At 51.3% G+C, this 57,671-nt stretch carries 53 protein-coding genes; 38 read left to right on the top strand and 15 right to left on the bottom strand.

Annotated elements, in window-relative coordinates; all coding sequences use genetic code 11:
* The first annotated feature begins 499 nt into the window (after positions 1-499).
* From BN1247_RS00730 to BN1247_RS00740, 3 genes are all read left to right on the top strand, one after another.
* Entirely contained in the window at positions 500-934 is a 435-nt protein-coding gene (locus BN1247_RS00730; protein ID WP_054948661.1) for a hypothetical protein, read from the top strand.
* 425 nt (positions 935-1,359) lie between these two features.
* Positions 1,360-1,566, top strand: coding sequence for a DUF4279 domain-containing protein (locus BN1247_RS00735; RefSeq protein WP_054948662.1), 207 nt, complete (start codon positions 1,360-1,362; stop codon positions 1,564-1,566).
* 492 nt (positions 1,567-2,058) lie between these two features.
* Positions 2,059-2,247 (top strand): YhzD family protein, encoded by a 189-nt coding sequence (locus tag BN1247_RS00740; RefSeq protein WP_231633361.1) that lies wholly within the window; start codon positions 2,059-2,061, stop codon positions 2,245-2,247.
* 630 nt (positions 2,248-2,877) lie between these two features.
* Here the strand turns inward: BN1247_RS00740 and BN1247_RS00745 are convergent.
* Positions 2,878-3,315: a DUF2935 domain-containing protein gene (locus tag BN1247_RS00745; RefSeq protein WP_054948664.1), complete on the bottom strand. Its 438-nt coding sequence runs from the start codon at positions 3,313-3,315 to the stop codon at positions 2,878-2,880.
* 405 nt (positions 3,316-3,720) lie between these two features.
* Between BN1247_RS00745 and BN1247_RS00750 the strand changes: the two genes are divergently transcribed.
* The gene (locus tag BN1247_RS00750) at positions 3,721-5,403 is read left to right on the top strand and encodes an MATE family efflux transporter (RefSeq protein WP_231633062.1); all 1,683 of its coding nucleotides are present in this window, start codon (positions 3,721-3,723) and stop codon (positions 5,401-5,403) included.
* Between the two features lie 230 nt (positions 5,404-5,633).
* Here the strand turns inward: BN1247_RS00750 and pckA are convergent, their stop codons facing one another.
* On the bottom strand, positions 5,634-7,232 hold the full coding sequence (pckA, locus tag BN1247_RS00755; protein ID WP_054948665.1) for a phosphoenolpyruvate carboxykinase (ATP): 1,599 nt from the start codon (positions 7,230-7,232) through the stop codon (positions 5,634-5,636).
* A 173-nt stretch (positions 7,233-7,405) separates the two neighbouring features.
* On the opposite strand from pckA, the gene BN1247_RS00760 reads away from it, so the two are divergent.
* From BN1247_RS00760 to BN1247_RS00810, 12 genes are all read left to right on the top strand, one after another.
* Complete coding sequence (locus tag BN1247_RS00760) at positions 7,406-8,188, top strand: ABC transporter ATP-binding protein (RefSeq protein WP_197278543.1); 783 nt, start codon at positions 7,406-7,408, stop codon at positions 8,186-8,188.
* A complete protein-coding gene (locus BN1247_RS00765) occupies positions 8,185-9,411 on the top strand; it encodes an ABC transporter permease (RefSeq protein ID WP_054948666.1) in 1,227 nt (408 codons plus the stop codon). The genes BN1247_RS00760 and BN1247_RS00765 overlap by 4 nt, the downstream gene beginning before the upstream one ends.
* Before the next feature lie 219 nt (positions 9,412-9,630).
* Positions 9,631-10,617: a lipoate--protein ligase gene (locus BN1247_RS00770; protein ID WP_054948667.1), complete on the top strand. Its 987-nt coding sequence runs from the start codon at positions 9,631-9,633 to the stop codon at positions 10,615-10,617.
* Between the two features lie 717 nt (positions 10,618-11,334).
* Positions 11,335-12,516, top strand: a complete 1,182-nt coding sequence (pgsB, locus tag BN1247_RS00775; RefSeq protein ID WP_054948668.1) for a poly-gamma-glutamate synthase PgsB — start codon at positions 11,335-11,337, stop codon at positions 12,514-12,516.
* Positions 12,517-12,548: 32 nt separating this feature from the next.
* The gene (pgsC, locus tag BN1247_RS00780; protein ID WP_054948669.1) at positions 12,549-13,001 is read left to right on the top strand and encodes a poly-gamma-glutamate biosynthesis protein PgsC; all 453 of its coding nucleotides are present in this window, start codon (positions 12,549-12,551) and stop codon (positions 12,999-13,001) included.
* 10 nt (positions 13,002-13,011) lie between these two features.
* Entirely contained in the window at positions 13,012-14,187 is a 1,176-nt protein-coding gene (locus tag BN1247_RS00785) for a CapA family protein (RefSeq protein WP_054948670.1), read from the top strand.
* Positions 14,177-15,823, top strand: a complete 1,647-nt coding sequence (gene ggt / locus BN1247_RS00790) for a gamma-glutamyltransferase (RefSeq protein ID WP_054948671.1) — start codon at positions 14,177-14,179, stop codon at positions 15,821-15,823. Before BN1247_RS00785 ends, ggt begins: the two co-directional genes overlap by 11 nt.
* Before the next feature lie 35 nt (positions 15,824-15,858).
* Positions 15,859-16,014, top strand: a complete 156-nt coding sequence (locus tag BN1247_RS17530; RefSeq protein WP_157360840.1) for a hypothetical protein — start codon at positions 15,859-15,861, stop codon at positions 16,012-16,014.
* 112 nt (positions 16,015-16,126) lie between these two features.
* Positions 16,127-17,845 carry a CocE/NonD family hydrolase gene (locus BN1247_RS00795; RefSeq protein ID WP_054948672.1) on the top strand — a complete coding sequence of 573 codons (1,719 nt, stop codon included), beginning with the start codon at positions 16,127-16,129 and terminating at the stop codon, positions 17,843-17,845.
* A gap of 53 nt (positions 17,846-17,898) precedes the next feature.
* The gene (rnz, locus tag BN1247_RS00800; RefSeq protein WP_054948673.1) at positions 17,899-18,816 is read left to right on the top strand and encodes a ribonuclease Z; all 918 of its coding nucleotides are present in this window, start codon (positions 17,899-17,901) and stop codon (positions 18,814-18,816) included.
* Between the two features lie 19 nt (positions 18,817-18,835).
* Positions 18,836-19,240, top strand: coding sequence for an acyl-CoA thioesterase (locus tag BN1247_RS00805; protein WP_054948674.1), 405 nt, complete (start codon positions 18,836-18,838; stop codon positions 19,238-19,240).
* A 122-nt stretch (positions 19,241-19,362) separates the two neighbouring features.
* Positions 19,363-20,508 (top strand): transglutaminase domain-containing protein, encoded by a 1,146-nt coding sequence (locus BN1247_RS00810; RefSeq protein WP_054948675.1) that lies wholly within the window; start codon positions 19,363-19,365, stop codon positions 20,506-20,508.
* A 28-nt stretch (positions 20,509-20,536) separates the two neighbouring features.
* Here BN1247_RS00810 and thpR read toward each other — a convergent pair whose 3' ends face one another.
* Positions 20,537-21,214: an RNA 2',3'-cyclic phosphodiesterase gene (gene thpR / locus BN1247_RS00815; protein ID WP_054948676.1), complete on the bottom strand. Its 678-nt coding sequence runs from the start codon at positions 21,212-21,214 to the stop codon at positions 20,537-20,539.
* Between the two features lie 148 nt (positions 21,215-21,362).
* Between thpR and BN1247_RS00820 the strand changes: the two genes are divergently transcribed.
* The 6 genes from BN1247_RS00820 to BN1247_RS00845 all read left to right on the top strand — a co-directional run bounded on the left by BN1247_RS00820 (position 21,363) and on the right by BN1247_RS00845 (position 24,841).
* On the top strand, positions 21,363-21,914 hold the full coding sequence (locus BN1247_RS00820) for a MauE/DoxX family redox-associated membrane protein (RefSeq protein WP_054948677.1): 552 nt from the start codon (positions 21,363-21,365) through the stop codon (positions 21,912-21,914).
* On the top strand, positions 21,848-22,468 hold the full coding sequence (locus BN1247_RS00825) for a TlpA family protein disulfide reductase (RefSeq protein WP_187119682.1): 621 nt from the start codon (positions 21,848-21,850) through the stop codon (positions 22,466-22,468). The genes BN1247_RS00820 and BN1247_RS00825 overlap by 67 nt, the downstream gene beginning before the upstream one ends.
* Before the next feature lie 4 nt (positions 22,469-22,472).
* Positions 22,473-22,877 (top strand): hypothetical protein, encoded by a 405-nt coding sequence (locus BN1247_RS17535; RefSeq protein WP_147675148.1) that lies wholly within the window; start codon positions 22,473-22,475, stop codon positions 22,875-22,877.
* A gap of 120 nt (positions 22,878-22,997) precedes the next feature.
* Positions 22,998-23,606 carry a hypothetical protein gene (locus BN1247_RS00835; protein ID WP_187119683.1) on the top strand — a complete coding sequence of 203 codons (609 nt, stop codon included), beginning with the start codon at positions 22,998-23,000 and terminating at the stop codon, positions 23,604-23,606.
* A 123-nt stretch (positions 23,607-23,729) separates the two neighbouring features.
* Positions 23,730-24,563 carry a TVP38/TMEM64 family protein gene (locus BN1247_RS00840; RefSeq protein WP_054948681.1) on the top strand — a complete coding sequence of 278 codons (834 nt, stop codon included), beginning with the start codon at positions 23,730-23,732 and terminating at the stop codon, positions 24,561-24,563.
* A 77-nt stretch (positions 24,564-24,640) separates the two neighbouring features.
* Positions 24,641-24,841, top strand: a complete 201-nt coding sequence (locus tag BN1247_RS00845; RefSeq protein ID WP_054948682.1) for a CDGSH iron-sulfur domain-containing protein — start codon at positions 24,641-24,643, stop codon at positions 24,839-24,841.
* Positions 24,842-24,914: 73 nt separating this feature from the next.
* Here the strand turns inward: BN1247_RS00845 and BN1247_RS00850 are convergent, their stop codons facing one another.
* Positions 24,915-25,553 (bottom strand): Hsp20/alpha crystallin family protein, encoded by a 639-nt coding sequence (locus BN1247_RS00850; RefSeq protein WP_054948683.1) that lies wholly within the window; start codon positions 25,551-25,553, stop codon positions 24,915-24,917.
* Between the two features lie 307 nt (positions 25,554-25,860).
* Between BN1247_RS00850 and trxA the strand changes: the two genes are divergently transcribed.
* The gene (gene trxA, locus BN1247_RS00855) at positions 25,861-26,178 is read left to right on the top strand and encodes a thioredoxin (RefSeq protein ID WP_054948684.1); all 318 of its coding nucleotides are present in this window, start codon (positions 25,861-25,863) and stop codon (positions 26,176-26,178) included.
* Positions 26,179-26,291: 113 nt separating this feature from the next.
* On the opposite strand, the gene BN1247_RS00860 is transcribed toward trxA, so the two are convergent.
* Positions 26,292-27,512 (bottom strand): hypothetical protein, encoded by a 1,221-nt coding sequence (locus tag BN1247_RS00860; protein WP_054948685.1) that lies wholly within the window; start codon positions 27,510-27,512, stop codon positions 26,292-26,294.
* A gap of 306 nt (positions 27,513-27,818) precedes the next feature.
* Here BN1247_RS00860 and uvrC point away from each other — a divergent pair, with 306 nt between their 5' ends.
* The 5 genes from uvrC to sdhB all read left to right on the top strand — a co-directional run bounded on the left by uvrC (position 27,819) and on the right by sdhB (position 34,499).
* Positions 27,819-29,597, top strand: coding sequence for an excinuclease ABC subunit UvrC (gene uvrC / locus BN1247_RS00865; protein WP_054948686.1), 1,779 nt, complete (start codon positions 27,819-27,821; stop codon positions 29,595-29,597).
* Positions 29,598-29,769: 172 nt separating this feature from the next.
* Positions 29,770-31,008, top strand: a complete 1,239-nt coding sequence (locus tag BN1247_RS00870; RefSeq protein ID WP_054948687.1) for an aspartate kinase — start codon at positions 29,770-29,772, stop codon at positions 31,006-31,008.
* Positions 31,009-31,330: 322 nt separating this feature from the next.
* Complete coding sequence (locus tag BN1247_RS00875; protein ID WP_054951429.1) at positions 31,331-31,981, top strand: succinate dehydrogenase cytochrome b558 subunit; 651 nt, start codon at positions 31,331-31,333, stop codon at positions 31,979-31,981.
* Positions 31,982-32,050: 69 nt separating this feature from the next.
* Positions 32,051-33,760 carry a succinate dehydrogenase flavoprotein subunit gene (gene sdhA / locus BN1247_RS00880; RefSeq protein WP_390622056.1) on the top strand — a complete coding sequence of 570 codons (1,710 nt, stop codon included), beginning with the start codon at positions 32,051-32,053 and terminating at the stop codon, positions 33,758-33,760.
* The gene (gene sdhB, locus BN1247_RS00885) at positions 33,753-34,499 is read left to right on the top strand and encodes a succinate dehydrogenase iron-sulfur subunit (RefSeq protein ID WP_054948689.1); all 747 of its coding nucleotides are present in this window, start codon (positions 33,753-33,755) and stop codon (positions 34,497-34,499) included. Before sdhA ends, sdhB begins: the two co-directional genes overlap by 8 nt.
* A 98-nt stretch (positions 34,500-34,597) precedes the next feature.
* Here sdhB and BN1247_RS00890 read toward each other — a convergent pair whose 3' ends face one another.
* The gene (locus tag BN1247_RS00890; protein WP_054948690.1) at positions 34,598-35,650 is read right to left on the bottom strand and encodes an inorganic phosphate transporter; all 1,053 of its coding nucleotides are present in this window, start codon (positions 35,648-35,650) and stop codon (positions 34,598-34,600) included.
* Between the two features lie 290 nt (positions 35,651-35,940).
* Between BN1247_RS00890 and BN1247_RS00895 the strand changes: the two genes are divergently transcribed.
* From BN1247_RS00895 to BN1247_RS00910, 4 genes are all read left to right on the top strand, one after another.
* A complete protein-coding gene (locus tag BN1247_RS00895; RefSeq protein WP_054948691.1) occupies positions 35,941-36,360 on the top strand; it encodes an RrF2 family transcriptional regulator in 420 nt (139 codons plus the stop codon).
* Between the two features lie 206 nt (positions 36,361-36,566).
* Positions 36,567-38,111 (top strand): golvesin C-terminal-like domain-containing protein, encoded by a 1,545-nt coding sequence (locus BN1247_RS00900; RefSeq protein WP_054948692.1) that lies wholly within the window; start codon positions 36,567-36,569, stop codon positions 38,109-38,111.
* Positions 38,112-38,565: 454 nt separating this feature from the next.
* A complete protein-coding gene (locus BN1247_RS00905) occupies positions 38,566-39,915 on the top strand; it encodes an ISLre2 family transposase (protein ID WP_187119684.1) in 1,350 nt (449 codons plus the stop codon).
* A gap of 305 nt (positions 39,916-40,220) precedes the next feature.
* On the top strand, positions 40,221-41,759 hold the full coding sequence (locus tag BN1247_RS00910) for a golvesin C-terminal-like domain-containing protein (RefSeq protein WP_054948694.1): 1,539 nt from the start codon (positions 40,221-40,223) through the stop codon (positions 41,757-41,759).
* 332 nt (positions 41,760-42,091) lie between these two features.
* On the opposite strand, the gene BN1247_RS00915 is transcribed toward BN1247_RS00910, so the two are convergent.
* Complete coding sequence (locus BN1247_RS00915) at positions 42,092-43,168, bottom strand: MBL fold metallo-hydrolase (RefSeq protein WP_054948695.1); 1,077 nt, start codon at positions 43,166-43,168, stop codon at positions 42,092-42,094.
* Between the two features lie 373 nt (positions 43,169-43,541).
* On the opposite strand from BN1247_RS00915, the gene BN1247_RS00920 reads away from it, so the two are divergent.
* Positions 43,542-44,243, top strand: a complete 702-nt coding sequence (locus BN1247_RS00920; protein WP_054948696.1) for a hypothetical protein — start codon at positions 43,542-43,544, stop codon at positions 44,241-44,243.
* A gap of 132 nt (positions 44,244-44,375) precedes the next feature.
* Here BN1247_RS00920 and BN1247_RS00925 read toward each other — a convergent pair whose 3' ends face one another.
* Both BN1247_RS00925 and BN1247_RS00930 read right to left on the bottom strand, forming a co-directional pair.
* Positions 44,376-45,308: a DMT family transporter gene (locus BN1247_RS00925; RefSeq protein ID WP_231633064.1), complete on the bottom strand. Its 933-nt coding sequence runs from the start codon at positions 45,306-45,308 to the stop codon at positions 44,376-44,378.
* 199 nt (positions 45,309-45,507) lie between these two features.
* A complete protein-coding gene (locus BN1247_RS00930) occupies positions 45,508-47,625 on the bottom strand; it encodes a M2 family metallopeptidase (protein WP_054948697.1) in 2,118 nt (705 codons plus the stop codon).
* 351 nt (positions 47,626-47,976) lie between these two features.
* On the opposite strand from BN1247_RS00930, the gene BN1247_RS00935 reads away from it, so the two are divergent.
* Positions 47,977-48,231: a hypothetical protein gene (locus BN1247_RS00935; RefSeq protein ID WP_054948698.1), complete on the top strand. Its 255-nt coding sequence runs from the start codon at positions 47,977-47,979 to the stop codon at positions 48,229-48,231.
* A 371-nt stretch (positions 48,232-48,602) separates the two neighbouring features.
* On the opposite strand, the gene BN1247_RS00940 is transcribed toward BN1247_RS00935, so the two are convergent.
* Positions 48,603-49,511: a diaminopimelate dehydrogenase gene (locus BN1247_RS00940; protein ID WP_054948699.1), complete on the bottom strand. Its 909-nt coding sequence runs from the start codon at positions 49,509-49,511 to the stop codon at positions 48,603-48,605.
* A gap of 184 nt (positions 49,512-49,695) precedes the next feature.
* Between BN1247_RS00940 and BN1247_RS00945 the strand changes: the two genes are divergently transcribed.
* The gene (locus BN1247_RS00945) at positions 49,696-50,037 is read left to right on the top strand and encodes an MBL fold metallo-hydrolase RNA specificity domain-containing protein (protein ID WP_231633071.1); all 342 of its coding nucleotides are present in this window, start codon (positions 49,696-49,698) and stop codon (positions 50,035-50,037) included.
* A gap of 137 nt (positions 50,038-50,174) precedes the next feature.
* Here the strand turns inward: BN1247_RS00945 and BN1247_RS00950 are convergent, their stop codons facing one another.
* Positions 50,175-50,897, bottom strand: a complete 723-nt coding sequence (locus BN1247_RS00950; RefSeq protein ID WP_054948701.1) for a S1C family serine protease — start codon at positions 50,895-50,897, stop codon at positions 50,175-50,177.
* A 151-nt stretch (positions 50,898-51,048) separates the two neighbouring features.
* On the opposite strand from BN1247_RS00950, the gene BN1247_RS00955 reads away from it, so the two are divergent.
* Positions 51,049-51,513: a hypothetical protein gene (locus BN1247_RS00955; protein ID WP_054948702.1), complete on the top strand. Its 465-nt coding sequence runs from the start codon at positions 51,049-51,051 to the stop codon at positions 51,511-51,513.
* On the opposite strand, the gene BN1247_RS00960 is transcribed toward BN1247_RS00955, so the two are convergent.
* The 3 genes from BN1247_RS00960 to BN1247_RS00975 all read right to left on the bottom strand — a co-directional run bounded on the left by BN1247_RS00960 (position 51,514) and on the right by BN1247_RS00975 (position 53,446).
* Positions 51,514-51,912, bottom strand: a complete 399-nt coding sequence (locus tag BN1247_RS00960) for a hypothetical protein (protein ID WP_054948703.1) — start codon at positions 51,910-51,912, stop codon at positions 51,514-51,516.
* Positions 51,905-52,171, bottom strand: coding sequence for a hypothetical protein (locus tag BN1247_RS00965; protein ID WP_054948704.1), 267 nt, complete (start codon positions 52,169-52,171; stop codon positions 51,905-51,907). The genes BN1247_RS00960 and BN1247_RS00965 overlap by 8 nt, the downstream gene beginning before the upstream one ends.
* Before the next feature lie 873 nt (positions 52,172-53,044).
* Positions 53,045-53,446, bottom strand: coding sequence for a hypothetical protein (locus tag BN1247_RS00975; protein WP_054948706.1), 402 nt, complete (start codon positions 53,444-53,446; stop codon positions 53,045-53,047).
* A 185-nt stretch (positions 53,447-53,631) separates the two neighbouring features.
* Between BN1247_RS00975 and BN1247_RS00980 the strand changes: the two genes are divergently transcribed.
* Positions 53,632-54,456: a M55 family metallopeptidase gene (locus BN1247_RS00980; RefSeq protein ID WP_054948707.1), complete on the top strand. Its 825-nt coding sequence runs from the start codon at positions 53,632-53,634 to the stop codon at positions 54,454-54,456.
* Positions 54,457-54,678: 222 nt separating this feature from the next.
* On the top strand, positions 54,679-55,911 hold the full coding sequence (locus BN1247_RS00985) for an aspartate kinase (RefSeq protein ID WP_054948708.1): 1,233 nt from the start codon (positions 54,679-54,681) through the stop codon (positions 55,909-55,911).
* Positions 55,912-55,983: 72 nt separating this feature from the next.
* On the opposite strand, the gene BN1247_RS00990 is transcribed toward BN1247_RS00985, so the two are convergent.
* Positions 55,984-57,558, bottom strand: a complete 1,575-nt coding sequence (locus BN1247_RS00990; protein WP_054948709.1) for a Na+/H+ antiporter NhaC family protein — start codon at positions 57,556-57,558, stop codon at positions 55,984-55,986.
* Positions 57,559-57,671 lie beyond the last annotated feature (113 nt).

The raw sequence follows: 57,671 nt of genomic DNA on the forward strand, positions 1-57,671 counted from the left end.
ACGCTCGGTACGAGGCAGATTGCGTATGATGCGAAGGATGTTCTGGGTCCAGTGCGCCAGCAACAGTTACAGATGGCTGCTTAAAACGAATTAGCCAATCGTCGTGTGACCTTAAGTTTTTCCGTAGGGAAGGCAAAGACAACTGAAGCACGGAGTAGCCGCAGTACAATTTCCATAAGGGCAACGACCCAGTAAGGGAGCAAGAAGCGGCCTCCACCCCTTGAGAGGTAGAACGAAGGAATGTAAGGGCAATAGACCCCGTGTGACATGGGAGGGTAAACCGCAAGGGTGAAAGTGGAGATCCAGGGTGCGATCATCGCATAATGACTGGGGGAATATGGAATTTAGTGTTATTTCTCTGTTCCCGCACCAAACCCCGATCCCATAAAAACACAGTTATGCACTTATTATCCATCACACTCAAATGTCAAGGGCTGAAATACGGTGAATGAGTGAGGAAACACGAGATAAAACTAATTTATAGTGGGAGGAAATAATAATGAAAGTCGACCTGAATGCCCCAATTGAACCCTGGAAAGGCTTGGGTGGGATTAGTCTTTACACCCATATTTCTGAGTTTTATGGACCGTTACAGGATTTTAATGTAGAAGCTGATATTGTGTGGAAATTCCTAATTTCTTATGAAGTTGATAATGAGGCTATAATTTGGTTCAATGTTATTAATGGAAAAATATATAAATTGACGGCATTAGAAAACTATAAGGGTTTATTATTCAATCAGATTCACGTTGGCATGCATATTGACGATGTATTAAAGATAGAACATTCCTTTGAATATGATGAATTCGAGGAAGTTTATGAAAGTCCGAAAGGGGTATACATCGAAACGGATCCTATAACCCATCGGGTCATATGCATCTCAGTTTTCGTGAAGGAAATAGATGACGAAGACTTTGAAGAAGGAAAGTGGTAAGCGCTAACCGCCGCTGCTGGATTAAGTCCTAATTTCTGTGTGAAATAGCCTTGACTAGAATGAGCATCGATCATGGCTTGACATGTAGCCTACGCGGGCATGATTTCTTGCACTTGAGCAATGTGGAATGACACATTGCATGGTGAATCACTCCATCATCCCCGTCCCCCATTTAAAGGCTGTGCCACGTGAATGACTTCGGGTGCGGATGTTATTTCTTTGTTGCTGATCAGAAGTACTTCAGTATGATCAAAATACCTTTTACACCCCTTCAAATGGATCTCATAGCTACATGCTCGCGTTTGATGAAATTCACGCGGCAGATCAGACGGCAGAAGTGGAAGGCATCGAGGGGATAAAATTATCCCGATACTGTAAAGAAGAAATCCAATTACTCACAAGGAATCAAAAAGGGAGGATTTATGGTGGAAAAAACTAATATTATGGCATACTTTTCAGTTTCAGGTGATAACTTTAACCCCAATGATATTACGAAAGAACTTAATTTACCACCGGATGAATACTGGATTAAAGGAGATTCGGTTAAAGGGAGACATCCTAATGTCAAACGAAGGCAGACGAATTGGAGTATATGTACCGAGTACGAAGAATCGTTGGATATAAACGAATAATTGTAAAAATTGATGAAAATATTGTGTGGTAGAAGAAATGTTTTGAAGGAAATAAGGGCTAAATATGGTCTATCCTATCGTTTTATCTTCGTAGTCCAAGTAGAAGATCATGAGACGCCAGCAATGTATTTTGAGCCTGAGTTCATTGAATTTGTAAATGATAAACGCAAAGATCGATATCGATTTATATACCTAACAGATAAGCGACTAAGGATATAGCGTATGAGCACCAAATAAATCAGCAAAGAACATTAAGACTTCATTTGTGGTCGTGTCTGTGCTATACTGTAAGTAAAAGTGAGAAGTGAGACCGATTGCTGAAATATCGATGAGGATCTATGCGATTACACAAGGAACGATCGTGGCCACGTCATCTGATGTAAGAAAAAGTTGACGAAGGTGGAGACATCCTGTTAATTCAACTATAACGTGTTAAAAAATGGTATAACTGGCGCAACTAGACGTGCGAAGGGAGGGTTAGCGGTGTATCATATGACAGTTTACGACCAAGATGGGACGACGTTGTACGACCAACCGATCGAAGCAAACAGCGACAAAGAGGCAAAGGAAAAAGGCATGGCTTGGTTGGCGGAAAGCGACCGCGAACAGTGCCCGTACCGCATTTTTCATACGACAGGCCGCCTCGTCGCCTTCCACAGTCACCAAGCGAAACGCGCGTGATTACGCGTAATTAAACGTAAGCACTTCCTTGTATTGTTGTATTGTTATGAGTATACTTCCACTGTAAATTAAAGGACAGCGATTTCGTAGTCATGAAGCATTAAACATTACGTGTATGTGTTGATCAATATGTGTTGATCAAGAGATAATTGCGATGTGATTGCACGGAGCGTGAGCCATAGTTGTGGATCCCCCCTGAATGAGCGTCCGGGGGGATTCTTTTGCTTCTTTTGATAAACACGTCCTTTTTTAGCATGACAACGGGAACGGTGCCAATAAATTGAATATAGGCGGGAAAAAAGGTTCTACCTTCGGTCATTTGCACCAAGGCGTGCAACGTATCTGCGTCACCGCCAGCAGCTCGTTCGCGGATCGGTTGCTTGTCCGGCCCGAGATACGGTAATGCTTGAAACCGTAAGTCATCTTCTGAAAGGTGTCGAATGTAACGAATAAATGAAGGCAGATTGGGAAAATATTGCTGATGTGTTATTTTAGATTCTAATATTATCGAATGTAGGAGTCATCATATTTCGAACGAACAAAAAAGACCAACCTAGGTTGCATGTGCAAAGCATCCGGAGTTGGTAAGAGATTGGCAGAATGAGGTTTCATGGGGCTTGCGTGCATGTGTTACGCTTCTTTCGTATGATGCTTATGCCGTTGCAGGCCTAAACCGGAAATAATGCCGAGGAAGTACTCGGTCTCATTTTTAATATGGTTGACCAATGTGCGCGCTGTCGCGCTTTTGGCTGCCTGGCTCTTCTTTAGAAAATACTCGAGGAACTTGATGAACTGCTGATTGACGCGATAAGCTTTTTGTACTAAGCGGACGGTGTGTGCCGAGAGGTGGTAACTTTTGTAGCCGTAGCGGGCGAGACCTTCCACATATTGAATGGCGCGCCCCTCTAACTTTCCGAACCGTTCTTCGAAACGACTTAAAGCGTGGCGAAACTCCTCCTCCACGTCGAGCAGTTCTTTTAACACGCCGGCGTGTTCCCGCCCTTGCACACTCCAAAACCACGTTTCTTCGAGTAAGCGCAGTTCCATTCGCTCACCGTAATGATACATCATGAACCTCCTTTGACCCATTTGACGTAAAGAACGAATAGGTAAAACGCCTATTCGTATTAGCGTATGCAGTGCACAAAACTATGTGACGGCGAACGATGGGCGTCTTGTTTGTCAATCCGTGACCATATCGAGTTGTCACGTAACCGGCAGTAGGTTCACTACTTGTTGGCTTGAAAAAAGTGTGTCTTGACATTTCTGCGCGAAAAGGAAAGAATAGTACAATCGGCATCTTTACTGTCGTGTGATCAGCTTCGTTAGCATATGGTCGATCTTTCGATCAAGTGGCGTTATACGAATGGTTCCGTATGGCGGATTTCCTCCATTTAACGACGAATAATATTTCGCTACTCGAAATTTACGTTTATAAAAATAAAAAGTTTCGTTAGAAAGGAGAGTGGCGATTTGTCCAATGACTACAAAGATTTGGCGAGCAACAACCCCGATACACGACCAGTTATTGGGATAAATGACCCGCCATTAGAGGAAGGGCAAACGATTCCTCAGGAAGACATGCAAACAATTTCCGTTGAAGGTGAGCAAACAGCTTCCGTCGAGGGAACGCATACCGTTCGAATGGAAGGTGAGCAAACTGCTCCTGTAGAAGGACAGCCTACAGTTCCTACAGAAGGTGAGCAAGCAGCTCCTGTAGCAGGGGAGGAACCGGCACCTGCCGTGCCCCTCGTACGTCCCCGTCCCCAGCAGCGAAAGAACATCGACTTATCGGGAAATATTACGAAACCGCTGCTGTTATTTCTGATTCCGTTAATGCTCAGTAATGCGCTGCAGTCGATTAGTGGGACTGTAACTTCAATTTATCTCGGGCGCGGCCTCGGGGAGAAAGCGCTGGCCGCGGTGAGCACGGTTTTTCCGATTACGTTCTTTTTAATATCGTTCATTATCGGGATCGGCGGAGCGAGTTCGGTCTTAATCGGGCAAGCTTACGGCAGCGGCAACGTGGAACGGATGAAGGCGACGGTCGGGACGTCACTCACGTTTTCTTTTTTGCTCGGACTGCTTTCGGCGGTCATCGGCAATGTGTTTGCGTACGATCTGTTTGCGCTCATTCGTACGCCGGAAGAGATTGTTGAGGAAGCGGTTCGCTTTGCGCGCATCATCTTTACATTTTTGCCGATTATGTTCGTCTATATTAGTTACACGACGTTTTTGCGCGGGACGGGTGACTCAAAGACGCCGTTTTATTTTTTGCTCATTAGTACCGTGTTAACGATCGGGTTAACGCCTATCTTTTTGTTCGGGTGGTTCGGGCTACCAGTGCTCGGCGTCGAGGGGGCAGCTGTCGCCAACGTGACAGCGACGATCGTGACGCTCATCGTGTTGTTCGTCTATTTAGCACGCAAGAAACACCCGCTGGCGCTCGATAAAGAGACGCTAAAAAAATTGCGGCTCGACCGTGAAATTGTGAAGTTAATGCTCAAAATCGGTATCCCGACGAGCGTGCAGATGATTTTCGTGTCGCTGTCCGAAGTGGCGGTGCTCGCCTTGATTAACGCCTATGGCGCGGAAGCGACAGCTGCGTACGGTGCCGTCATTCAAGTGATCAACTACGCGCAAATGCCGGCGATGAGTTTAGGGATGGCTGTCGGTATTTTCGGGGCGCAAATGATCGGCTCGGGGCGGCAAGAAAAGTTGCAGGAACTGATCCGCAGTGCCGTCGTTTTAAATTACGCGATCGGGGCAATCATTGTCGGTACGGTATTCGTCTTCAGTACGACGATTTTATCGTGGTTTCTCACCGATTCGCACACGTTAGCAATGGCGCACGACATTTTGTTCATTTCGTTGTGGGCGTTTATCATTTTTGGGCATGCGATGATCATTTCCGGCATTATGCGTTCGAGCGGTACGGTGTTGTGGCCGACGACGATCGGCATTTTATCGATTTGGGTCGTACAAGTGCCGACGGCGTATTTGCTCTCTAAAGCGATCGGTCTGACCGGCATTTGGATGGCTTACCCGATTGCGTTCACCGTTTCGCTCATCGCACAGTATACGTATTACCGCCTCTTTTGGCGCGGTAGGACGCATCGACAGTTTTTCGATTCACCCGCTCCGGAAAACGGATAGGTTCAGCGGGGCTCATGGATCACGGGGCATCTCCAGGGCATTGCGGGGCTTACGGGGCAGGGTATCACGAGGCATCGCGGGGCATCATGGGGCCATCGCGATGTCATCACGGGGGTATCGTGGGACAAAGAAGCGCCATTCGCACATGGAATGGCGCTTCTCGTATATACGGAGGTAAATGGCGTTTAGCCTAATTGACGCCTACTACTCATGATGCACAGTAGCAACGACTACTGTTGCTGTGCCTTGGGTCCGGCGTTTCGAATCGCGTCGTCGACGTCTTTAAAGCGCTCGAAGTTGTCCGCGAACAGCTTTGCCAGTTTGGCGGCTTGCCGATCGTACGCATCCTTGTCTTGCCACGTGTGACGTGGGTTGAGGATGTCGCTCGGCACGTCAGGGCACGTTTGTGGTACGGAGAGACCGAAATACGGTTCGACGGCGAATTGTTCCAGTTTCCCCGCGATGGCGGCGCGCACCATCGTCCGCGTGTAGCTCAGCTTCATCCGTTCGCCGACACCGTACGGACCGCCTGTCCAGCCGGTGTTGACTAAATAGATGCGCGTGCCGTGCTGTTCGATGCGCTCCCCGAGCATACCGGCGTAGACGCTCGCTGGACGCGGTAAGAACGGTGCGCCGAAGCAGGTGGAGAACGTTGCTTGCGGTTCCGTTATTCCCCGTTCGGTGCCAGCTAGTTTGCTCGTGTAGCCGGACAGGAAGTAGTACATCGCCTGTTCCTTCGACAGCTCGGCGATCGGCGGCAGGACGCCAAAGGCGTCAGCGGTCAAAAACAGCACGACCTCGGGGTGTGTGCCCGTGCTCGGGATGATGGCACCGTCAATGTGCTCGATCGGGTATGCGACGCGCGTGTTCTCCGTCAATGTGTTATTATCGTAATCAGCAATGCGCGTTTCTGGGTCAATTACGACGTTTTCGCAGACGGCGCCAAAGCGAATCGCGTGATATATTTGCGGTTCTTTTTCTGGCGATAAGTTGATGCATTTCGCGTAACAACCGCCCTCGATGTTAAAAATTCCTTGCGGTGACCATCCGTGTTCGTCGTCGCCGATTAAGCGGCGGTCCGGGTCGGCCGACAACGTCGTCTTACCCGTGCCAGAAAGGCCGAAGAAGAGCGCTGTCTTCCCTGTGGCGTCCATGTTGGCCGAACAGTGCATCGGTAAGACGTTCTGATCCGGTAGGAGGTAATTCATGGTGCTGAAAACTGACTTTTTTATTTCGCCAGCGTATTCCGTACCGCCGATGAGAATGAGTCGTTTCGCAAAATGAATAATGATAAACGTCTCTGAATGGGTACCGTCCCGCTCCGGATCAGCGCCAAAGCCGGGCGCGTCGATGACAGTGAACGGTTCGGGGTGTGCCGACTGCATTTCGGCAGCTGACGGACGAATAAACAGTTGCTTGGCGAACAGTTGGTGCCACGCGTATTCCGTAATGACGCGCAGCGGGAGCCTGTGGGTGGGGTCAGCGCCGGCAAAGGCGTCTAAACCGAGCCACTGTTTATCTTGCATGTACTGAAGTAATCGGGCGTAAATGCTGTCAAACTGCGCTTCGCTCATGCGCTGGTTGACCTTCCCCCAATCGACTGTATGTGCAACTGACGGTTCATCGACGATATACTTATCTTTCGGGGAACGTCCGGTAAATTTCCCCGTTGTCGTCGCGAGTGCTCCGTCCGCGGTAAGTTGTCCTTCGCCCCGCGCAATTGCCAATTCTACTAATTGAGCGGTAGACAAATTCCACGTTACTGCAAGTGAGGGCAACAATTCGTCTACCTCCTGAATGTGAATGTGTTTTGACTGTGTAACTTGCACTACAATGACCTCCTACGTAGTTTGCGTTGGTGTAAATAGTATAACACATTGTGGATAATGATGTGACACATTTAGAGAAAAAAATTATAGGATGTGTAAAATGTATGCTTAACGGTCAACCAACGTCTCGACACCGAGATGAAAGGTCACTGGCGGGTTCGAGATCGTCTGAGGTGCCTAAGTCGCAAGCGATGTTAAACGCGCAGCAGCCGCTCGTGTGTACCGAGATGACGTCTGGCTACGACGGCAAACCTTATTTGCGCAATCTGTCGCTCGAAGTGCGCTCAGGTGAAATTGTCGGGTTAATCGGCGCTAACGGCTCGGGGAAGAGCACAACGATCAAAACGATTCTCGGCGCACTTCCGCTCATGTCTGGAGCAGTGATCGTTAACGGGGTGCCGCTTGCGGACGACCCGGTTGCAGCTAAGGGGTCGCTCGGTTACGTGCCGGAAGCGCCCGACCTGTATCAAGAGTTGTCTTTATGGGAGTATTTGAGGTTTGTGGCCCGTATATACGGAATGGCTGAAAACGAGTGGGAACTAACGGCCGAGCAACTATTAGCTGACTTTAACATGCGCGACGTTAAGGACCACTTTCCCGGGACGTTTTCCAAAGGGATGAAGCAAAAAGTGTTGTTACTCGGTACGCTGTTACACAAGCCACAGCTGTACTTAATCGATGAGCCGTTTATCGGCCTCGACCCGCTGGCGATTCGGACGCTCGTCGCTTGGTTAGAACGGGAAAAAGCTCGCGGCGCCGGTATGTTAATGAGCACACACGTGCTCGATTCGGCGGAGCACTTGTGTGATCGATTTTATGTTTTACATAGTGGAACTCTCACGGCCGAAGGGACACTCGATGAACTGCGTGCCACAGTCGGGTTGCCGAAGGCGAGTTTACTGGACATATATGCGCATGTGGTTAGTGATGCGCGTGAGGTCAGTGACGCACAATGACACCTGAACGTTACTTATGGTGGAAGCGGTTCGGGTATGAGTGGTGCCAACGCTATCAGATGATCCGCTTAAGTGTCGACTGGGTGATCGCCTTGTACGTCATCGTCCCTATGCTCGTCGTCGGGAGTGTGTTTTACTGGCAGTGGTTGCATGAGCCGCCGGAGTGGTTGCGTCCGGAACTAGCTGGCCTGGCGTCAGTTTTGCTCGTCGCCCGTGCACTGATGACACGTGTCAATCCGTACGTCAATGCGGCTGACATCCCGACCTTTACGGGTATGCCGTTCGCAAGCCGTTGTTTCGTCGCTCGCTCTTTTGCTTGGGCGTACGCCAAAGAGAGTGTCGTCTGGTTGTGCGTGCTGTGGCTGCTGTACCCGTTGTGGCACACGTTAGCCGTGATGCCTACCGATGTATGGGTCTGGTGGGTGACGGCGACGTTGTTTCAATGGACGATGTTAAATGTCGATTGGCTGCTCTTACACGTGTCGCACCTACTTAGTCCACTCGTGAAAGCACTCATTTTCGTACTGACAGTCGTAACGGTCGGAGGAGAGGCGGGCCGGGAATTATTCGCACGGCATGTTTCGTTAACTTGGCTGTTCCTTATTATATGTGCGCTGTGCGCGCTTACGGCGGTCGGCGTCGTGCGGCAACGGCGGTGGGATTGGTTGCGGCTCGTCACCCGCACGGAGAAGGCGCGCAACGCGAACACGCTGTTACTAGGTATCGAACAAGAGACGGTAATCGGTAGATGGTGGAAGAAGCCGCTGCCGTGGATGCGCAGACAGCTTGGGGGCCCTTTTACCGCCGCCGGTGCGCTGACCGAATGGCACCTTAAACGCTTCGTGCGTACGCAGTCACACGCCAAATTTTTTTACCAGGTGTTCTTCGTCAGTTTTGGCGGCCTGTGGGTGGCACCGTCCGGGTGGTTCAGACTGTTCGTCTTTTGTTTTGTCGCCTGGTTGCTGACGGAAACGTTTGTTATGGCGCTAAGCGGCGAACGACCGCTGCGGCAGCGCGTGTTGCCCGTATCCGCATGGGACGCACACACCGCCGCCGTCCGCGCGTACCAGTGGTTACTCGTTCCTGCCCTCACGTTACTACTAATACCGACCGGCATCGCTGTCGTACCGTGGTACGGCTGGCTTTCGTACCCGTTTATCGCCTATATTTTTGGAAAATGGCTGTTAAGTTTTCGGTTACAGTCGCTGTATACAGAAGAGTAAGTTGACGACGGGTGATTGCCGCCTAACGTGGAGGAGCCGTCCGTGTGACAGGCGCTGCGTTCACTGGCGTCGTCAGTTGACGGTAAAGCGCGCGAGTTGATTCGTTTAGGTGGGAATTATATCTAAAAAATGTCACTGGACTTGCCCCGCGGTGCAGTCACTTGCTATGATAGTTGCGGGTACATACCCCCCCATAAAAAGTGGATCAGGAGGATTATTATGCGTTTTATAAGCAACGAAGGCATCACAGACCCACGCGTCAACCTTGCCATCGAAGAATATGCGCTCAGACATCTTTCTCCCGAGGAAGATTATTTGCTATTTTATATTAACGAACCGTCGATTATTATCGGCAAAAACCAAAATACGCACGAAGAAATCAACAGCGATTACGTGAAGGCACATGGCATTCACGTCGTGCGACGCTTGTCGGGGGGCGGTGCCGTTTACCACGATCTTGGAAATTTAAATTTTAGCTTTATTACGAAAGACGACGGCGAGTCGTTTCACAACTTTCGCAAGTTTACGGAACCAGTCGTGCAGGCGCTAAAGCAGTTGGGGGTAGAGGCGGCGTTGGTCGGACGCAACGACATTCAAGTCGGCGAGCGGAAAATATCGGGTAACGCCCAGTTTGCGACGAAAGGGCGCATGTTTAGCCATGGGACGCTGCTGTTCGACTCCGATATGTCCAACGTCACGGCCGCGCTAAAGGTGAACAAAGAAAAGATTCAATCGAAAGGCATTAAGTCGATCCGCAGCCGCGTCGCGAACATTAGCGAATTTTTACCGGAGCCGATGACGATCGACGCGTTTAAACAATCGCTACTGGAATCGATTTTTGCGGGCGGTGACATTTTGCGCTACGAACTAACCGCTGCCGATTGGGAAAAAATTCGGGAAATATCGGCCGCCCGCTACGGTAATTGGGACTGGAACTACGGAAAGTCGCCGGCGTTTAACGTCCGGCAGACGAAGCGACTCGCCGCGGGTACGTTCGACGTTCGCCTCAACGTGGCGAAAGGGACGATTGCCGAGGCGACGATTTACGGCGACTTCTTTGGCGTCGGGGAAGCAGAAGTTGTCGCTAAATTGCTTAGTGGCGTGCGTTACGAAGAAGAGGCGGTTGCCGCAGCGCTCGAAGGCGTCGACTTGACGCATTATTTTGGCCAGGTGACGAAAGAAGAGTTTCTGGGGCTGTTATTTTAAAAAAAAAGCATTGCGGGTCGTGGCATGGTTAAACCGTCCTACAGCGGATTCTGCGCAGACGGTTTTCACTGTATGGCCACAACCCGCATGTATTTTTTCCTCACGATCCGTATGGGAGGAGCAGCAAGTTCATGCGCCATCGTCTCTTATGTGAGAAGCCGTAGAATAATGCTGTCACCTCCATGGAAATTGGCAGCTGCAAATGTTTGCTAATATGTCACTAGTGATCGTTTCTAAGTGGGAACACCTACTACATTTAGCCCCTTCTGCCTATGTTCTAGTAGATATGTAGTGGTTGATAGTTATTCGCGCGAGGCGGTCACCGCAGCCGTATTGACAACCTTAACAGTCTTTGTTTATCCTGTTATAGTGTGGCTGTGGTTTAATTCGCGAAATTGGGAGATAAAAACAAAAAAGATGTACATCGTGAGGAACAAGATTGTAAATAACTGTTATTCGGCAACCGCTTTTTTTGAGTATAATTGTAAGGTGGGCCGAAGGTGAGTGAAGGTTGGGGAGGAGATTTTGATCTAGAAGATTCGGGTGTTTATTTTACATAAACTTAATGCACCCTTCATATGTGTCACATACTTACATTAAATACTATATTGGTAGCTAGTAAAGTGGATGATAGTCGTCTACCAATAAAGCCGGGAAGAGCGGATAAGTATTTTTTGGACGAACTATGATTTTTCTCGAGGAGCAGGTGAGACAAACATGTGGCTAATCCCGCTAGCGTGTGCGGTGATTTTAGTGGCCGGCATCGTGGAATGGAGACAGCATCAGAAGCACATTAACGCCATTCCGATTCGCGTCAATGTGAACGGCATTCGCGGCAAGTCGACCGTGACCCGTTTGATCACAGGGATTTTAACCGAAGCAAAGTATAAAACCGTCGGCAAGACGACCGGTACTGCCGCGCGGATGATTTATTCGTTTCAAGACGAGGAAGAGCCGATTAAGCGTCGCCCGGAAGGGCCGAACATTAGTGAGCAAAAGCGCGTCGTACAAAAAGCGGCGAAGCTCGACGCGGATGCGCTCGTGAGTGAATGTATGGCCGTGACGCCTGACTATCAAATCGTGTTTCAAGAACGCATGCTGCGTGGGAATATCGGTGTGATCGTGAACGTCCTCGAGGATCACATGGACGTGATGGGGCCGACGTTAGACGAAATCGCAGAGGCTTTTACGGCGACGATTCCGTATAACGGTCGCCTTGTTATTTCTGAGGGACCGTATGTCGACTACTTTAAGCGCGTGGCGCGAGATAGAAATACGAAAGTAACCGTCGTGAAGCCGGGCACGGTTTCTGACGACTTCCTAAAAAAATTCGAGTATATGGTTTTCCCCGAAAACGCAGCGCTTGCCTTAGGTGTGGCGAGAGCGCTCGGTATAAAAAAAGAGGTCGCCCTCCAAGGGATGTTAAATGCGCACCCCGATCCTGGCGCATTGCGCATATTACCGCTGGGTAATCCGGATGAACCGGCTTACTTTGTAAACGCGTTTGCTGCGAACGACGCGGCGTCGACGTTAAACATTTGGGATCGGGTCGTCTCGCTCGGATACCCAAAAGAAAAACCAGTTGTCATTATGAATTGCCGCGAAGACAGGGTGGATCGCTCCGAACAATTTGCCGAGGACGTGTTGCCGCATCTGCCCATTGACACACTCGTACTCATCGGAGAGACGACAGACCCGATTAAACGGGCATACGAATCCGGTAAGATCAAAGCGAACGAGGTACTCGATCTTAACGCCCAAAGCGTAGATAAAATTATAGAAGCCATTCAAGGCGCGTTCGCCGACCGTGTCCTCTTTGGTGTGGGTAATATTCACGGTGCTGCTGAACCGTTAATCGAAAAACTGCACGAACTGAAACTTAAGCAGCGTGTCAGCTAGTGTCAGTTCCAATTTTTTTAGGAGGAAAGTAAATGTTTGGTTCAGATTTATATATTGCGCTCGTTCTCGGGGTGATACTTAGTTTAATATTTGCGGAGAAGACAGGGATTTTGCCGGCGGGCCTCATCGTACCGGGATACCTTTCGCTCGTGTTCGATCAACCCGTATTCATTTTAATGATCCTTATTATTAGTTTTTTAACTTTTATCATCGTCCGCTACGGCGTTTCCCGCTTCACGATTTTGTACGGCCGCCGCAAGTTTGCCGCGATGCTCATCACCGGGATTGTGCTAAAGTTGCTGGTCGACTATTTTTATCCGATGATGCCGTTTGAGATTTACGAGTTTCGCGGGATCGGCGTTATCGTGCCTGGACTGATCGCGAACACGATTCAAAAGCAAGGGCTAGCGCTAACGTTATCCTCGACACTGCTGCTCAGCGGATTGACGTTCGTTATTATGCTCGGCTACTATTTAGTCTTTTAAGGTGGTTAATATGTCCAAACAGTTGACCTTTCAACAACGGGTGTTAAAAATGGCGAAGCGCCATAAACAGAGGGCGCTCCCGCATACGATGCTGGCGATCGGCATTAGTGTCGTTTTGATCGTGGCGTTAATGGTTTTCAATAAACCGCAGGCGGCACGCGTCGAAGCGAGTGATCGGCCAGTTTTTACGGCGACGATGGTCGGCGACATGATGTTTGGTCGCCACGTCGAAGAAGTGACGAAGCGGTACGGTTACGAATCGCTTTTCCAATTTGTGAAGCCTATGTTCGATGCCTCGGATTACATCTCCGGCAACTTTGAGCAAGCTGTCACACTAGCGGAAAACCCGACAGCAGAAAAAGGTTACCAGAAGTGGGATAAGAACATCCATCTCCGGACGGATCCCGAGGCGGTAGAAGTACTGAAGAGGATGAATTTTTCTGTCCTCAACCTGGCAAACAACCATGTCTTAGACTATGGGAGAAGAGGGTTACAAGATACGATTGAAACGATGAACAGGTTCACGATGGATTATGTCGGTGCAGGGATGAACTTAGAAGAAGCGCAACAAGCAGTCTATCAGACGATTAACGGTATAACCGTTGCCTCTGTCGGCATTACGGATTCTTACATGGGCGGGCAATCCGTACGGGAGAAGCGCCCAGGTGTACTTCCTTTAAAACCGGAGTATTATTTGCCCGCGATTCAAGAGGCAAAAAAGAATGCTGATTTTGTCATTGTCAACGTGCACTGGGGTCAGGAATATGACGGAGCCGCACATCCGCGGCAGCGCGACTCGGCGAAGGCGATGGCCGATGCGGGAGCTGACCTCATCGTCGGTCACCATCCCCACGTCCTTTCTTCGGTCGAAGTGTACAACGACACCGTCATTTTTTACAGTCTCGGGAACTTCATCTTCGACCAAGGGTGGAGCCGGACGAAAGATAGTGCACTCCTGCAGTACAAACTGTACGGCGACGGCAAGGCTCGCTTTGAAGTGATGCCGCTAAGAATCAATGAGGCGACACCTGCGCCGGCAGAAGGATGGTACGCTCAAAAACGCATCTTTAGACAGTTGACGAAAGATACGCCAGTTAAAGACGATTGGAAAGTAGAAGACGGCAAGTTGGTGTACACAGTCGACCATTCTGACATCTTGAAGGGAGCGTCAAAGCTTGAAAAATAAGCTGGTTGCGATACTGTCACTCGTTGTCGTCGTCGTAGGGGTTATCATTTTATATAAAGCACTTGGGATTGACATAATCCCGGCGAAAGAAAAAGCGTCACAAGAGCAAGTGAGAAATGGCGATCCGCTCGACAGCGCCGAAGGGTACGGAGTAAGTGCCGGGCATCCGTTAGCGGTCAAGGTCGGGATGGACGTACTGGAAAAAGGTGGCAATGCCGTTGACGCGGCGGTTGCTGTGTCGTACGCCCTTACCGTCGTCGAGCCGTATGCGTCCGGCATCGGCGGTGGCGGGGAAATGCTAATCGATCCCGGGAACGGGGGCAAGCCAGTCGCTTACGAATACCGCGACGTCGCCCCACCGTCCAATGCCACACTGCAGAGTGATATCGGTATTCCCGGTTTTGTAAAAGGGATGGAAACGATCCACGCCGATTTTGGTTCACAGAAGCTAGCTGACCTCATCGCACCGTCGATCGAACTCGCTGAGACAGGCTTTGAAGTAAACAGCCACCTTACGACTCGCTTAGGTGAAGATACGTTTCGCATGACGATTGACGAAGTACCCCACTTCTTTCCGAACGGCAATCCTCTAACCGAGGGGGAGACGTTAAAGCAAGAAGAGTTGGCAGAGACGTTACGGACGATTCAAAAGGAAGGTTCCGACGCGTTTTACAAGGGGAAAATTGCGCAACACATTATCGAGCGCGTGCCAAACCTCGCCCAATCGGATTTTAGCAACTATAAAGTTGAAAAGCGTAAGCCGCTCATCGGGAAGTACCAAGGGTTTGACGTCATTGCGGCACCGCCGCCTGTTGCCGGGGCAACTGTCATTCAGGCGCTGCGCATGGCAGAAATGCACAAAGTTGGCGAGACAGAAAAGAATTCAGCTGATTTCGTGCATCTCATTAGCGAAGTGTCCAAAATAGCGAACGCGGACCGTCTGAAGCGAGTAGCTGATCCGGCCTTTTACAATGAACCGAAGCAGTTGGCGAGTAAAGATTACGCGCGGAGATTGGCCAAAAAAGTGTCGCCCGACACGCCGTCTGCCGGATCAGGCTATAACGATTCAAAGGCAGACGAAGAAGATTACGACAACACGACCCACTTCGTCGTCGTTGACAAAAAGGGCATGATGGTATCGGCGACGAATACGATTGCTAATTTCTTCGGGTCCGGTATTTACGTCGACGGTTTTTTCTTGAACAACCAGTTGACCAACTTTAGTAAATCGGATAAGCCCCCGAACCACTATCAGCCGGGTAAACTCCCGCGCAGCTATACGGCGCCAGTCATTTTGAAAAACGATGAGATGCTCATCGGGATGGGCACGCCGGGCGGGAAACGCATTCCGATGATGATGGCAGAAGTGCTCATTCGTCACCTCACGTTCGGCGAATCGATCGACGAAGCGATCCATCAGCCACGCTTTTATGCCGAAGGAGAAACCCTATATGTGGAATCGGGCTTTTCCGAAGAAACGGTCGCCGAGCTGGGTGAACGCGGGTACACCGTTATTTTGAAAGATTCGCCCCACTATTACGGCGGTATGCAAGCACTCGTCGTCGATAAGAAGAAGGACAAGCTTTACGGGGGCGCCGATACACGTCGCGGCGGCTCTTGGGATGTCGGAAAGTAACGCGAGCTACACTTAACAGGAAGGGAATGGGAATTGTGAAAAAGTGGTTCAAGTCGTTGTTGCCGTTCTTTTTGTTAGTCGTCGCCTTTTTCGGCATGTCGTTTTTTAAACACGAAGACGTGCTGCAGCCAGACGAGCGCGCCGTCATCGACACGTTTTTCGGGAACCAACAGCAAGCTCAGCGCAAATAAATTAAAAGTGGAAGGAACGATCTCCCTCTAGGGGAGATTTTTTTTGCTTCGTTGTGTGTACAATCCGCTATACTAGTGTTATGCAACATCGTCATATGGGAGGTAGGCACACTTGCACAAACAGAACGATGGACAACAGGAAGTGACAGTTACTCGCGACGTACGCGTGCCGCTGCGAGACGGGGTGACGTTGTCGGCGGATGTGTACCTGCCGCGGCAGGACGGACGGTATCCGGCGATTGTCGTACGTACGCCGTACGGCAAGACGAGTGTTGACATTTACGAAACAGCGACGTATTTCGCGACCCACGGTTACGCTGTCGTGTATATGGATGTACGCGGGCGCGGCGATTCGGAGGGCAGGTTTGTCCCTTACCGCAATGAAGGGCAAGACGGTTACGACAGTGTCGAATGGGTTGCCGCGCAGCCGTGGTGCGATGGCGAAGTCGGTACGATGGGTGGCTCCTATCTCGCCCGCATCCAATGGTTGACGGCGCTTACGCAGCCGCCGCACTTGCGGACGATGATTGCGGCTGTGACGCCTTCGGATCCGTTTGTCGAGTGGCCGACAGGGGTGCCGACGCCGCACCACTTGTGTTGGTTGTACATGGTGAGCGGGCGCGTCATGCAAAACGTCGACGTCGTCGACTGGGAATCGATTTACGCCCATTTGCCGCTAAGGGAGATGGATGAGCTGACGGGCCGCAACATGCCGCACTGGCGCGAAGAATTAGCTCACCCACAGTTAGATGACTGGTGGCGACAAATCGCTTATCAAGATAAGTTCCATTTGATCGACCTTCCGGTGCTACACATCTCAGGTTGGTACGACGACGAACAAGTCGGGACGCCGTTAAACTTTGCCGGGATGACGAGTCATGCGGCAACGGAAGCGGCGCGCCGCAGTCAAAAAATACTCATGGGACCGTGGCCACACAACATTAATCAGTCGACAAAACTGGGTGACATCGACTTCGGCCCCACGTCGTTGATCGATCTTAAAGGGTATCAGTTGCGTTGGTTCGACTACTGGTTAAAAGGGGAACATAACGGGGTGATGGACGAGGCACCAGTACGGCTATTTGTGACTGGAGCGAACGAATGGCGCGACGAGGGTGAGTGGCCGCTGCAGCGTACGACGTGGACGCCTTACTACTTACATAGTGGCGGGCGGGCGAACAGCCGTTTCGGCGACGGCCGTTTGACGTTAGAACGGCCGACCGCGGCGCATGGCGAAGGCGTGGATCGTTCGCAGGGGGGGACTGGTGCGGAGGCCGCGACAGATACGTACGTGTACGACCCGCGCGATCCGGTGCCATTCATTACCGACATGGTGTCGTCACAAATCGGCGGGCCGGACGATTACGCAGCGATCGAACGTCGCGACGACGTACTTGTTTACAGTAGCGAACCGTTAGCAGAAGATACGGAAGTGATCGGCCCAGTAAAAATGGAGCTATACGCGGCGTCGACGGCGAAGGACACAGATTTTATGGTTAAGCTGTTAGATGTGTGGCCGAACGGGTATGCGCAGCGTTTAACCGACGGCATGGTGCGCGCCCGCTTCCGCGACGGGATGGACAAACCGTCCTTAATCGAACCGGGCACCATTTATAAATATGTCGTCGACTGTTGGAACACGTGTCACCGTTTCCTACGCGGGCACCGCATTCGCATTGAAATCGCCTCGAGCGCCTTTCCGAAGTACGACCGTAACTTAAATACGGGAGCACCACTCGGGCAAACGCGTGAGGTGACTGTTGCCGAGCAGACGGTTTACCACGATAGGGCACACCCTTCGGCAATTATTTTGCCTGTAATTGGTAGCTGAAAGCTTTATCAATCGCGCTCGGCAGAAGTTTCACGATCCGGTAGGTGAGACAGATGGAATTACATTTTTTGGGAACGGGTGCGGGCATGCCGTCGATGCGGCGCAACGTGTCGGCCCTTGCGCTCCGCATGGCGTCACACGGCGGGCGGGTGTGGTTGTTCGATTGCGGTGAGGCGACACAGCACCAAATATTAAAGTCTCCGGTAAAATTGAGTAAGCTCGACAAACTATTTGTCACGCACTTACACGGCGACCACATTTTCGGTTTACCGGGACTGCTCGGCAGCCGCGCTTTTCAGGGCGGGGAGGCGCCGCTGACGCTTTACGGGCCGAGTGGGCTGCGTCAGTTTGTCCAGACGGCGCTCGCCGTAGCGGAAACGCAGTTACCGTACCCGTTACACTTCGTCGAAGTGGTGGACGGGATGACGTTTGCGGCCGACCCGTTCACCGTCGAAGTGGCGCGCCTCGAACACCGCATCGACAGCTTCGGTTATCGGCTGTGTGAGCACCCCGCTCCGGGAAAGTTGCAAGCGGCACGGTTGCGCGCGGACGGCGTGCCGCCTGGACCGCTTTATCGCCGTCTGAAACGAGGCGAGACTGTCGTGTTGCCCGACGGACGGACGATTGACGGCCGCGACTACGTCGCGTTACCTGTACCCGGGCGTCAACTTGCGATTCTCGGCGACACTCGCTACTGTGAGGCTGCTGTGCAGCTGGCGCGCAATGCGGACGTGCTCGTGCACGAAGCGACATTCGCGCGTGCGGAAGCGGCGTTAGCAGCGAAATATTACCATGCGACAGCGCTGGACGCTGCACGCGTAGCGAGTGACGCTGGCGTCGGGACGCTCATTTTGACCCACATTAGCGCCCGGTACGAGGGTGCGGCAAACGAGTTGTTGGCGGAAGCTGAGCAAGTGTTTCCTAACACGTACATCGCGCACGACTTGTGGTCATATGAGCTGCCGAAATAAATGGAGGGAGTAAATCATCGTGGAAAATGAACTATCACTCATCGTTCGTTCGACCGATCTCGATCAGTTAGGGCATGTGAACAACGCCAAATACGTAGAGTACTTAGAATGGGGGAGGTTGGACTGGTACGAGCAGTGTGGCCTGTCGTGGGATGAATACCTCGAGCGGCAAGTTGGGACGGTCGTTGTCCGGCTCGCGGTCAATTATCGGCGGGAAGCGCGTAAAGGTGACCGCCTCACCGTCGTGACGCGGCCGCTTACGCGCGGCAAGACAAGTTTTGTGTTACAGCAAAACATTTATAACCCCGCGGGGGACGTTGTCGTCGAGGCAGAGGTGACAAGTGTCTGTTTTGATTTAGCGAAGCGGGTCAGTTTGCCGATCCTACCGGAACTGGCTATACATTTTGCGGAGGTAGGCGCATAGCATAGAGCCATATAGATCGCAATTGTACTAGGCGTTGCACGGAGCTGTTGCAGGAATTGTGCGTCAGACGTCGTATATATAGACATATCGTGTGATGCGGGGGAGAATAAGGGGGACTGCCTGTGCAGAAGCTGTTGTTATCGTTATCGTTGTTAGTAGTGGGCGCACTCTTGGCGATGACCGGCTGTGGGGTACTCGGACAGGCTATCGACGAGGAGGTGAACGGCTCGAAGGAGCCAGCGGCCGGTGAGAAACTCACTGCCGCTATGCGCACGCCAGGTAATGCTATCAAACGATCAACAGAAATCCCGTTAAAATATGGAGAAGGGGTATACGATCTTAAAGTGCTCGTGCCCCACTTGTCGCGGAAAAACCGTTACGCAGAAGCAGCAGAACTCTTCGTGGAAAATTTTTATTACGGCCAGAAAAAGATCGCATTTTTCCGCCCTTATTACGAGCAAAAGTTTCATCTATACGAACCGGCGACGAACGGTACGTTCACGGGAGAGAAGGCTCGGGTGAGTGGGTCACTCGAACTTTCCGTGCCGGAAAACCGCGCAGTGGAGCAGTTAGTCGTCACGACTCGCAAAGCGGACAAAGACAATCTAGAGGCAAGTTATCTCATCCCAGTGAAAAATGGCACCTTTGACGGCGAATATTGGTTGCGCTTCGGTCCGGGAGAGTACGACGTGACGCTCAGCGTCCCGCTCAATCCCGACACTAAAAAGGAGTATTTCGAATTCGCCAGTGTGGCGCGGTTTACTGTTTTCAGTAGTGCCAGGGACAGGCGGCACTTAATGCCCTCGCGCGGTATACAATCGACGGCGCCGCCGATTGACAAGCTGGCGCGCGATTTGACGAAAGGTAAGAAGGGTGCCCGTGCAAAGGCAAAGGCGATTTACGAGTATGTCGCAAAAACAGTGGCGTACGATGTCAAAAAATTGGAAGACGACTCGTTCTCCTTGGACGACAGCGCTTTAAAAACGCTGCGTCGTAAAAGTGGCGTTTGTCAAGATTACGCGTTTTTGACGGTGGCGTTGCTGCGTGCCGCAAATGTCGAAGCACGTTATGTCGGGGGCGTCGCAGACGGCGAACGGCATGCGTGGGTGGAGGCAAAAGTAGACGGAAATTGGCTGACGATGGATCCGACGTGGGGCGCGGGCTACGTGCAAGAAGGGGCGTTTGTCCGCCAGTATAGTGACGATTACTTCGATCCCGATCCGGCTCAGTTTAAACGTACGCACAAGCGAGAAGAAGCGCTCTATTGAGACAGCCATCAGACGATGGCTGTTTTTGTTACGTTGCGCGAAGTGGACGATGAGCGACAGTTTCATACAGCGGTAGTTGCCCGGGCTGTGTGCGGAAGAGCGCGATATGACTGACGCGCCAGGTGACGGGCCCTTGCAGTGCGGATTGTTCCCGTTTCGTCGTTTGTTGCTGTCGTGTCATTCGTTCCCGCTGCATGATTCGTTCCTGTTGCGTAGGTTCCTGCCGGGGCGTGGTGGGGAACGGATGTAGCGGCGTCAGTCGTTCGAGTGAGAAGTCACGACGCCTGTATTGCCGCGCGATCGTAATGTGCGGGCGGTACGGGCGCTCCTCTCCGGCAAAGCCGAGCGGCGTTAAAGCCGTGACGACAGCCGCCTGCAGACGTTTTAACGCACTTGTGTCACCCGCGACGCCCGCCCACAAAATTCGCGGCTGTTCACGCTTCCCAAACGTTCCTAAGTGCGACGTCAACTGCAATGAAAAAGGCGACACTTGGTCCGCCGCAATGCGGAGCTTCTCCGCGATCGCCTCTGTTTGCGACGGCGCGCAGTCGCCGAGGAAGTGCAGCGTGATATGGTAATCGTCTCTGTGTACCCACTTGCGAAATGGCAGCCGTTCGCACTCGGTACGCGTCCATCTGTATAGTACAGCGCGTACGTCTTGCGAGAGCGGCAGCGCAACGAATAAACGTGACGGTCGGTCGTGCACGCGTATCACCTTCCTTCGTCGTTTTTGGGCTCGAAAAATATACTATACGATGCGACGACGCGGTGCAAACGAAAAATGTCGACACTTTTTTTGTGCTGCGCGACACTTTTCTTTGCATAACTGCGTATTGCTATAACAGGTGGTCATCATGGTTTGGGGAATCTTGTATCACGCAGTTGTCGTCGTTCTCGTCGCCCTGTTTACTTTGTCGGCACTATTAAAATTGGCTGCGCCGCGGGAATTTATTAAGCTTGTGCAAGCGTATGACGTTCTGCCGCGGCGAATGGCTACTGTTTACGGGGCGGTTCTGCCGTTTGCCGAAGCGACCGGAGCCGTGTTACTCGTGAACGAAAAAACGTCTCTTAGCGGCGCGATGTTGTTATGTGTGTTGCTGCTCGGCTTCGGCTATGCTGTTTACACCGTCGTAAAAACGGGACGACACGTTCAGTGTGCGTGTTATGGCCGTTTTTTCGAGGTGGAAGCCGACCGTTTTACGTTGTGGAAAACGGTGCTGCTGATCGTTTTTGCGCTTTTGACGGCCGCTTTCCGGGACCGCTTATGGGTTGGGTTTTCGGGTCCGGCCGTGCTCTTCGGATTGTATATGACCACGTTAATCTTGCTGGCACAAAAGGTATGGATCAGTTACCGCAAGGCGTGGCGCGTGTTAACGGAAACGGAGCGACCGGGGGAGTCGGGATGAATCAACTGCTTATCCTTTCTAACGTGATGCTTTGGCTACTGAACATCTTTTTGTTGTTTGCGGTCTTTCTCATCTTTCGGCAGTTTGGCGCTGTCTATTTGCACTCGGCGGAGGCGATCGCCCGGGACGGCATCCGACTTGGCGCAGCGATGCCACCGTTTTGTGGGGTGCGATACGAGGAGGGTACAGTGCTTACGCGCGAGGAGTTGCACGGGGTGCCGGTGCTCATGGCGTTCGTATCGCCGACGTGCCCGGCATGTCGGCAATTGCTGGACGATTGGAACGACGTGTACGGGAAGCACTGTGCCCACATCCGCTTCGTCCTCGTCGCACTCGGGGACGAAGGGCAAGTGACACAGCTTGTCGGCGGCAAACAGCTGCACGGGGACGTCGTCATGGACAACGAGGGAACGATCATGACCGATTTTAAAGTGAGGGTCACCCCTTTTGCTTTTGTACTCGATCGGACAGGGGTCGTCAGAGGCAAAGGGCTGTGCAACGGCGAGCAGCATCTGGAGGGGTTACTCGTAAAACTGGGGCGATACTTGGGGTGATACAATGAGACGGATGAGACGCTTGTTCGAAGGAATGGCACGAGGATCGGAAGGCATCCCCCGCTTAAGGCAGCGGTTCGATCACTCGTTTCGCCGCTTTATGGATTTCGCGACACGGCCGATCAACGTATTTCGAGCAAGTGAGACGTGGTGTGAAGAGTCGTGGCTCAGTCCGCAATGTGTACCGCCTAACGGAAGGTTTTGCGACGGCTGTCCGCCCGACGGCCGTGCGAAATGTCCTCAAGGGTACCGCGTCTCTCACGCTTGGAATTACGTGCAAACGGGTTGTTGGTGTATCGCCGCGCACGGTGCGCCGCGCACAGCGGTATGTTGCGATTGCACACCGTACAGTCCGTGGCAACGATCGGCTCACGACTGTGGCTGTCGACATGAGATCGCGGAATGGTAGCGTGTCACTATAGCTTGGATTAGGCAGGGACGGAGGCAACCGGAGATGGATGTGGATGGGCTGATGATTGTCGTGTTGGCAGTCGTAGCGGGGCTCACTAAATTTTGTACGGCGTGAGGGATGAATGTGACCTTAGCGGTCACACCTTCCGGTACGGAGGGGAAGCGAAAGCAGCGCGTGATTGACGCGGTCGTATTTTTATGGGCGTGTGCGGTAAGCGGCGGCCTCGCTGGTTGGCTTTGCGCGACCCTCGTGTATGCAGTCGCCGCTTGGTGGCCGTTTGCGGTAAAAGTATGCGTCTTAGGGGGAGTGGCAGTCGTTTTCGCACTGCGCGAGTGGGGCTTTTTGCCACTCCGCGTCCCGCAAAGGCATTGGCAAATTCCGGTGGCGTGGGTCGGGCGGGGCTCGTGGACGGATATGGTTGTCTGGGGGGCGATCTTAGGGGCTGGTGTTTTTACGTACGTCCCCTTTGTGACGTTTTATGTCGCCTATTTGTACGTCGGCTTTTTTGCGACACCTTCTGCCGGCGTGTGGGCGGGGATCGTCTACGGTGTAAGCCGAGCGCTACCGACGGTCGCCCTGGCCGTCACGGCACGAGCGAGCGGAGTGGGGGAGAGCGAGATACTGGTGAAGCAGCGTAAATGGCATAAGTTGTCCCGGACAGTAAACGCGCTGGCGTTAACTGCTTTACCGTGTGTTTTATTGTGGCTCTTACTTTTTTCCGAGTGAACACAGCGAGTGTTCGCTTTTTTTTTTTAGGATATCTTAAGATAACTTGAACCTATGTTTAGCGTTGGACGTTTATTATAATGATAGGAGATAACGATCATGTAAGTGTGAGAGGAGCCGTCGATGGAACCAGCAAAAAAGCTATCAGCTGAATCAGAACAACATCCGAACGAACACAAACAATGCAAAGAATTTTCAGCTAATATTGCAGCGAAACGAGGGCGAGCGGCTTCCCGCAAAAAGCGAAACAAGACGACGGTCGTCGTGCTGTGCATCCTTTTAGTCGGACTAGCCGTATACGCTTATTTTGCGCTCGATTGGCGCCCCTTGTTGGGAAAAGTGTGGGAACTGTTCACTTCGCCGCAAAAATTTCGCGAGTTTATACTCGGCTTCGGATCGTGGATGCCATTCGCGTATTTTATGGCACAAGTGTTCCAAGTGTTAATTGCGCCCATACCCGGCGTCGTCGTCGGTGCGGTCGGCGGCATATTGTTTGGCGTGTGGGGCGGCATCGCACTCAGTTTAGCCGGGGCAGTTGCCGGCTCCTTGCTCGTGTTTTACATTGGACGGCGCTGGGGTCGTCCCGTCGTCGTTAAAATTGTCGGGGAAGAAGTATTTAACAAGTATATCGGCGTCCTCGACGAAAAAGGGATCGTGTTGTTCATTATTTTCATTTTGCCGTTTTTGCCCGACGATGCCGTTTGTGCGTTAGCGGGATTGTCAAAAGTGTCGTACCGGCGCTTTTTCGCTTTAGTGACGATTGGCCGCATCCCGAGTGTCGTGACGACGGTTGTGGCCGCTGAAGGCATGGTGAGCAACTTCGGCCTGTTTTGGATCGTTTTGGGCGTTTTTTTACTCGTTTCCCTCGTCGTCGGCTATGTGTACAAAGACCGCTTGGAGGAGTGGATTTTGCGCCTTGCCGGAAAGAATAAGGAGGGTAAGGAAAAGGATCAATAGACGTTTTTTGCTCGCGATTCCTGTAGATGGTATACTTTTCAGTGAGGGACGACAACGGGTGAGGGGAGGTTGTACGTGTGTCCAGAGCGACGATTAAAATTCGCGATAACGGTTCGCTGTTAGTGGCAGGCGATGTCGAGCTAGTCGATGCGGAAGGCAACCGCTTTGAAACGAAAGAAAAGTTTTCCTTGTGCCGTTGCGGTCAATCGGAAAACAAACCATTTTGCGACGGTACCCACAAAAAAATTGCCTTTACCGATGCGACGCGGGCGAAGTAAAGCAAAAAAAGAATCGCCACCCCTAAAAGATCGTTCAGTTCTGGGGAGGCGATTTTATCTTCTTTTTTGTTTGTTAATGAAAATCGACGTCGATGCGTTTTCCTTTCGGCGCTTCTATTTTTGGCATGCGGATTTCTAAAATACCGTTATTGTAAGAGGCAGACGCCTTTGATTCGTCGACTTCCGTCGGCAAAGAAATGACGCGGTGGAACTGGCCAATATACCGTTCGCTGTGGTAATAGTTAGCTTCAGTTTCTGACAGCCCTTCGTGTCGTGTTGATTGCCTTTGGTCGTCAGCTCCTAGTTTAGGCTCGAAGCGTTCCCCGCGAGAAGGCGTTGCTGTTCCTTCTTGATGATGATGCGTCGATGGCGTCTCCCGTTGCTGTGGGGGTGGCGTTATGCCAGCTGTGTGCGTTAGTTCCTCCTGTCGCTTCCCAGCCAGACCTTGCGGGCTGTGGTGTGACTGGCGGCGAATTTCACCGCTCAGCATCACTTGGTTCGCATGGACGTCGATGCGTAGATCGTCTTTTTGCGTCAACCCGGGTATTTCTGCTTCGACGACGACTTCGGTAGGCGTTTCTGACACATCAATGCGCGGACCGAAGCTAAACGTTTGTTGAGCCCAGCTCGGGAAATTTTGGTTCATCCAACGGTTCATCTCGTTGCGAAACGCATCGAGTTGCCGAAACGGTTCAAATGGGATTAACGGCATTAGCGGATACTCCTTTCGATTCTAATTTTTCGTCGATCACTGTGCGCGAAGGCTTGTTACCGACCCTCAAGTATTAGTTTGCACGAGTGTCGACCGATTCATGTATCGGAATCCCTTTTTGCGTTACGGGCAATTTTCTTTGTAATTGTGTGTGTGACGGGAACCATTTATCGTATAGGAAAGTCGCACAATAGCACGCGTATAGGGCGTGACTCGTGTGTGACAATTGGATATTTTTTATACTGCATGTTATACTGGCATAGACTCTATTTTATATCTACCAGCTAGTAAGAAGGAGGAACTATACATGGCGATCGTAAATGTCAGCGATCAAACGTTTTCCGACGAAGTCGAAGGCACGGGCACAGTATTAGTCGATTTTTGGGCACCTTGGTGCGGGCCGTGTAAAATGATCGCTCCCGTTTTAGAAGATGTGGATAGCGAGATCGGCGATAAAGTGAAGATCGCAAAAGTTAACGTAGACGAGAACCCGGACACAGCGGGTCGCTTTGGCATTATGAGTATTCCGACGCTGATGGTTTTTAAGGACGGGCAAGTCGTCGATAAACTGGTTGGTTTTCAAACGAAAGAACAACTGCTTCATGTATTGAATAAGAATAAGTAACGTTAACGTATGGTAAAACGCATGCGAACGTTGTCTTTTTTCAACTGCACAAGACGCCCTGTCACGGCTAAGTGACTGAGGGCGTCTTGTTGTTGTCGTGCGCGTTGTACGTGTTAATAATCGCCATTTCGGTCGCTCCGATCGACGTAGTTATCGCGTTCGTCGTGAGCCTCGCGTGGATGGTCATGTCGGTTTTGGCCGTTGCCGTAGGGGGCTGAACCGTCAGCGTAAGGTTGCGATCCTTCACTGTATGGGGCTGAACCGTCAGCGTAAGGTTGCTGCGAACTATGCGAACCGTCACCGTAAGGGGTAGACCTGTCACCGTAAGGTTGCGATTCACTACCGTATGGGGTCGACCCGTCGCCGTGAGATTGTCGTTCGCCACCACCGTACGGCGATGATCCGCTGTCACCGTCAGGGTACGGTTCACTACCGTATGGCGGCCAGCCGCCCCCTGTAACCGGCGGTTGCTTAATGATGCGTAAATAGCGAAAGACGATGGACGATACGACGAACACTTGGATGGCGCAAGTAAGCGGGAAAAATACGATGTTTAATAAAGAGGAACTAATTAACGCCCCGTCTTCTAAATGATTGATCGAGCCGAAGCCAACGATTGACGAGATGATCGTCAGCACGAGGTAGCCCGCGATCGAAATCGCCAGCGCGATAATACCCGATAAAAGTACTTGTCCAAAATTGTTTTTGAACGTGTTGAACGACTCGCTGATCGAATCGAACACTCCTTTTTGCTCTACGATGAGGCTAACGGGGGCATGCATGAACATCAGTCCGTAAAGGGCGAATAGCAACAAAGTGAGTAGTAGGAAAAAGAGACCCGATCCGACTCCTTCACCTGGGACATCGATCGCAGCCGCAAAGGAAGTGGCGGCAAAAAAGGCGACAAACATAATTGGGATAGCCAACAAGAATAAGACGAGCATCAGTCCGAACATCGGGAACAGGCGCCGGAAGCCGAAGCTAAAAAAGTCCCCGACGGTGCCGCGATCGGCGGTAACGGCCTCAGCGGTAATGCCGATACTGCCAGCAGTGATGAAGGTACTCGTAAACAGGCCGACAATTATGCCAAACAAAGCTAACAGCAACGTAATTGCGATCAAGGACGGGCTAAAAATGATTTCCAACAGAGCAAAAGGGTTATCAATCGCGTGCTCCGCGAGCGCAAGACCGCTAGTGGAAACGGCAAAGATTACGACGAACATAAACATGAATATTACGACGAAGGCAGGGATGAACGTCGCTAAGTTGCCGAGTAAAAAGCCTCCCCACAGCTTCAAACCGTGCCGTTTCAGCAGTGACATGTAGGATTCCATACGATGACTCACACCCCTCTTTTTACTTTGTACTATACGCGATTGACCGATAAAGGACAACCTTAATTCTGAAAGTAGTGAATGTACGTCGTGACACGTCGGTCAGGCAGATGGAAGGCCCTTGCTCGAGCTGCATGAAGTGGCTGTGGCGAACGTTAAGGGGAGGTGCCGGGCGCATATGACGTGGGAGCGGCGGATGTGCTACGATAGAGAGATGAATGGGCTTGAGCGGTAACCTGGACGCGCGATCGATTTGCCGTACGGAAATACTGTTCGATAACTTCGCTGACGTGGAGGGATGATGCGATGAGCGCACGTATTGCGGAAAAACTATCGTTATTGCCAGAGCAGCCGGGATGTTACATCATGAAAAACGACGCGGGCGATATTTTGTATGTCGGGAAGGCGAAAAACTTACGCAACCGCGTACGCTCGTATTTTAGCGGCAGTCACGATGCGAAGACGCAGCGTCTCGTGATGGAAATCGCTGACTTTGAATATATCGTCACCGAAAGTGCCACCGAGGCACTCGTGCTCGAGTGCAACTTAATAAAACGACACCGCCCACATTACAACGTCATGCTTAAGGACGATAAATCGTATCCGTATATAAAAATTACAAAAGAAGCACACCCACGCCTCGAAGTGACGCGCAAAGTCGTCAAAGACGGGGGCAAATATTTTGGCCCGTACCCGAATGCGAGCGTTGCGCAGCAGACGAAAAAACTGCTGGACAAACTGTACCCCCTGCGCAAATGCCGCACGATTCCGAACAGAGTCTGCTTATACTACCACATGGGACAATGTTTAGCGCCGTGCGTGAACGAGGTCGCACCGGAAACGTACGAGGGGATGGTGAAAGAAATCGTCCGCTTTTTAAAGGGCGGGCATCGCGACATTCGCGCACAGCTCGTGCAAAAAATGGAACAGGCAGCTGAAGCGCTAAATTTTGAACGGGCGAAAGAAATGCGCGACCTCATTCGGGCGATTGATGGTCTCGACGACGAACAGCGGATGACGTTTTTGGATCGAAAAGACCGTGACGTGTTCGGTTACGCTGTTGACAAAGGGTGGATGTGTGTACAAGTTTTTTATTTGCGGCAAGGGAAGATGATCGAACGCGACGTCTCCTTGTTTCCGTACTACGGCGAAGCGGAGGAAGACTTTTTAAGCTATGTAACACAATTTTATTCCTATAATTCGCTGTTGCCGCAGGAAATATATTTGCCAATTCACGCGGACAACGACTTGTTAGCCGACTGGTTAAAAGTGACCGTGCACACACCGCAGCGAGGCAAAAAGCAAAAGCTCGTCGAACTAGCAAACAAGAATGCCCGCCTCGCGCTGCAGGAAAAATTTCGTCTCATCGAGCGGCAGCAGGAGCGGACCATCTTAGCGGCGGAGCGATTAGGGGAAGTGCTCGGCATCGGCACGCCAAACCACATCGAAGCGTTTGACAACTCCAATATCCAAGGTGCACACCCGGTGTCGGCGATGGTCGTGTTCACAGACGGGAAGCCGGATAAGAAGGAGTACCGCAAATTTACGATTAAAACGGTCACCGGTGCGGACGACTACGAATCGATGCGCGAAGTGATTCGCCGTCGATACACGCGCGTGTTGCGCGAAGATTTGCCGCTGCCCGATTTAGTGATTGTCGACGGGGGCAAGGGGCAAATGACAGCGGCGCAAGACGTGCTTGCGGACGAACTCGGCCTGTTCATTCCGATTTGCGGCCTCGTGAAAGACGACAAGCACCGCACAGCCCAGCCGTTATTCGGAGAACCGCCGCAAGTCGTTCCACTTAAGCGCGACAGTCAAGAGTTTTATTTGCTGCAGCGCATCCAGGACGAGGTGCACCGCTTCGCCATTTCTTTCCACCGTCAGACACGCGCCAAAAGTGTCGTCCACTCGCAGTTGGACGCCATTCCCGGCGTCGGGGAGAAGCGCAAGCGACTACTCTTAAAACACTTTGGCTCGTTGAAGCGCATCCGCGAAGCGGAAGTCGACGAGTTCCGCGAAATCGGGATCGGAGAAAAACTGGCGCGTACGATCCAACAGGCGCTGCGGGAATCGGGTAAATGATACACGGATCACGCATTGTATAAAAAAATGCTATCATGCATAAAAAACGGTTGTCATCGTTCCGGGCCGTATGGTATGATGGCAAACAATTAATACTATCTTTCCATATGAACTGCTTGGCATCATACGTTTTTTTGGACAGCGGACTGGTAGGCGGTGAGAGGAGATTAGCATGGGTGTAGTTGTACAAAAATACGGTGGGACGTCTGTCGCCACGATTGAACGCATCAGGCATGTTGCACAGCGGGTAAAAAAGACGATCGAGCGAGGGCACCAATGTATCGTCGTCGTCTCGGCCATGGGCAAGACGACCGATGAACTCGTCCACTTAGCCACGCAAATATCAAAGTTTCCGTCGCAGCGAGAGATGGATATGCTACTCACATCGGGCGAACAAGTGTCGATCGCCCTACTGAGTATGGCCTTGCAAGGGATTGGTGTGCCGACGCGTTCGCTCACTGGTTGGCAAGCGGCGATCGAAACGGACGACGTACATGGAAAAGCCCGCATTACGTCGATTAATGCCGAGACGTTGCAGCACTATTTAAACCAAGGCGAAGTGTTAGTCGTCGCCGGTTTTCAAGGCAGTACGAACGGCGACCACGGTGGTGAAATTACGACGCTCGGCCGCGGCGGTTCAGATACGACAGCTGTCGCTCTCGCCGCAGCAGTGCAGGCTACGTGTTGTGAAATTTATACAGACGTCGACGGCGTGTATACGGCTGACCCGCGCACCGTCCCGAAGGCGCAACGGTTGGACGAGATATCTTACGACGAAATGTTAGAGCTCGCTAATTTAGGCGCAGGCGTGTTGCATCCGCGCGCCGTCGAATGTGCAAAAAATAACAATGTAGAACTCGCTGTCAAATCTAGTTTTACCGAAGGACGAGGTACGCGGGTGAAGGAAGGGAGCCTTATGGAACGACAATTGAAAGTGCGCGGTGTGGCACACGATTTGGACGTCGCGCGGATTAAAGTGCTCGGGTTGCCAAACCGCTCCGACTGCCTATCTGTGCTATTTACCGACTTGGCCGCGGCGCACATTAACGTCGACATTATCGTGCAAAGCGAGCACGAAGCGGAAACGATGGACGTCTCGTTTAGTGTGCAGGAAAAAGAGGCGGAACGGGCGGTCAACGTATTGAACCAGCAGCAGGACAAACTTGGGTTTGAGCGTGTGATCGTTGAAGAAGGCTTAGCCAAACTGTCGGCCGTTGGGTCGGGGATGGTCACGCATCCGGGTGTAGCGGCGACGATGTTTACGACGTTAACAGACGCGGGCATCCCGATCAAAATGGTGTCCACGTCAGAAATTAAGATTTCTTGCGTCATCCCGCGGGAACATACGGAAGCGGCGATGCAGAAAGTGCACAGCGCGTTCGGTCTTGACGCTGCGAAAGTTGAAGTATGAATGAGGTAGGCGCGTCTAATTAGCGGAAAACTGCGTGCACAACGGCGTGATCACCGTAAAAAAGTCAAAAGGCGGCGGAAATCGTCCCCACATCTGGCGGTGAGGCGAAACGCTGCTTTTTTTACATCATTAAACAATTATAAGTGGTATAATAAACTTATATACTGGTATGTATGATTTTCCGTGCGTTTTTGCGTTTGGGGCGGGGGCGTGTTCCTTGACGCCTCCCCCTCCTAGGAGTACAATAAATTTGTTCATCATTTTGTACGTTTTCAACAGCTACGGGGTATCTAGTGGCTGTAATACAAAGGAGGACAGAATGTTGGCTGAAAGTAAAAGTTTTATTAACCGCAGGCTCCATTCTTTGCTAGGCGTCATACCCGTTGGTGCTTTTTTGTTAAACCATTTGTTGACCAACTACTACGCCACGCGGGGGCCGGAAGCGTTTAATGAGCAAGTTCAGTGGATCCAAGACTTGCCGTTTTTACTCGTTTTAGAGACGTTGTTTATTTTTTTGCCAATTTTGTATCACGGTATTTACGGTGTGTACATTGCGTTTCAAGCTAAGAACAACGTGTCGTCGTTCGGGACGTTCCGCAACTACATGTTCATGTTGCAACGCGTCACCGGCTTGATTGCATTCGTATTCATCGCCATTCACGTGTGGCAAACCCGTGTGCAAGTGGCACTCGGTAACGTGGAGACGAGTGAGCTTAGTCGGTTAATGGCTGACTCCCTTTCCAATCCACTGTGGATGACCTTGTACTTAATCGGTCTCATCGCGACGGTGTTTCACTTTAGTAACGGCCTCTGGTCTTTCTTTGTTTCTTGGGGAATTACGGTTGGGCCGCGTGCACAGCGCGCTATGACGTACGTCTGTATGGTCGTGTTCGTACTAGTCAGTTATGTAGGCGTTCGCGCGATCTTCGCATTCGTCGATCCGCAATTTATTGATCAGCTTGCATCATTATAAGGGGGATTCCAATTGAGTAGCGCAAAAGTTATTGTCGTCGGCGGCGGACTCGCAGGTTTGTCGGCAGCGATGAAAGCGGCGGAAGCGGGAGCGGACGTCGATTTACTATCGATCGTACCGGTCAAGCGTTCGCACTCCGTATGTGCGCAGGGCGGTATTAACGGAGCGGTTAACACAAAAGGTGAAGGCGATTCGCCTTGGGAGCACTTCGACGACACGGTTTACGGCGGCGACTTTTTAGCCGATCAACCGGCCGTGAAAGCGATGTGTGAAGCTGCCCCCAGCATTTTGCACTTAATGGACCGGATGGGCGTGATGTTTAACCGTACCCCAGAAGGGCTGCTAGATTTTCGTCGTTTCGGCGGGACGAAACACCACCGGACGGCGTATGCCGGAGCGACGACAGGGCAACAACTGCTATACGCGTTAGACGAACAAGTGCGCCGCTGGGAAGTTGCGGGGCGCGTGCATAAATACGAATTCATGGAATTTGTCAGTATCGTCCGCGACGAAAACGGTGTCTGCCGCGGCGCAATCGCGCAAGACATTCGCACGATGGAATTTAAAGCGTTCAAGGCGGATGCAGTCATTATGGCGACGGGCGGGCCGGGCATTATTTTCGGTAAGACGACTAACTCGGTCATCAATACAGGGACCGCGGCAAGCGCAGTGTATCAGCAAGGCGCGTATTACGCGAACGGTGAATTTATTCAAATCCACCCGACCTCGATCCCGGGCGAGGACAAGCTACGGCTCATGTCAGAGTCTGCCCGTGGTGAAGGTGGGCGCGTGTGGACGTATAAAGACGGAAAGCCGTGGTACTTCCTCGAAGAATGGTATCCGGAGTACGGCAACCTCGTGCCACGCGACATTGCGACGCGGGCAATCTTTAAAGTATGTGTCGAAATGGGCCTCGGCCTTGAGGGACAGAACATGGTTTATCTCGACTTAACGCATAAGGATCCGAAAGAACTCGATGTGAAGCTGGGCGGTATTTTGGAAATTTACGAGAAGTTTACGGGGGACGACCCACGCAAAGTGCCGATGAAGATTTTCCCAGGCGTTCACTACTCGATGGGTGGCTTGTGGGTAGACATTAACCAAGCGACGAACATCCCCGGGTTGTACGCCGCCGGCGAGTGTGACTACTCCATTCACGGGGCGAACCGGTTAGGGGCAAACTCGTTACTCTCTTGTATTTACGGCGGGATGGTCGCCGGTCCGAAGGCGATCGAGTACGCGAAAGGGCTCGACCAGTCGGCCGAAGACACGAGTTCGACAATTTTCGACCAAGAGCTCAAACGGCAACAAGAGATGTACGATAACATTATCAAAATGGACGGGGATGAGAACCCGTATAAATTGCATCAAGAGCTCGGTAAAGTGATGACGGACAACGTCACCGTCGTCCGTTATAACGATAAACTCAAACAAACCGACGAGAAAATATTAGAACTGATGGAGCGTTACAAACGCATTGGCGTCGACGATACGGGCAATTGGAACAACCAAACGGCGACGTTTACGCGACAACTGTGGAACATGCTCGTACTTGCTCGCGTGATCACGCTTGGTGCGCTCAACCGTAATGAAAGCCGCGGTGCGCACTATAAACCGGATTTCCCGGATCGCAACGACGCAGAATGGTTAAAAACGACGATGGCCTCGCATACGGACGATGGCCCAGTTTTAACGTATAAAGACGTTGACGTTTCGCTAATCGAGCCGCGCGAACGCCGTTACGACGTCTCGAAGGAGGAGACGAAGAAACATGAGTAAGACAATTCAACTAGTCATTACACGACAAGACAATCCTGACAGTGAACCGTATAAAGAAGAGTTTGAAATTCCTTATCGGCCGAATATGAACGTCATCGGCGCGCTGATGGAGATTCAGCGTAACCCGATCAACAAGCAAGGTAAAAAAGTTCGACCGGTCGTGTGGGAATCGAACTGTTTGGAAGAAGTGTGTGGCGCCTGTTCGATGGTCATAAACGGCAGGCCGATGCAGTCGTGTGCGGCGATTATCGACAGATTTGAACAGCCGCTCCGCATCGAACCGATGAGCACATTTCCCGTCTTGCGCGACTTAATCATCGACCGCAGCCGTATGTTCGATGCGTTGAAACGCGTCAAATCGTGGATTCCGATCGACGGGACGTACGACTTGGGCCCTGGTCCGCGCATGGCCGAAGTCGACCGGCAGTGGGCATACGAATTGTCGAAATGTATGACGTGCGGCGTCTGCTTACAAGCGTGTCCGAACGTGAACCAAAATTCGAGTTTTATGGGGCCGGCGGTTATTAGTCAAGTGCGTCTCATGAACACACACCCGACAGGGAAAATGAACAAAGACGAGCGTTTGGAAGCTTTAATCGGGGAAGGCGGCTTGCAAGAGTGCGGTAACTCGCAAAACTGTGTGCAGGCGTGCCCGAAAGGCATTCCACTGACGACGTCGATCGCCGCGATGAACCGCGAAGCGACCAAATACTCGCTACGCAAGTGGTTTAACAGCTAATCGGGTACACAGGTTCGTGCCGATTTAGTTTCCAACCCTTCAAACAAACGCCCGCCTGCGGAAAAAGATCCGTAGGCGGGCGTTCTGTTTCTGTCTAGCTAAGGGCCGTTAGACGATCCCCGTTTTAAGCGAACAAAGCCGAAGGGAACGATGACGGCACACAAGACGGCGACGAGTGCGTAATAATTGCTGAAAATGACTGCTTCAACTAATCCGTACGACACGACGAGCGAAGCGGCGGGGGAGATGATCCACAATTTGAGCACTTGCCTGACGGTGCGACTCTGCCATATGCTGCGGCCGCGATCAGCCGTTCCGATTGCGATGATCGACATCGTCGTCGCTTGCACTAACGGGACGGGTATACCGAATAACGAAGCGGTGATGACAAGTGAACCGCTAGTCAACGAGATGACACACGCCCTGAGCAGCGACAATTTAGTGAGTTTTTTTCCGTTTGTCTCTAAAACTTTTCCACCTAACGCAAGGGCGCCGAGCGCGACGAATAGTGCCCCGGACCATAGCGCGGTCCCTGTATCGATAATGCCCGCACTGACGAGAGGACCGACAGCGTTGGCGACGTTGTTCATGCCTGCCGAGAACGCTTCGTAACAGCCGGCCGCGATCACGAAACCAACTAACACTTTTTGGTGCTGACGCCGCTTCTCGGATGCGGCGATCTTTTTTTCGATGAGCGGGACGCATTTTCCGATTAAGTACGTCATGCCAAACGCAATAAAAGGGAAGACGAGCCAAATGGCGACGATCAACACGACATGACTGACGTACAATGACTTAAACGCGACTCCGACACCGACGACAGCCCCGACGGTTACTTCACTCGTCGAGAGCGGAATCCCGAGCACGTTCGCAATAAAGAGAGTCAAGCAGGCCGCTACTAATATAATAATGGTCACTTCGACATCGACGAGTTGTGCGGGAACGAATCCCCCGCTAATCGTCTTGACGACTTCTCCCCCACCTGTGACTGCCCCTAAGATGGCGAAGACGCCGACGAGTAAGAGGGCAAGCCACTTTTTCCGAACGGCACCTCCTCCGTATGCCGCCCCCATCGCCGCAGCCGTCCCGCTAGCACCAATATTCATCGCAAAAAAGAAGCCGATGACAAGAGCAATCGTTACAAATAGCATCTGTTTACACTCCTGCAAGGTAGCTGCACCAACATCGTGCAAGACGTACGATGGCGCACTTTTCCTCAATTTTTTTGTTGACTGTTTGAGTCAAGATTAAAATATGAGCGAGGCTGTCTCGTTGTATCGTGGTTTACCTAATGAACAAAAAAAAGGCACTGCCCACTTTTCGGGATTTTTCGAGACGGTTAGCGGTAGACAAGCACGAAAGTAACGGTCTATGTGTACCGAATGTATAAGGGTTATATAAGGTGCGGAATAGAAGTTAGCAAGAAATGGGGGAGCTACACGTGAAAGTGTCAAGTAAAGGCGAGTACGCGCTTCGCGCTTTGCTCGTTTTGGGGCGAGAAGGGGGCGAGGTGCTTCCGGTGGCGCTTATTGCTACTGAGACGCTAGTTCCGGTACCGTATTTAGAACAAATATTGTATCAGCTAAAAACGAAAGGGTACGTCCAAAGCAAACGGGGAGCGAAGGGCGGTTATACGCTTAAAATGCGGCCGGCTGAAATTGTAATCGGGCGCGTCATCCGTGAACTTGAAGGACCACTTGCCCCGATGGGGTGTGTGAGTGTGACGGCGTACGAACCGTGTCCGTTGGAACAAGGATGTTTATTGAAGCCACTGTGGGCACTCGTGCGCGACACGGTCGCCCATGTGTTAGATCAAACGACGTTGGAAGACTTACTGCAAAAACGATTGAAAAAAAGATAGGTACAACGTGTTTTACCTATTCTTGGGATAATACGCTTAATCAGTAACTTTCCAATAGTTGCTAGACTACTATCTTCATCTATGTTATAATCTAGGCCATCTAGATGATCTAGACCTAGTTTTGTAGTGAAGGAGGGTGTATGATTTAATCGGCCACAGATCTATTATGGGGTATTTTAAAAAAAAAGGAATTGCAGGAGGAAGCGATGAGTAATAAGCGGTATAAGTTTGCTAGTTTTGTCGTTTTCGCACTCGCGCTCGCGTTAGTGGCAGTGTCTGTTGTCGACGCTGCCAAAATGAAAACGCATTCTAACTCTGTTTCTCAATCGACAACGAGTCAAGCGGAGATATCCGAATATTTCACGAAAGCGGCAAAAGAGTTCAACGTACCCGATCATTTGTTGCTAGCAATCGGGTATGCCGAATCGCGCTGGCAAGACCACGATGGGAAGCCGAGTCAATTGAACGGTTACGGGATTATGCATTTGGCCGATAATCCGCAAGACGATTCATTAAAGCGCGCGGCCGAGTTGTTAAGTCTTTCCGAGGAACGGCTAAAAAATAGTGTCGAGGACAACATCCGCGGTGCTGCAGCCGTGTTAGCCGAGTTGGCTAAAGAAGCAAACGGCGGTAACCTGCCAAGCAACATAAAAGATTGGTACACAGCTGTTGCCGCATACAGCGGACTCGACAGTCGGGAAATGGCGAGGTGGTACGCCGACGAAGTTTATGCCATTCTAAACAAAGGGGCAGAGCGGGTGATCGACGGGAAAGTGTTGACGCTCGACAGCGTGGCGGTTAAGCCAAACCGCGGCACATATGATCTTGTGGAGCGTGGCCCTGCGTTATCGTCTGCTGCTGAATATCCGAGTGCGCGGTGGGTCGCTGCACACAGCTCAAACTATACGGCGGCTAACCGCAGTTCGTTCAGGTATATTATTATTCACACGACGGAAGGATCGTACAGCGGCGCGATCAGCTGGTTTCAAAACCCGATATCGAACGTGAGCGCCCACTACGTCATTCGTTCGCGCGATGGGGAAATCACGCAAATGGTCAAGCATAAAGACGTTGCTTGGCACGCCGGCAATTGGGATTATAATCAAAATAGCATCGGCATCGAGCACGAGGCGTATGTGAATGATCCCGCTTGGTTCACTGACACGATGTACAAGTCTTCCGCCGCCTTGACGCGTTGGCTCGCCGACCGTTACGGCATTCCGAAGACGCGTCAAAACATTATCGGTCACAATCAAGTGCCAGGGGCGACTCACTCGGACCCAGGTAAATATTGGGACTGGAATTATTACATGTCCCTCGTGACTGGGAATCCTGCACCTGGGACAGAAATAATTGTCGACGACAGTACCCCAGGTCGCTTTGTGGCGAGTGAGAATTGGGGAACGAGTGAATGGAGTGCGCAAAAGTACGGTAACACGTATCGGTTTGCCACACCAGAAAAGATTAGTGATTCAGCGTGGTATAAAGTTAACATCCCAGCCCAAGGGCAATACGACGTGTATGCCCGGTGGCCAGCTAACTCGGGCTACAACAGCAAAACGCCGTTTGTCATCGTGACGACGAGTGGCAATCAGACGGTTCACGTCGACCAGACGAAAAACGGGGGACAATGGGTACGGCTCGGGACATTTTCGTTAGCGCAAGGCGATCGAAACATCGTCGCCGTATCGCGTTGGACAAACACGCCCGGTTACGTGATCGCCGATGCGATTAAAGTCGTCAAACGTTAAGAAGGTGTGACGGCAGCACGTGAGAGTGATCCCCTTACTGCGATGTGTGTGGAAAAATGAAACCGACATCGGCGGCATCGCTGGATCTTCTTCTTATTATGTTTGAGAAAAAAGGGGAAGCGACGTGAGTGGGAGCGTGGGATTTGCTGACTGTAATGTCTGTGCAATTGTGAATGTGACAAGGTAGTCGTTTTTTTGCAAAGGGGGGCATCGTCGTAATATGCCTGGCGATGAGGTTCCCCTTTTCTTCGTGTAGGTTCTAACATTTTTTTGAATAACTAGTAACCATATTATCGTATGTGTAACATTTCTCTCGAAGGGTTTTAGCAGGAATTTGGAGGGAGAATATAGAAAAGGAAGACCTAAATAGTACTCCTAACCACCACGAAAGGAGAGGTCTTCCTTGAAAACCATTATACCAGAAATCGCTACTATCTTGGAACAGTCTACAGATATGTTGTCGTTTTGGGAAAGCTTACGTATTCGCCTGATGGAAGTGATGGCTGATCTGTTCGGAGAATTTTTGGAGCAGCTCGATCAGATGATGACGACGCATTACAAGGAAAAATACGGTTGGAAAAGTGAGCGATTGGACAGCCGGGAGTTCACCAGTTTTTTTGGGACAGTGTCCTATAAACGCCACTTGATGTACGACCGAAACGGAAACGCACATTACCCTGTCGATGAGGCAATCGGTTTAAAACGCCGTAAAAGATACAGCCCAGACCTTATGATGCTCGGAGCAGAGTTAGCTGCAGCGCCGGGAATGACCTACCGCCTCGCCTCAGAGGTCACGCAAAAACTTGCCGGTATAACGATCAGCCATACGACGTTTCAGCGCTTAGTAAAAGAAGCAGGTGAAGCTCAAGCTGTCATGGATGCTGAAAAAAGGGATCGAATTTTTGAGGATACGGTAATTCCTAACTCTCCGTCCGTTAAGCACTTATATTGCGAAGCAGATGGCTTATACGTCAAAGGGAGAGGCAAAGGAATAGAGATCAAAAATATGCTTGCCTATACCGGGTGGGAGCAAAACGGACAGCGTGTCTCGTTAACAGATCGTCACGTCTTTTCTACCGTTGAATCGGTGGATGACTTTTGGGAAATAGGTTATGCAGCGATTCGACATCGTTGGGATCTCTCACATACACATGTGGCGACTAATGCGGATGCGGCTTCATGGATCTCTGAGGAACGCGTTCAAAATACCTTTTCTGAAGCGACATCGGTTGTCCGCCAATTGGATCCTTTTCACGTAAAGAGGAGTATTCGTCGCGGGTTGAGCCGCCAGCCAAGGCTCATTCCTCAAATTGAAAAGGCAATATCCGAAAAAAATAAGGATAGGTTTAAAGCGGTGATTGATACGGCACAGGGAAATGCAGAGACGGAGCGAGAGGAAAAGCGTATCGAGAACATGCAGAAGTATCTTGAAGGGCACTGGGAGATCCTCTGCGACTGGCGTGAGGTTAGTCCAGACGTGCCAAAAAATGCTCGTAGGATGGGATGCATGGAATCGAACCAGAGACGTCTGGCATACCGCATGAAACGTCGTGGCATGTACTGGAGTGAAGAAGGGGCTCAAGCCATCGCCAAAGTACAACAAGGCGTTACCAATGGGACGTTGAGACAGGCATTATTAACTGTCTGGCCCAACCGCCAAGTGACACAAAAACTAAAACGCCATGCGAGGCGAATAGGTAAGTCGGATCACATTGGGGTTCAAGTTGGCAGGATCCAAGTAGGTGCCGCATCAGCTTCAAGTGCTATTGGGTATTTGGATAAGGTGGTTAATCGCCGTCCTTGAAGAGTTAACTCCTCAAGGGCGGACAACAAGTGAACGTTAGGGAATGACATATTTAGGTCTTTAAATCCTTGATCCTGTAAGGTCGTCGAGTAAAGCTTGACACATACCATATTATCTATTGGATGGCGGACCCAATTGAAAATGTGCTATAATTGAAACTTAGTGTTCTTAATGAAGAAAGGGGGAGTGAGTGTTATTTCTATTAACGACATAGTATCATTGGGGGAATATATGACGAATTTCACTAGAGGACGTCGCTGGAAGATACGGCCTAAAAAAAGATAAAGGAATTGTAGGAGGAACCGATGAATAATAAGCAACGGATATTAGCAGGCTTTTTTGTTATCGTGTTGTCTTTTGCCCTAGTGGCAGCGCCTACTGTCGACGCTGCTAACGGGAATGCGCCGGGTACTACCCCATCGACCACGGCGAAGCAACACGCGCTATCTCAGCATTTTGTAAAAGCCTCACAAGAGTTCAAAGTCCCTGTTAAGTTATTGCTAGCGGTCGGCTATGCGGAATCGCGGTGGCAAGACCACGGCGGGAAGCCGAGTCAACTGAACGGATACGGTATTATGCACTTGGCCGACAACCCGCAAGACGACTCGCTAAAACGTGCGGCCAAACTATTAAACATTTCTGAGAAACAGTTGAAGACGAATGTGAAGCACAACATTCGCGGAGCGGCCGCTGTGTTAAGAGAGTTGGCCAAAAAGGAAAATAACGGCAAGGTACCGACGAAATTAAGTGATTGGTATACTGCCGTTGCCGCCTACAGTGGTTTTGCCAGCCAAGAAACCGCCAAATGGTATGCCGACGAAGTGTATACGATCCTCGGCGAAGGGACCCAGCGGACCATCGGCGGGGAGAAGCTCACTCTTGAGAGCGTGAAAGTGCAACCGAACCGCGGTAAATACGACACGATGATGCGCGGGTTTTCGACAGCGGCAACAGCCGAGTACTCTAAAGCGCGATGGGTGCCGGCGCACAGCTCCAACTATACGGTAGCCAGCCGCAGTTCGATTAAATATATTATCATTCATACGACGGAAGGCTCCTACAGTGGCGCGATCAGTTGGTTTCAAAATGCGGCTTCCAATGTGAGTGCCCACTACGTCATCCGCTCGCGCGACGGTGAAATTACACAAATGGTCAAGCATAAAAACATCGCTTGGCACGCGGACAACTGGGATTACAACCAGAAGAGTATCGGCATCGAGCACGAAGCATACGTGAGCGATCCAGCATGGTACACCGACACGATGTACAAGTCGTCCGCAGAATTAACGCGTTGGCTCGCCGATAAGTACGGCATTCCGAAAAAGCGCACGAACATTATCGGTCACAACGAAGTGCCTGGTGCCAGCCACACGGACCCCGGAAAACATTGGGATTGGAACTACTACATGTCGCTCGTGACTAAAACAGATGCGCCAAAGCCGATTATTGTGGACGACAGGACAAAAGGCCGCTTCACCGCGAGCAAAAACTGGGGTACGAGTGAATGGAGCGCGCAAAAGTACGGAGAAACGTACCGCTTCACAGATCCGAAAAAAATTAGCGACGCCGCCTGGTATAAGGTTAACATCCCAGTAAAAGGAAAGTACGATGTGTATGCTCGCTGGCCGGCTAACGCGGGATATAACAGTCAAACACCGTACGTCATCGCGACGACAAGCGGCAATCAGACGGTGCACGTCGACCAGAGGAAGAACGGTGGAAAATGGGTACACCTTGGGACATTTACGTTAGCAAAGGGAGATAAAAATGTAATCGGCGTTTCGCGCTGGACGAATGGGAAAGGTTTAATCATAGCCGACGCCGTAAGATTCGTCAAACGTTAACCAAAGCGGACACGGGGATGTGCCGTGGGGACATGTGGAATGTCCAGCGGCACATCCTTGTTTTTCGGTCATTTTGGGCAACGCTTACTCGACGCCCAACTAGCCATTCGACGCCCCCGCTTACAATCGAGCTCCGCCAGCCATTCGACGTCCCCGCTTACAATCGAGGCCCGCTAGCCGTTCGACTCCCCTTCGTATACACCGAGGCCCGCTAGACATTCGACTCCCCTTCGTATACACCGAGGCCCTAGCTAGCACTTCGACACCCCTAACTCCCACCGATGTCCTAGTCCCAGCATACGCCGATGTCACAGCTAATACGTCATATTTAGCTAGCGTTCGGTACGCCCCAGTTCTAACTGAGTCGCCTGTGCGAGGTCGATCTTTTTTTGCTGCAAGTTAATCTCGTAAATTTCATGCTCCGCCGCTTTAGGCTCGGACACGGTAATCGGTGTGCGCTGCATATTTTGTTTATCGCGAATATCGCCGAGCGTCGTCGCTACCATGCCGTGTGCGTTTAAGTAGGCGAATGTTTCCGTGTGAGCTGGCAGGACGATCACCGTGTCGCGAACGTCTCGCTTGTCTTCGTGCTGCAGCATGTCGGGGCGTAGTGGTTCATTTCCGCTCAACAGAAACTTCTCATTTACCAACAAGCCAGCCGCGTGTTCCGTAGGAAACGGTATGACCTCGATGTGGGCTAGGCCGAGCGGCAAGGTCGCTTGTTGTGTGAGCGACTGGATGTTACCGCGAATTGATGCCGGCCGATCCGCGTGGCTCATTTTAAGGTCAACATCATGCGTAGCTTCAGACTCGGCAGCCGTAGATTCGGGCGAGACAACCGTACCACCGGAGCGGGCGACATAGTACGGACTGCCCGTTTTCGCAGCTAGGCGGGCACCGCCGGACACGTGATCGCGGTGTACGGTCGTATCGACAACCGCTTTGATGGACGTTTTTTCACGATGTGCTAGTCCCAAGTAGTAGTCGATGTGGTAAGCCGGGTCGACGACGAGTGCCTGTTCCCCAGCAGCGACCATGTACGAGAGACAGCCTTTAGCTAAACGGTGAATTTGCCACACTTTAATCTGCTCGTCAAAACCGACGACGACGTCGTAAAAATATTGACTCCACGCGAGATGCCCACCAGCCAAAAAGTAAGTACGTACGCCGCTGTCAGCAATCCCTCGCGCGTACTGGCGGCACGACTCGCTGTCTTCACAGACGAAAAACACGTCTGCACCTTGTGGGTATTCCACTTCTTGCGGGTCTTGTTCGCGTACGCTGACGAGCCGCCCGCTCTTAAACTGCCACTGGCGCGCCCGCGGCATCCCGATTTCTTGCACGATGAGCTCGCCTGGACGCGTCAATTGTTGTACAAACTCTTCGACGTTCAAACTTTCAATCGTCACACTATTCCCTCCTGTCGGTGTTCCAGCGTTGTTCCTATGATTAAACGGACACATTTAAACTAGTCATTTAAATTAGTTTCTCGATTTCGCGTCGATTTCATACGTCCGCAAGCTGTTTTCGCGTTTTGTATATTTTCTATGCATAACCGTGCACACCAGCTTCGAGTAATTGTGCAACTTTCCAGCTTAAGGGGTGCGCAAATAGAGGTGCGCAAAAAGAGGAAGCGAATAGAGCAAGCTGCGCACGGCATAAGTTATCTTGAACGAAGTTTGACCCTGTTGCTTCTTTAACACATGATTCGTGCTGGGGAGCATTGTCGTGAGGAAAGAGGAGAAGAAAGAGGTTTCTTTCGCAAGAGAGGGGTGGTGACAGATGTATTTGCACAACGTTTCTTTGGAACGGGTGTGGCCGGTCGTTAGCGCCGACGTACTCGCTTACACGGAATTAACACAAGACCCGTTGTATGCGAACATTGCGCCGCGCGCGATCGTGTCCTACATTGATGGCGCCTTGCAAATCGGTCAGCAGGCGGGAAAGGTGTTTAGTTATGACGGGGATTTAGCGCCGCTAATGAAACAAATCGCGCAAAGCGGCACGCGAGTGACGTTCAGCGATGAAAAAAAGCGCGAGGGGAATAAGTTTGTCCGCGCCCAATATGAAAAAAAGCCGCCCGTCATTTATATATACCGGCCATCGCTGGAACAGATGGAACACTTTTTTTTGAAAAGCGGGTACCGCGTGCGACAGGAAGATTTTATGGCATTACATATGTGTCACGAATGGTTTCACCACTTGGAGGAGACGCGGTTCGGTCGAACCGATCTGCAGTTACCGAAAGTTAAAATGCGTAAAGTAGGGCCAGTCACGTTTAAACAGTCCGTCGAAAAGACGCGCGAGATTGCCGCACACGCCTTTACGCAAGCTGTGATGGGGCTCAGTTGGTACCCATTGTTGTTAGATTACTTAATGGCGCAGTCGGAGCAAAAGGTGCGCAAGGAGCAAATTCGCGAAAAGCTGTACGTGTTAAAGCAGGAGTACGAACGGTTGAAAGAAGCGCAGCCGACGGTCGTTTAAGATTGATCAAGACACAAAACGGGTGGGACAGTCGCCACCCGTTTTGCCAAGCATTTATTTTTAAACGTGGCCAAAAGCTTACGTAATCTTTTCGACGACGACATTTGTGTGACGTTGCTCAAGTATGTCTGCTTATCTGATGGTTGCTACATCAGTTCCTTTATTTTTCCTATTTGCGAAAGAGATACTCGTAATCCCTACGAGTACAAAAGCAACCCCGATCACGTGTGCCCATGTGAGTTGTTCATCTAGGACGACGTACGATAAAAGAATAGTCGATACGGGTAAAACACCTGTAAACACACCGGATACGCTCCCGGACACTTTTGACACTCCACTGTACCAAAGGTAAAAGGCAACAACAGTTACAAATACCGCGAAATACAATACGTATCCCCAATCGAGAAGACCCGGCTGACGAAAGTCAAACGTAACGGCTTCAAATATGGCGAGGGGTAAAAATAATAAGAAGCCGATCACTGTAACAAAAGTAGAAATGGCTAAGGGGCTTACTTTATGCGACAATAGCTTACCTAAAATGGTAAACAGCGCTTCACCAATGACAGCAAGCATAATTAAAACATTACCAAGTAATGGAAAATACCCTCTAGCTTCTCCATCACCGTTAATGAGATTGATCACAGCAATACCGACTACTGCGAGTGCGATACTTAAAACAATCCGCTTTGTTAATTTTTCCTTTAAAATAAAGAGGGATAAAACCGCAATTACGATTAGTGTCAGACTCGTAATAATACCACTTTCCGTCGCCGTCGTAAATTGCACGCCATACAGTAAGCAAATGCTAAACAGGAAAACCCCCGTAAAAGATTGCAAGCAAATAATGCCGACATCCTTTATTGTCAGTTTAGGGAATTTTCCTTCAACTAAAAGCAAAATAATAATCAATATGACAGAGGCGATCGCAAATCTAAGACCAGAAGCTAAAAAAACAGGAATTTGCGCCACCATCAGTTTACCGACAACGATTGAACTACCTACAATCATCATGGCTAATGTAAGACAGACGTATGCTTTGATTTGCTCACGTAAAATCGTTACCACCTACTTAGATAGAATTTTCAGGGGAAATTGCCGACATGACTTCGTGACAAAAAGCAGCAAGTAGTATGTCGGGTTGGTATTGCTAGGTGCAAGCTAGATTAGGGCAGGCGAGAAACGGGGTGGTGGGGGCGAACTGCCCCACCAATTCATTGCCTTCCCAATCGCCACGTGTCATTTGTGGGAGTGAAAGGCATGTCGCTCACGCTTTTTCCGTCTTCGCGGCTGCTGCTTTTTCCTTTTTCGGAACAACATCTGCTGCTGCCTTCGTTTTCGTTTTTGCCTTAGACTCCGATGTAGCTTTTGCCTTTGTCCCTTTAGCGCGTGGTCCGCCAGCCTTTTTCGCTGGCTTTTTCGGCTTTTTCACTTCGACGAACTGTTCGACGAGCGCCTTGAACGCGTTGATATAGTAGTCTGGATTTAGCTTTTCCCCTGTTGCGCTGAGGAGCAGTTCATTCCAATGCCACTTCGCGCCAGGCGCAAAGATGTGTTTGCGCAAAAAGGCACCTGTTTTTTCATTGCTAATTAAGTAGGCGGTGCCGCGTGTAGCGGCTTCGTGCGAGCGCGCAGAATCACCTGACGGAGCAGAGTCACCTGACCGTGCAGAATCACCCGACGGAGCAGAGTCATCTGACCGTGCAGAATCACCCGACGGTGCTGATTCGACCAGTGGTTCAGATTTGTTCGATGGTGGTGTAGATTTACTTGACGGAGTAGGTTTACCTAACGGTGCAGGTTTGTCTGACGCTACAGAGTCGCCTGTCGGTGCGGAGTGCGCCGGAGCCGGTTCGCCTGTTGCTTGGGCGGAACTATTTGCGATCTTTTCTTCCAGTGTCGCCCACAGCTGCGATGCCATCAGTTCGCCGAGCAAGTAGTTTTGGTAGTAAACTGGGTTAAGGCTGAGGTCAATATTAGCCGCCCAGTCCGGTTTGTTACGCGCTTCGGGACACGGGATGTATTGAATCGTCTCTACGTAATGCCACCAACGTTTGTTCAAATTGCGGTCCGGGTTGGCGTACAGATCGCGTTCAAAATAAATGACGACTAACATCCAGCGTAATTGTGCGAGTTGCGTGAGCGCATACTGTTTTTGTAAGTTATCTGTCCATTCAGTATTGACTTTCCATTCGGAGGGCACATCATCACCCTCGCTCGCATACGCTGCGAGCCACGCAGGGTTCTTCGTGAGACGATCGAACATGAGCGCAATCCCTTCCGTCGTCAACTTGTGGGCGGCGGTGCGCAGGAGGTAAGGAAGTTCTCGATCGACGTATTTGCTGTACGCCGCGTGGCCGAGCGTGTGCAACAACGTCCGCATCGACGCTTCGTTCGGACGCAAATTGCACAAAATGCGCACGTCGCCTTCGCGGTCGAACGTCATACAATAGGCGTGTTCGTTTTTACCTTCGCGTTCGTACAAATCGCTGTGCTGTAAAATGTCGGACACGTCTAAGCCAATCGCTTGAAAAAAAGCTCCCGCGATCTCCTCCAGTTTTTTGTCCGCAAAGTAGCTGTCAATGTCGACGTTAAATACGGAAGGCGCTTGCTGGCAGAACGGATCGACGTAATGCCACGGCCGCAGCCCCTCTGGACGCAAGTCGGTATACTGTTTAGCGAGGATTGTGTCCATCTCTTTTTTGATATCGGCGTACGGTTGATCCGTTTTTTGTTTGACTGCGTCGCACAAAGTAAATAATTGTGCTTCGTCAATCTCGCTCGCAGCGAGGCTCATCGCGTAATAGTCGCGAAAGCCGTTTTTTTGTGCGATGCGGTTACGTAGTTTGACTAGGTCGATTAGCTTCCCGGCTATTTTCTCGCCAATTTGCTTGCTTGCGTACCATGCTTCTTTCCGTTTGTATGTATCTTTTTCTGTTTGCAAAATATGCACGATGTCGTTATCGGAAACGAGTTTGCCGTCGTACGTCGCGCGAAAGCGATTAAACGTGTCGCAAATGTCGTTCGTCCGTTTCGTTAATTCAGCAAAATCCTCCGAAGAAGCGCGGTGCCGCAATGCCATGAGATACAGATGTTGTACTTGTCGGGACGCAAGGGAATCGGCGGTGGAGTCAGTAGCACTCACAGTATTACTACTGTCGTCATTATTACTGTCGCCACTTCGCTTTTGCAACGATTCCAGTTGTGCGAGTAGCTCTTCGTCTGTCATGATTTTTTGCAACTTTTTCTCGACTTCGCTGTGACGGGCGCTGTACTGTGCCTCGCCGGTCGTCGCTTGTTGCCATGCGGCCTCCGCGAGTTGTTTTTGTAGCGCAGCGATTTCCGGTACGATGTGATCGAGTAGCGGTTGTGCCTGTTTTTCCATCTGAGATCTTCCCTCCCAAAAGTGTATCCTTCCGTTAGTAAACGTCAAGTAACCCGTTTTGAACGCCGTTTTGTCGTAAGGAAGCTATGTGCGTGTACAAGTGTTGAAGTGGTGGTTTAGAATGATAGGATGGAACGATTCTGAGCAACTAGTGTCAGCGCTTTCCTATACAAATACATTTTACATAGGGGCAATGCCGCATGAAGTTTGTCGTTCACTGTTATTGTAGTGGAAATAAAGGCAACATACTAGTCTGAATGTGTCTGTCGGTGCTAGAGCATACTAAGGCGTATAAGCGAAGCGAATCGAAGATGGAGCAAACAGCTTTAGTGTGACGAGGAGGTTATTTATATGGAACGACATCCGTATCGCTGCCCGACGTGCGGCACGAACCGAACACGGTTTAATTTGATCGAGCAAGTGGTGACGATGGTGAAGAAAGATGCGCAAACAGGGGAGATCGTCGCTCGCGTCGAGGAAGGGGATCCGCTGCAAGTACCGTACCGCGGAGAAAGTTTGCGCGTGCAATGCGGCGTATGCGGCTTAACCGAGCGGGAGGAGCGGTTCGTGCAAACGGCGAAACATTGGCAAGGATCCGTGCAGTAGTTTTTAAGATCACATGTTAAAAACATGTTAAAAAAGATGGAGTGGAGAAACTTAAAAAAATGTATCGCGTTAATTTATGATGGACCTTATCGATTCCCAGCTACAAGGGCTGCGACAGAAAGTCAGACAGCCCTTCCGCTCTTCCTGTGTAGCATCACAACCGCCATCATCTCCGCGCTACGGACTGCTTAAAGATGTCACTCCGCTCGTCTATCGACGCGGAGCAGTAAAGATGTCACTTCACTCGTCTATCGATGCGGAGCAGTAAAGATGTCACTTCATTCGTCTATCGACGCGGAGCAGTAAAGATGCCACTTCACTCGTCTAACGGCACCAAGGGGCAAATATGCCCCTCCACCACTTGCCCTAACTTACACTAACCGCCGAATAATGTCGTCCCGGTCGCCAGGGAGATAATCGATTACCGGTACCTCGATCATCGTGTACGCACCCGGTTGCTGTTTGAACGTCGCGCGGGCAGCGGCGACGAGCACTTGCGACGTCAGTGCCGGGTTGTTAATGCGCATCTCGAACGTGAACAGTTGGTTGTGCGTCGCCCCGGATACGCCTCTCCGTTCCATGGAGACTCCGTGACCGACGTTGACGAGTTGCTGTACGTTAGGAACTTGCGTCACATGAGTCTCGTCGTTGACGAAATACGGATCTGCTAAAATTGCCTTTTTGACCGTTTCGAAATCGGCACCTGCTTCTAGTTCGACGTACACCATGCGCCGGTGGATGCTCGTACCGAGCGGGATTGTCAAGGACAGCGCGTCTTTGACCCCGTCGATCGCTTTGACGGCGACGGAGTGCCCCATACTCATACCGGGCCCAAAATTCGTATACGTTAACCCACCTGGCGCCATAAACTCGAGCATGCCGCGAATCATCGAGTCGGTTCCCGGATCCCAGCCTGCGGAAATGATGGCGACGCTGTCGTTTTTTTTAGACACATCGTCTAACTCGCGCCGCAAGTTAGCGAGTTCGCCGTGAATGTCGTAACTGTCGACCGTGTGAATGCCGAGGGAGAGAACGTCCCGGGCGTACGCCGGAATCGTCCGCGTCGGTGCCGCTAAGATGGCGACGTCGACTTGCTCCAAGTCGCGGATGTCGTGGACGACACGGCGTCCGACGAGTTCTGGCGGCGTATCTTTCGCGGCGGAGCTCGCGCGTCTGACGACACCGGCTAATTGCATGTCCGGAGCAGCATCGATTGCTTGCACGGCGTACTTGCCGATATTACCATAGCCGACGACGGCGACGTTGTATACATTACTCATTAACATGCCCTCCAACTAATTAAAAAGTTATCTCCTAAACGTGCACTGCATCAACGTGATGTCCATTCAAATGACTTAAATGGTTGCATGTGCCCTGCCACTATTAATAACACATTAGCGCCCATTCGAAAAGTGTCGTGTTACAGGTGCTACACGGTACTTGAACATAGAAAGGCTTCGTTTTTTGAATATAACTGTACTAGGTGGCGGCAGCGAAATCGGGGCATCTTGCGTACACGTCGAGTTGAACGGCGTACGACTCCTGTTCGATGCCGGCATGCGCTGTCAGGTGGGGTGGGCGCAATACGGCTTGTCAGCGCACGCAGATGCGATGGAAATAGCCCGCTTCGTCGAAGGACTAAAGCCTACTCATACATTACTCGTCCACGGCGACGACGCTGCACGTTATCAACAGGCACAGCGCATTGACCCGCAGTTCGGACCGACATTAGTCGAAAATGGGGTGAACTACTCGGGCGGACGTCCGCAGCGGCGTTCATCACAAATAGAACCGCGAACGCGATGATCACCACACGGTGCAAGCGGGTAACGGTGGGAGTTCGAGGACGTCCAGCACAAGTTGGATAGTAAAGGAGACACCGCCTGCGTGTTCCTCGGGAAACGGCGCGGGGAACAGAATGCGTCTGAAACCGGCGCACAAGTTTAAGGTAAAAAATGGGCGATGTACGGCTTCACGTGATCGATCGGGATGGCGAATCCGATACTTTGCGAAGGGTATATGATCGCCGCGTTGATACCGATCACTTCTCCGAGCACGTTGACGAGCGGTCCACCGCTATTGCCAGGGTTGATTGCGGCGTCGGTTTGCAGTACTTCGCCGTAATCCCGGCCCGATGCTTGCAACTGTCGGTTTAAGCCGCTAATGACACCTAGCGTAGCCGTCTGGTTGAGTCCGAGCGGGTTGCCGACGGCCATGACGAACTCGCCGACTTCGACCGTCGCCGAGCTGCCCAACTTACAGACGGGAGCTCGTTCGCGTAGCGGTAGCTTTAATATTGCTAGATCGCGTTCGCTATCTCGCCAAACGACCTTCCCGGGCATCGCTTTTTGTCGGCGGTACGTGTAGACGTTAATGGCACTCGTATTGTTGACGACGTGTTCGTTCGTCAAGACATAACCAGCAGGGTGAATGAAAAACCCCGAGCCGAAGTGGCGTTTAACCGTTTCGCGCTGTACGTTCAATTCGGGTAAAAACATGCGCAACCAATGGTTTTGCAGCATCGTTTCGTGGTCCGACTGCGACTCGGTCACAATGGAAACAACGCTAGGGCGTACCTTTCTCACGATGCGCACGAATGTATTGCTCGGATGGTCCGCTGCGCGCGTGCGCACGTGAGACGTTATGCGGTAAGTTTTACGTTTCATCCGGTTCACTCCTTTACGGCTCGGTACAGTTTATGCAAGACAGAAGGGGGTAGGCACGGGCAAAAGTCCCGATTTCGCGAGAAAAAAATCATATCCTTCGCAACCTGTCCATATAATGTAGCACATTGTCCTGGCAGGGGAGGATCGGCAAGTGAAGGTGAATATTCGGCTGTGGGCAAAAAAAGGGCTCATTTACGTTATCGCGATTGCATTAACGATCGTTGCCGTGCACCTGTATCAAGAGCGGGAAACGAATAAGTACATTCACACGTATAAACGTGCGGGTGGGGACAAAGTTTTGAGCGATATATCAGATACGTACAAATCGGTCATCGAACACTATTCGAATTACAAATTGAGCCGAGAGACGAAGGCGCGCATGATTAAACGGTTGGAAAAACTGCGGGGCGAGTTAGAAGAAGTCGATCGCCAAATAAACAGGAGGCGGCCGATCGCGCACAAGATAAATTTTACTTACGTGTTTCACGATATGAAACTCGTGCGACTGTCCTTGTCTGACACGACGAAGGACGATATCGTGCCCGTTATCGTTTTACATGCAAACGAGGGGTTGAAGGAGCTAGAGAAGGAGATCACCTATATCGAATTCCGGTGACTAGCGGACAATCGAGGTGAGTGCACTCTGCTCGGCGAGTTTGTGGGTGAACCGTTTATTCAACGGAAGGATTAAATGCGAGTTTTCGTGTGTGTGCATCCCGTGACGGTTAATGACGTCGACGTATCGTACCGAAAGTTTATAGTACTCTTGCGGCAACTTACTGACGAGTTCCGTTTTGCCTACCGTACGCATGTAATGGGGAGGGTGTGCGCGATGCGGCAGTTCGAACGGCGCAAGGCCGATAATGTCTTCCAATAAGACGTGATACGTCGTATGTGGTTTTTGGAAGATGAACGCCTCTGTCGTAAGTGTGTATTTGCGTTGCCTCTTCTTCTGTGAAAATAGGAGCTCGCCAGGTAGCGATTTAATGCGGATAAACTGGGAGTCGTCAGACATGTTCTTCCTCCTCATCGCGAGTCGAAAAATAGGCGTGGAGCGGCTTTTCGGCGAGCTCGGCGCTACTTTCGATGACGATCGCAAACGAAATATCTTTCATGACGAGTAAGTACTGATCGTCGTCTAGATGAAGCAGAGATAACGCGCCTTCGATACTGTCTACTTTGTGTACGGGCGACTGAATATCGCGCCCGTCAATGACGAGGCGCTGTTCGCGCGTTAATTGAATGGGGTTGTCCTTTAGTGCGATCCGTTTCATATGTCGTCTGCCTCCTCTTTTATCCGTCTACAATTGTCTACGATACAAGTTTCTCTCCTACAGTATTATAACTTATTTTCACGGAAAAGCTAACGGTTTACACGCCTCTACAACGAGAAGATGCGCCTCAATGCAACTTGGCTGCCGTAAATATTGCTGGCCGCCGCGATCCGACAATGTTTGACCAATTACGCCTTGCGACATCGTTCGCGTCACGCAAACCGATAAACAAAACTATTAGTTTATATTGCTATTTTCATATTTAACAAGCAAGTGTTTCACGGGGAACATCGCCCAACGGCAGTTATTTTTAACTTCCAACCTAAAAGAAGTCCCCCATTTCTATGCTTTATAGGACGTAACGTGTGGCTGATCCATACTATGTTATTGTATCATGCGATGGCGATCTTTCGACGTTCTCAATTGTGTGATTCGGCGATGTGCTCGGATCTACGGGAGATCACAGCCTTTGCTGTGCACGTTCTGTCATAGCACCATACCATAAGAGCAACGTTGTACAAGGTCGATCTGTCATAACGGGAATGTTACATGCCGTCATAGCACCTGTGGGTAAAGGAAACATGCCACTAATAGGAGCCTAGGATGACTGCAACAAATCCGGGCGAAACATCGCACTAAATTTTCATATAAATTAATTCCGGGCTCATCGGTGCGTGATCGCCGCGCTGTTCGTTTTGCTGTGCGCGAACTTGTCCAAGCTTGTCCAAACTTGTCCAAATCTGATTAAAATCAGTCCGATGCGCGAAAAATGCGTCGGATTGTCGAAAAAAAATCGGGATAGAAGGATGAGCGCCTCGCCCGCGAAAATGGCGACATCCGGGGCGGGCGCTCGGGGTGGCAGTTCACTTTTGTTCACCAGAAGAAAGGTCTTCTGTAAAAAGGGGGCACCAAGTACGGACCGCCATAATACGGTCCGCCGAAATACGGGTACGGGCCAAAAAAGGGGTATCCGGGGTAAAACGGAAAAATACTCGTTTCTGCCTGCTGTGCTACCTGGTTGGTCCACGATTGTCTGTACGGCGGCGTATACTGTCCTTGATACGGTTGCGTGTACGGCCCGCGGTACGGTTGTTGGTACAGCTCTTGGTACGGTTGTGTGTAGGGCTCGCGGTACGGTTGCCCAGAATCGTCCTGCGGGTACGCCCCTTCATAACCGTGGATGTTTAAGGTGCTTTCCGTATCGTCAGGGTGGCGAATCAAGCCCGGTTGAGCTGGTGCCCACTCTTTTTCTGAACTGGAAAACGAAGAATTCATGTCGAAACCTCCTCCATTTTTATTGCCCACCATAGCTTATGCAGTAGAGATTGCATAGGTACGTGTCACGCTTAAAATCGCTTGTCGCCGCAAAAAGCTGCCCATACATGCAAAAAAACACGCTTATGCAATTGCTAATTCGGCTTGCGTTTGCTAAATTGAAAAAAAGGCGAAGGAGAGATATGATGAAATTATTTTTATCCGTCGATATGGAAGGGATTACGGGTCTCGTTGACCCGACGTTTATCGATTCGTCGCGACACCATTACACGCGGGGACAGCACTTAATGACGGCGGAGGCGAACCACGTCATCGAGGCGGCGTTTGCCACGGGTTGTCAAGAAGTGATCGTGAACGACAGTCATTCAAAAATGAATAACATCATTATTGAACAGTTGCATCCGGAGGCAAAGCTCATCTCCGGAGATGTGAAACCTTTTTCGATGATGCAGGGGATGGACGATAGCTTCTCCGCGGCGGTATTTGTTGGCTATCACGCGCGGGCTTCAATGAAGGGCGTGCTCAGTCACACGATGATCTTCGGGGTGCGCAATATGTACATAAACGACGTGCTCGTCGGCGAATTCGGACTCAACGCGTATTTGGCCGGCTACTACGGCGTCCCGGTCGTCCTCGTGACGGGCGACGACGAAATCGCAAGAGAAGCCGCGCAGTTAATCCCGGGCATTACGGCGGCCGTCGTAAAGGAACAAGCGTCCCGCACGGCCGCGCTCTGCTTGTCGCCGCAAAAGAGTGGCGAGTTGCTGCGCGCGAAGACGGCAGAGGCGCTGCACAACAGAGGGAAGGTGCAGCCGCTCGTGCCGCCGGACAACCCGGTACTCAAAATCGAGTTTGCCAATTACGGGCAAGCAGAATGGGCGAGCCTCGTGCCACGGGCAGAAATCGAAGCTGGGACGACAATCGTCTCCTATGAAGCGAGAAATATGTTAGAAGCGTACAAAGCGATGATCGCTATGACAGAATTGGCCATGAAGGCGGCGTTTAGCTAGGCAAACGTTCCGGCAATAAAGCGCCTAGTCGTTCGCGCGATTCCTATCCGATTGTCATTCAGGATGGGAACCGCGCATTTTTTTTTGCAAAAAGCTATTGTCAAGCGGTCGTTTTCCTGTTAAAATGTCCATTATAAGAAAACATATGTACACACTGAGCGGACACAGACGATTGTACATATCGGGGAACCGGGTTTTCGATAGAGAAGGGATGGCTGGAAAATGCGCGTAATTGTTCAAAAGTTTGGCGGTACGTCGCTACGTTCGCCCGAACGCGTGCGTCATGCCGCGGGCATCGTCGCCCGCGAAGTATCGGAGGGACAGCGGGTCGTCGTCGTCGTTTCGGCGATGGGGGACGACACAGACCAGTTAATGGAAAAGGCAAAACAGCTGAGGTCCTGCCCACCGCCGCGCGAGCTCGACATGTTGCTCGCGACAGGGGAACAAGTATCGATGGCCCTTTTTGCGATGGCACTTCAGCAACTTGGCATTGGCGCTGTTTCATTGACCGGCTGGCAGGCGGGGATTGTCACAGACGCTGTCCATACGGAGGCAGAAATACGAGAAGTGGCGAAAGAGCGGATTTACGCGCGGCTGGCCGAAGGAAACGTCGTCATCGTCGCCGGGTTTCAAGGCGTAACGGAGGACGGGGAAATAACGACGCTCGGGCGGGGCGGTTCGGACACGACGGCGGTCGCCTTAGCTGCGGCACTCGCCGCGGAACGGTGCGACATTTTTACCGATGTGGATGGCGTGTTTACGGCGGATCCGCGCATCGTGCCCTCTGCACAGAAGTTGGCGTGCGTCGGATACGATGAGATGTTAACGATGGCGCACTTTGGGGCGAATGTCCTGCATGCGCGGGCTGTCAATTTTGCGAAAAAATATCGGGTGCCACTGTCCGTGCGGTCGAGTTTCCACGATGGAGCAGGGACGCGCATCGGAGAGGGCGGTTCCCGCGTGTGTGGTGTTGCTTGTAAAGGGCCATTGGCGAAAATAACGTTTGGCGATGTGGCGGATTTACCATCCGTACGCACTTTGCGGGCACATCTACTTGCAGCACTCCCTCGCTTATCGGTGCCAGACGACACACTACTCGTCGGCGGCGGTGCGAAAGAACTGACCGTTTGCATCGGTGCAGAGCACTTACCGCGCGCATTGGAAATACTCGAAGGCGAGCGGGAACTGTTACGCAACGCAAAGGCGCGTTATGAGCAGGGATGGGCGCAAGTGTCGCTCATCGGAGCCGGCTTATGCGACTGTGACCGGGATCAGGTACGCGCCGATGTATTGCGCTGTGTACGTAGCGTTCACGGGGACGCTGAACTGTTTAGCGCGACCGATTTGTCAATTTCGTGTATCGTTCCGGAAGAGAGTGTCCAGGAGGCGGCTGGCGCGTTACACCGTACATTCGGCCTCGAACGCGTCGCGGAGGAAAAGGTAGCCATCGTATAAGAGCGCCGTCGTGATCGTCTAACTAGGAAGAAAAACCCACTGTGCGGGGCGAACGCAACAGTGGGTTTTTTATTAGGCTGTCATATTGCCCGGCTTTACTTTGTCCGTCCCCCATACTTTGTTCAATGCGAAAGAGATCGCGAGTAACACGATTGTTCCCGCGGCGAGAGAGAGCAAAATAGAGTCTGTAAAGCCGAGGACGAGAAATGCGGCGATGCCTCCGATGCCAGCGGTAAGCGCGTAAGGTAGCTGGGTGTTGACGTGGTCGATGTGGTCGCACGAAGCGCCGGACGACGATAAGATCGTCGTGTCCGAAATCGGCGAACAGTGGTCACCGAAGATCCCCCCGCTAAACACTGCTGCGATCGCGGCGTACACGGAGACGTCTAACTGGTGTGCGAGCGGAATGGCAATCGGTAACATAATCGCGAACGTCCCGTAAGACGTGCCGGTCGTAAAAGCGATGATCGCCCCGATGACGAATAAGAGCACCGGGATAAATTCGGGCCAAGTCGTGCCTTGGACGATGGAAATGACGTATTTGGCTGTACCAATCTCTTTCGTCACGGCACCGATCGACCACGCCAGTGTCAAAATGACATAGACGAGCGTCATGCCTTTAATGCCGCTCATGTAAATGTCGATACCTTGGCGGAAATTGAATATTTTTTGTGACATGCCGAGCACGATTCCGACTGCACCGGCGATGAGCGCAGCGAGCGTAATTGCTAGTCCACCGTCTGCGTCGGCAATGGCAGTAAAGAGGTCTTTTGAAGGTGCACCGCCTGTCCACATATAACCGCCTGACCATAAATACATAATGGGAATTAGAATGAGAAGTACGGCGATCGGGATGACGATGTTGCGCAGTTTCGGAACGGCGTTTTCCAGCGGCCGAGCATCTGTAATTTCACTCGCGGAAGGTGGATTGGCTCCGTCGCGCATCAGTTTGCCCTCGGTGCGTGCCCGCCGTTCGGCGGTGGCCATCGGCCCGAACTCAAATTTGGACGAGATGACGAAAAGAACCATTACTAGTGCGAGGATCGCGTAAAAGTTATACGGGATCGTCTTTAAGTAAGCGATATATTCCGTGTCAGCGATGTGTAACGCCGCGAACTCTGTCCCGATGAGTCCCATGACGAATACGACCCAAGTCGAGATCGGTCCGAGCAAGCACGCAGGTGCGGACGTCGAATCGACAATGTAGGCCAGCTTTTCACGCGACACGCGGAATTTGTCGGTGACGGGGCGCATGACGCTGCCTACGGTAAGTGCGTTAAAATAGTCTTCGAAAAAAATAGCGAGTCCGAACAGCCACGTGGCAAATTGTGCGCCCATTGGTGATTTCACACGCTTGGCCACAGCTTCGGCGATCGCATAAGCGCCGCCCGTTTTTTGCAGTACGGCGATGAGACCGCCGAAAAAAGCGGCATACAGAATAATTGTCGCATTGTCTGGATCCCCAAGGCTTGGGGCAATAATGTTACTAAAACTCGTATAAAGCCCCGCAAACGGGTTCCAACCTTCGAGCATCGTCGCCCCGATCCATATTCCGGCAAAAAGTGAGGGAATGACATCCCTCGTAATCAAGGCAAGTACAATCGCTAACACGGGGGGAAGTAAGGATAAAATGCCAAAGTCGTCCATCTGCTAGCTCCTCTCTTACTGAGAATGCGCATAAACCGCAAACTGTGTACCCGCTTACAAAAAATAAACCTCATCGTCAGTATCGTTAGCATCAACGCGTCAGTATCGTAGCC

Source organism: Numidum massiliense, assembly GCF_001375555.1.
GTDB lineage: Bacteria > Bacillota > Bacilli > Thermoactinomycetales > Novibacillaceae > Numidum > Numidum massiliense.

Coding starts and splice junctions, on each gene's coding strand:
- BN1247_RS00730 (WP_054948661.1), top strand. CDS start 500: ATGAAAGTCGACCTGAATGCCCCAATTGAACCCTGGAAAGGCTTGGGT.
- BN1247_RS00740 (WP_231633361.1), top strand. CDS start 2,059: ATGACAGTTTACGACCAAGATGGGACGACGTTGTACGACCAACCGATC.
- BN1247_RS00745 (WP_054948664.1), bottom strand. CDS start 3,315: ATGTATCATTACGGTGAGCGAATGGAACTGCGCTTACTCGAAGAAACG.
- BN1247_RS00765 (WP_054948666.1), top strand. CDS start 8,185: ATGACACCTGAACGTTACTTATGGTGGAAGCGGTTCGGGTATGAGTGG.
- BN1247_RS00770 (WP_054948667.1), top strand. CDS start 9,631: ATGCGTTTTATAAGCAACGAAGGCATCACAGACCCACGCGTCAACCTT.
- pgsB (WP_054948668.1), top strand. CDS start 11,335: ATGTGGCTAATCCCGCTAGCGTGTGCGGTGATTTTAGTGGCCGGCATC.
- pgsC (WP_054948669.1), top strand. CDS start 12,549: ATGTTTGGTTCAGATTTATATATTGCGCTCGTTCTCGGGGTGATACTT.
- BN1247_RS00785 (WP_054948670.1), top strand. CDS start 13,012: ATGTCCAAACAGTTGACCTTTCAACAACGGGTGTTAAAAATGGCGAAG.
- rnz (WP_054948673.1), top strand. CDS start 17,899: ATGGAATTACATTTTTTGGGAACGGGTGCGGGCATGCCGTCGATGCGG.
- BN1247_RS00820 (WP_054948677.1), top strand. CDS start 21,363: ATGGTTTGGGGAATCTTGTATCACGCAGTTGTCGTCGTTCTCGTCGCC.
- BN1247_RS00825 (WP_187119682.1), top strand. CDS start 21,848: ATGGATCAGTTACCGCAAGGCGTGGCGCGTGTTAACGGAAACGGAGCG.
- BN1247_RS17535 (WP_147675148.1), top strand. CDS start 22,473: ATGAGACGGATGAGACGCTTGTTCGAAGGAATGGCACGAGGATCGGAA.
- BN1247_RS00835 (WP_187119683.1), top strand. CDS start 22,998: ATGAATGTGACCTTAGCGGTCACACCTTCCGGTACGGAGGGGAAGCGA.
- BN1247_RS00840 (WP_054948681.1), top strand. CDS start 23,730: ATGGAACCAGCAAAAAAGCTATCAGCTGAATCAGAACAACATCCGAAC.
- BN1247_RS00850 (WP_054948683.1), bottom strand. CDS start 25,553: ATGCCGTTAATCCCATTTGAACCGTTTCGGCAACTCGATGCGTTTCGC.
- trxA (WP_054948684.1), top strand. CDS start 25,861: ATGGCGATCGTAAATGTCAGCGATCAAACGTTTTCCGACGAAGTCGAA.
- BN1247_RS00860 (WP_054948685.1), bottom strand. CDS start 27,512: ATGGAATCCTACATGTCACTGCTGAAACGGCACGGTTTGAAGCTGTGG.
- uvrC (WP_054948686.1), top strand. CDS start 27,819: ATGAGCGCACGTATTGCGGAAAAACTATCGTTATTGCCAGAGCAGCCG.
- BN1247_RS00870 (WP_054948687.1), top strand. CDS start 29,770: ATGGGTGTAGTTGTACAAAAATACGGTGGGACGTCTGTCGCCACGATT.
- sdhA (WP_390622056.1), top strand. CDS start 32,051: ATGAAAGCGGCGGAAGCGGGAGCGGACGTCGATTTACTATCGATCGTA.
- sdhB (WP_054948689.1), top strand. CDS start 33,753: ATGAGTAAGACAATTCAACTAGTCATTACACGACAAGACAATCCTGAC.
- BN1247_RS00890 (WP_054948690.1), bottom strand. CDS start 35,650: ATGCTATTTGTAACGATTGCTCTTGTCATCGGCTTCTTTTTTGCGATG.
- BN1247_RS00900 (WP_054948692.1), top strand. CDS start 36,567: ATGAGTAATAAGCGGTATAAGTTTGCTAGTTTTGTCGTTTTCGCACTC.
- BN1247_RS00905 (WP_187119684.1), top strand. CDS start 38,566: ATGTTGTCGTTTTGGGAAAGCTTACGTATTCGCCTGATGGAAGTGATG.
- BN1247_RS00910 (WP_054948694.1), top strand. CDS start 40,221: ATGAATAATAAGCAACGGATATTAGCAGGCTTTTTTGTTATCGTGTTG.
- BN1247_RS00920 (WP_054948696.1), top strand. CDS start 43,542: ATGTATTTGCACAACGTTTCTTTGGAACGGGTGTGGCCGGTCGTTAGC.
- BN1247_RS00930 (WP_054948697.1), bottom strand. CDS start 47,625: ATGGAAAAACAGGCACAACCGCTACTCGATCACATCGTACCGGAAATC.
- BN1247_RS00935 (WP_054948698.1), top strand. CDS start 47,977: ATGGAACGACATCCGTATCGCTGCCCGACGTGCGGCACGAACCGAACA.
- BN1247_RS00940 (WP_054948699.1), bottom strand. CDS start 49,511: ATGAGTAATGTATACAACGTCGCCGTCGTCGGCTATGGTAATATCGGC.
- BN1247_RS00950 (WP_054948701.1), bottom strand. CDS start 50,897: ATGAAACGTAAAACTTACCGCATAACGTCTCACGTGCGCACGCGCGCA.
- BN1247_RS00960 (WP_054948703.1), bottom strand. CDS start 51,912: ATGTCTGACGACTCCCAGTTTATCCGCATTAAATCGCTACCTGGCGAG.
- BN1247_RS00965 (WP_054948704.1), bottom strand. CDS start 52,171: ATGAAACGGATCGCACTAAAGGACAACCCCATTCAATTAACGCGCGAA.
- BN1247_RS00975 (WP_054948706.1), bottom strand. CDS start 53,446: ATGAATTCTTCGTTTTCCAGTTCAGAAAAAGAGTGGGCACCAGCTCAA.
- BN1247_RS00980 (WP_054948707.1), top strand. CDS start 53,632: ATGAAATTATTTTTATCCGTCGATATGGAAGGGATTACGGGTCTCGTT.
- BN1247_RS00985 (WP_054948708.1), top strand. CDS start 54,679: ATGCGCGTAATTGTTCAAAAGTTTGGCGGTACGTCGCTACGTTCGCCC.
- BN1247_RS00990 (WP_054948709.1), bottom strand. CDS start 57,558: ATGGACGACTTTGGCATTTTATCCTTACTTCCCCCCGTGTTAGCGATT.